Origin of the sequence: Escherichia sp. MOD1-EC5189 (assembly GCF_002966045.1) — a bacterium.
Lineage (GTDB): Bacteria > Pseudomonadota > Gammaproteobacteria > Enterobacterales > Enterobacteriaceae > Escherichia > Escherichia coli_F.
Map to the genome: position 1 here is coordinate 1 of NZ_PTRX01000025.1, position 57,671 is coordinate 57,671.

Genomic DNA, 57,671 nt, shown 5'->3' on the forward strand with positions numbered 1-57,671 from the left:
GTGGTGGGTGATGACGGGATCGAACCGCCGACCCCCTCCTTGTAAGGGAGGTGCTCTCCCAGCTGAGCTAATCACCCACTTCTCAATTTCTTGCTACACGGCGGAGACTACATAAAGTAGTTGGTGGGTGATGACGGGATCGAACCGCCGACCCCCTCCTTGTAAGGGAGGTGCTCTCCCAGCTGAGCTAATCACCCCCGCTGTGTGGAGTCGCATTATAGGGAGAGTTCAAAATGAGTCAACGCATTTTCTAAAGAAATTGTTCGTTCGTCGTAAATTTAAGCAAGATGATCGCAAAACAGACCGTGTTGCGCAATTTCTCAACGAAAACAATAATGCATCATGTAGCAACCCGAACTACATTGAGGAATCAGGCGGGAGTGATAGAATATCGCCCACTCAATTTTTCCAGGATTTGCCGGTTGTCGGCATCTTTCTAAACGTAAGGCCATTTCATGAAAATCAAAACTCGCTTCGCGCCAAGCCCAACAGGCTATCTGCACGTTGGCGGCGCGCGTACTGCTCTTTACTCCTGGCTTTTTGCACGTAACCACGGCGGTGAGTTCGTGCTGCGTATTGAAGACACCGATCTTGAGCGTTCCACGCCGGAAGCTATCGAAGCCATTATGGATGGTATGAACTGGCTGAGCCTGGAGTGGGATGAAGGTCCGTACTTCCAGACCAAACGTTTTGATCGCTACAACGCGGTGATCGATCAGATGCTGGAAGAGGGCACAGCTTATAAATGCTATTGCTCTAAAGAGCGCCTGGAAGCGCTGCGCGAAGAGCAAATGGCGAAAGGTGAGAAGCCGCGTTATGACGGTCGCTGCCGCCACAGTCATGAGCATCACGCTGATGATGAGCCGTGTGTCGTACGTTTTGCTAACCCGCAGGAAGGTTCTGTTGTTTTTGACGATCAGATCCGTGGTCCGATCGAGTTCAGCAACCAGGAGCTGGATGATCTGATTATCCGCCGTACCGATGGTTCCCCAACCTATAACTTCTGTGTGGTTGTCGATGACTGGGATATGGAAATCACCCACGTTATCCGTGGCGAAGACCATATCAACAACACACCGCGCCAGATTAACATTCTGAAAGCGCTGAAAGCACCGGTACCGGTTTACGCGCACGTTTCTATGATCAACGGCGATGACGGTAAAAAACTGTCCAAACGACACGGGGCGGTCAGCGTCATGCAGTATCGTGACGACGGTTATCTGCCAGAAGCATTGCTGAACTATCTGGTGCGTCTGGGCTGGTCCCACGGCGATCAGGAAATCTTCACTCGTGAAGAGATGATCAAATACTTCACTCTGAATGCCGTCAGCAAATCTGCCAGTGCGTTCAACACCGACAAGCTGCTGTGGCTGAACCATCACTACATTAACGCGTTGCCGCCGGAGTATGTTGCTACTCATTTACAGTGGCACATTGAGCAGGAAAATATCGATACCCGTAACGGCCCGCAGCTGGCTGATCTGGTGAAACTGCTGGGCGAACGCTGCAAGACGCTGAAAGAGATGGCACAGAGCTGCCGTTATTTCTACGAAGATTTTGCTGAGTTCGATGCTGACGCCGCGAAAAAACATCTGCGTCCGGTTGCGCGTCAGCCGCTGGAAGTGGTTCGTGACAAACTGACTGCGATTACTGACTGGACCGCCGAAAACGTTCATCACGCTATTCAGGCGACGGCGGATGAGCTGGAAGTGGGTATGGGTAAAGTTGGTATGCCGCTGCGTGTCGCCGTAACCGGTGCGGGGCAGTCTCCGGCGCTGGATGTTACCGTTCACGCAATCGGTAAGACCCGCAGTATCGAGCGTATCAACAAAGCGCTGGCATTTATTGCTGAACGCGAAAACCAGCAGTAATTAGCGCAGAAAAGATAAACGGCAGGAGAGATCCCCCTGCCGTTTTTTATTTATTCTGATTCATCTATGTCGAGACGAGCAAGGAAATGACGAATTCCTTCACGTGACAAAAATTGCGCAACTTTTTCCTGCTCACTGTGAGTCATGTTGTCTATTGCGCTGATGATTTGCCGATAAGCGGGAGTTCGAATCCCCGGTGCATATTCGGCAAGCGGTTCTTCGGCTTCCAGAAGCATCGGCGTGTTATGGAAGGCTGGCGTGTTCTGAATAAACTCGCAAACTTGCGTATCGACCAGAATAAGTCTGGCACGACCGCCTTTCACCCCGGGAAATTTTTCCGTTTTCCAGCCTTTTTCTCTGATCCAACGGTTAACAGTTTGTTTAGCCACACCGAGGCATTCCGCCAGTTCTTCGGTGGTCATTTTATTGCGTAATCTTTTCATATTATTTGCTATCGCGAATCCCTAAGCGTTGTAATAACCCGATAATCCCTTCCCGCAGAAGCAAGGATGTAAACTGTTTTTGTTCAACTGGCGTCATCTCTTTCGCCAGTGTCACCAGTAACACTTCAAGCGGCGTATCACCAGACAGGGCAGGTGCTTCTCCCTGACCTTCCGGACGTTCAGCATTGCGAATATATTCACGAACCTGTTCATTGACGTGAACCAGTCTGGCTTTGCCACCCTGGACGCCTGGTTTTGGTGACGTCGTCCAGCCTTCCTTGCGTACCCATTTATTAATGGTCTGACGGCTATAACCGGTCAGTCTGGCAAGTTCATCTGGCGTCATCCTCTCCTTGAACATAACAATTCCCTGAATGTATGTAGGTCTATTAGCGGTTCATTTTATAACACCACTTTACAGGAAACCGTGACATGAATAACTACTGAATGCGAGCGGTTTTCCAAAATTGTTCATTTGCCTGATTTTTCAGCGATTGAAACTACACGCTGCAATTTGCCGTTGACACATTCGGGCGGAATTCATATGATGCCGCCCGTCAACTCGACAAGCTTTACGTGATGGGGCTATAGCTCAGCTGGGAGAGCGCTTGCATGGCATGCAAGAGGTCAGCGGTTCGATCCCGCTTAGCTCCACCAAATTTTGCACCCAGCAAATTTGGTACGTAAACGACTCGTGGGGCTATAGCTCAGCTGGGAGAGCGCTTGCATGGCATGCAAGAGGTCAGCGGTTCGATCCCGCTTAGCTCCACCAAATTTCAAACCCTCGCTGCAAAGCGGGGGTTTTTTGTCTCTGCCTTTTGCCGCTTTTGTAATACAGTCTACATCCTGGCAGTGCCGTGTGGTGAATGCATCACTGACTGAAAAACAGCAACAGGCTGGCCCCTGTTTGCTTCGCGATGCGAATAAACTTATTATTTGTGTGCCTGAAAACCCCGATCAGTGAGAGTAGTGTACTCATGTTTGTGGAGCATAACCTGATAAAAAATATCAAGATATTCACACTAGCGTTTACGCTCACCGTGGTACTTATTCAGCTATCCCGTTTAATTTCGCCACTTGCTGTTATCCATTCCAGTTATATCTTTCTGGCGTGGATGCCACTGTGCGTAATGCTGTCAATCTTGTTTATCTTTGGCTGGCGTGGTGTCGTTCCCATTTTATGCGGGATGTTTTGCACCAATCTGTGGAACCTTCATCTCTCTTTTTTACAGACCTCCGTCATGATCGGCAGCCAGGCGTTTGCAGTCCTGTGTGCCTGTGCAATATTACGCTGGCAATTGGGAACGCGTTGGCGTTATGGTTTGACCAGCCGATACGTCTGGCAACGTCTCTTCTGGCTTGGTTTGGTGGCACCGATTGGCATCAAATGCAGCATGTATTTTGTGGGGAATTTCTTTGATTTTCCGCTAAAGATATCTACCTTTTTCGGCGATGCGGATGCCATTTTCACGGTCGTTGATTTGCTAAGCCTTTTCACCGCAGTGCTGATTTACAACATGCTGTTTTACTATCTCACCCGCATGATTGTAAGTCCCCACTTTGCGCAGATACTGTGGCGCAGGGATATCGCTCCGTCGTTGAGCAAAGAGAAACGCGTATTTACCTTAAGCTGGCTGGCAGCTCTTAGCGTGCTGCTACTTCTGATGTGTACACCGTATGAAAATGACTTCATTGCCGGTTACCTGGTACCTGTTTTCTTTATCATCTTTACCCTCGGGGTCGGTAAGCTTCGCTATCCGTTTTTAAATCTCACCTGGGCTGTTTCAACGCTTTGCCTTCTGAATTACAACCAGAACTTTTTGCAAGGGGTACTAACCGAATATTCGCTGGCATTTATTCTCGCGGTGCTGATTTCCTTTAGTGTTTGCCTGCTCTATATGGTGCGCATTTATCATCGTAGTGAATGGCTTAACCGACGCTGGCATTTGCAGGCGCTGACCGATCCGTTAACGCTCTTACCCAACTTTCGCGCGTTGGAACAAGCACCAGAGCAAGAGGCTGGCAAGAGTTTTTGCTGCCTGCGTATTGATAACCTTGAGTTTATGAGTCGTCATTACGGGTTAATGATGCGCGTTCACTGTATCCGCTCAATTTACCGTACGTTAATGCCGCTGATGCAGGAAAACGAAAAGTTGTATCAATTGCCGGGGAGTGAACTGCTATTAGTACTGAGCGGGCCGGAAACGGAAGGGCGACTCCAGCATATGGTTAACATCCTGAATAGTCGGCAAATTCACTGGAACAATACCGGGCTGGATATGGGCTATGGTGCCGCCTGGGGGCATTTCGATGGAAATCAGGAAACCCTGCAACCCTTGTTGGGGCAGTTAAGCTGGCTGGCGGAGCAATCCTGCGCACATCATCATGTGCTGGCGCTGGATAGCAGAGAGGAGATGGTTTCCGGGCAAACCACTAAACAGGTGCTATTGCTGAATACCATTCGCACGGCGTTAGATCAGGGTGATTTGCTGCTCTACGCCCAGCCAATTCGCAACAAAGAGGGTGAAGGTTATGATGAGATCCTCGCGCGACTGAAGTATGACGGCGGCATTATGACCCCGGATAAGTTTCTGCCCCTTATTGCTCAGTTTAACCTTAGCGCGCGTTTTGATTTGCAAGTGCTGGAATCCTTGTTGAAGTGGCTGGCAACACACCCTTGCGACAAAAAAGGTCCGCGCTTTTCAGTCAATTTAATGCCGCTCACGCTGCTGCAAAAAAATATCGCCGGGCGGATTATTCGTCTGTTTAAGCGTTATCACATCTCCCCGCAGGCGGTCATTCTTGAGATCACCGAGGAACAGGCGTTTTCTAACGCAGAAAGCAGTATGTACAACATCGAGCAGCTGCATAAGTTTGGTTTCCGGATTGCGATTGATGATTTTGGCACCGGCTATGCCAACTACGAACGGCTAAAGCGTTTGCAGGCTGATATCATCAAAATTGATGGCGTCTTTGTGAAAGATATCGTCACGAACACGCTGGATGCGATGATTGTGAGATCAATTACCGATCTGGCGAAAGCGAAGTCATTGAGTGTGGTCGCGGAGTTTGTCGAGACGCCACAGCAGCAGGCGCTATTGCATAAGCTCGGGGTGCAATATCTGCAAGGGTATTTGATTGGTCGCCCTCAGCCATTAACTGATTAACAGGCGTAAAAAAAGCCGGGGAATTATCCCCGGCTTTTGTGGCTGATGACAAACAGAAAAATGCCTGATGCGCTACGCTTATCAGGCCTACATGGAATTGAAGCCGGGGAATTATCCCCGGCTTTTTAATTAATGAATTGGACTTACAGCACCAGTGCTGCGATTGACGCAGACAGCACACTCACCAGAGTAGAGCCGTAAACCAGTTTCAGACCGAAGCGAGAAACCACGTTACCTTGCTCTTCATTCAGGCCTTTAACCGCACCGGCGATAATCCCGATAGAAGAGAAGTTAGCGAAGGAAACCAGGAACACAGAGATGATGCCTTCAGCACGCGGAGAGAGCGTGGAAGCAATTTTCTGCAGATCCATCATTGCAACGAACTCGTTGGAAACCAGTTTGGTCGCCATAATACTGCCCACCTGCAGTGCTTCACTGGAAGGAACACCCATCACCCACGCAACCGGATAGAAGATGTAGCCCAGGATGCCCTGGAAGGAGATGCTGTAGCCAAACCAGCCAGTCACAGTGGCAAACAGTGCGTTCAGCGCAGCGATCAGGGCGATAAAGCCGATCAGCATCGCGGCAACGATAATAGCAACTTTGAAACCTGCCAGAATGTATTCACCCAGCATTTCGAAGAAGCTCTGACCTTCGTGCAGGTTGGACATCTGAATGTTTTCTTCACTGGCATCAACACGGTAAGGGTTGATCAGTGACAGCACGATAAAGGTGCTGAACATGTTCAGTACCAGCGCCGCAACGACGTATTTCGGCTCCAGCATCGTCATGTATGCACCAACGATGGACATCGACACGGTGGACATCGCCGTAGCTGCCATGGTGTACATACGATTGCGGGAGATTTTGCCGAGGATATCTTTATAGGCAATAAAGTTTTCAGACTGACCCAGAATCAGAGAGCTGACGGCGTTGAAGGATTCCAGTTTGCCCATACCGTTGACTTTGGAGAGCAGGAAACCAATTGCGCGGATAATCACCGGCAACACGCGAATGTGCTGGAGAATACCAATCAGCGCAGAGATAAAGACGATTGGGCACAGCACTTTCAGGAAGAAGAATGCCAGGCCTTGATCATTCATGCTACCAAAGACGAAGTTAGTCCCTTCGTTGGCAAATCCGAGCAGTTTCTCAAACATTTCGGAGAAGCCTTTCACGAAGCCCAAACCAACGTCGGAGTTCAGGAAGAACCACGCCAGTAACACTTCGATAACAAGCAGTTGAATAACATAACGGATACGAATTTTTTTGCGGTCGCTGCTTACCAGCAGTGCGAGAATCGCAACAACGGCAAGTGCCAGTACAAAATGAAGGACGCGGTCCATATTTGCTCCAAATATGAGGCAGGTTAAATTTCCGTGCACATTCTATGTAACATGGTTAAGGAAAACGAGATCTGACACACACTATAATGACGTCCTGTGACAAGCTTCAAAAATAGTGAGCTGTCATACATTTCTGCTATGTTGTGTATGGAAGCTGAAAGTTATGTAAATGTGCTAACATTAAACATAATCACAACATTCAAGTCATCAATCTTTTCGTCGTCATAATTCTGGTCTATCAAAGAAATCATCACAATCCACTTAAATGAATTTGATAATCATTCTCGTTTGGCATAGCATGAAACATAGCAAAGGCTATGTTTTAGAGGCACAAGATGACTAACTATCGCGTTGAGAGTAGCAGCGGACGGGCGGCGCGCAAGATGAGGCTCGCATTAATGGGACCTGCGTTCATTGCGGCGATTGGTTATATCGATCCTGGTAACTTTGCGACCAATATTCAGGCCGGGGCCAGCTTCGGCTATCAGCTACTGTGGGTTGTCGTTTGGGCCAACCTGATGGCGATGCTGATTCAGATACTGTCTGCCAAACTGGGGATTGCCACCGGTAAAAACCTGGCGGAGCAGATTCGCGATCACTATCCGCGTCCCGTAGTGTGGTTCTATTGGGTTCAGGCAGAAATCATTGCGATGGCAACCGACCTGGCGGAATTTATTGGTGCGGCGATCGGTTTTAAACTCATTCTGGGTGTTTCGCTGTTGCAGGGCGCGGTACTGACGGGAATCGCGACTTTCCTGATTTTAATGCTGCAACGTCGAGGGCAAAAACCGCTGGAGAAAGTGATTGGCGGGTTACTGCTGTTTGTTGCTGCGGCTTACATTGTCGAGTTGATTTTCTCCCAGCCTAACCTGGCGCAACTGGGTAAAGGAATGGTAATCCCGAGTTTACCCACCTCGGAGGCAGTCTTCCTGGCGGCAGGTGTGTTGGGGGCGACGATTATGCCGCACGTGATTTATTTACACTCTTCGCTGACTCAGCATTTACATGGTGGTTCGCGTCAACAACGTTATTCTGCCACCAAATGGGATGTGGCTATCGCTATGACTATTGCCGGTTTTGTCAATCTGGCGATGATGGCTACGGCTGCGGCGGCGTTCCACTTTTCCGGTCATACTGGCGTTGCCGATCTTGATGAGGCTTATCTGACGCTGCAACCGTTGTTAAGCCATGCTGCGGCAACGGTCTTTGGTTTAAGCCTGGTTGCTGCGGGACTGTCCTCAACGGTTGTGGGGACACTGGCGGGGCAGGTAGTGATGCAGGGCTTCATTCGTTTTCATATCCCGCTGTGGGTGCGTCGCACCGTTACCATGTTGCCGTCATTTATTGTCATTCTGATGGGATTAGATCCGACACGGATTCTGGTTATGAGTCAGGTGCTGTTAAGTTTTGGTATCGCTCTGGCGCTGGTTCCACTACTAATTTTTACCAGTGACAGTAGGTTGATGGGCGATCTGGTGAACAGCAAACGCGTAAAACAGATAGGCTGGGTGATTGTGGTGCTGGTAGTGGCGCTGAATATCTGGTTGTTAGTGGGAACGGCTCTGGGGCTATAGTTCAACTGGCGTCGTACCAGGCATCACTGGCGGATGCGGCGTAAAACGCCTTATCCGCCCTACGCGTTAAAGAGACGGTTTGTAGGCCTGATAAGACGCACTAGCGTCGCATCAGGCATTGTGCTCCAGTGGCGAATGTGTTTAATGGCGATGCCCATGTCCGCGGCCCTTTCCGCGATGATCATCGCGATCGCGCCAGCCTTCACGATAGCCACGCTCATAGGCTTTACGCTTATCCCAGCCACGGTGGTAGCCATTATCATGACGCCACCAGCGGTTTTTACGCCATTCATAATTGCGATGCCAGTAGTCACGGTCGCGCCAGTGACCACCGTCCCAGTAATTACCGTAATGATCGCGATCGCCAATTTGTAATTTGATTGATGGCAGTAGGGTGATTTCACCTGCGTTTGCCGCAAGTGGGGTAAATGCCATCAGGGCGGCCGCCAGAAACAGTGACCTGAACATTGTTATTCTCCTTCACGATCGAAGCCGTCAGCGGCCTGTTAACGCAATATTACGGGGAGGTAAAGCCCCGTATCATCGCCATAACTCTTAAATCATAAAGGAGAGCATTTTTTGCTAAATGTTATCGTGGGGTGGCTGTTGCTTCGGACGATTGACCATCATCATCGGCTTACCGGCTAATAACAGCCATGCAGGAAGCATGACGATACAGAGCAGCGGTAGCAATGTGGTGTTAGGGACAACAACCGCAGCCATAAATAGACTTAACCAGCCATCGCGTGTTACCACCAGCACGATGCCGAGAATAGCGCAGGAAACGGTTATTGCCGCCGGGACAGCGGGAACGTGCTCATGCAGCATCAATCCTAATGCCACGCCGACAAACACTGCCGGAAATATTCGCCCACCGCGAAAGCCGCTGGCGGCAGCAACCACGAGAGCGGCAAGTTTAATCACTGCCAGCAAAAAGTAATCGCTGGTGCTGAAAGCCTGATTTGCCACCATCTGCTGCATCTCATCCAGCCCTTTAAATAGCGAAACCGGTCCAACAATAACCCCCAGAATACCGAGAATAAATCCGCCAACTCCCAGCATTAGCACCGGATTTTTAATCTGATGCATCATCGCGTGCAACCGTGGCAGACACCATACGGCAACCATCCCTGCTGCGATGGCAATAGCCGCCACAATTGCACCGCTGAGAATATCGGTCATCTCCATCTGCCCATAATGCGCAATGGGCAGTGAAAAATGAGGATGGAAAAATAATCCGGTAGTAAGTGCACCAGCTGCTGCGGCCATTAACGGCGCAAAGAGACGGTCCCATAGCGGAACCTCATTACTGCCATTTAAGGTTTGCGAAAATATCAACGCCGCCGCAACAGGTGTGCCAAACAGCGCGCCGATGGTTCCGGCAGAGGCTAAAATAGTCCACTCCATTCGGTTGACGCGCGGTAACAGACGAGCGCCAATGGCGACGGCAAGGGCGATATTGACGGTCATGATCGGATGTTCCGGCCCCAGGCTGACGCCGCCAGCAAGACCGAGAATTAATGCTACGATAAGTCCTGGTAGCGCAGAGGGCGGAACGGGTGCGCCGATCAGCGGTTCACAGGCGGGGTCTGGTCCAGCATGCCCCTGGCTGAAACGGATAACCAACCCCACCGCAATACCTGTTAGCGTTAATATGGCGATGATCCAGAAAGGTGAATCCTGGGCTATTCCCAGAGTTCCCGGCAGTCGTTGCCAGAGCAGAGTCTGTAATACCGAGGCGATTTTCATCACCACAATCAGAATAAGACTGGACGCAATCCCAATTGCCACGGCGGGGAGTGATAATAACAACATGGTTCTGGCTCGCGGATGGAGCATGGTCTATTCCTTATGCGGGGTCAGATACTTAGTTTGCCCAGCTTGCAAAAAGGCATCGCTGCAATTGGTGCTGAAACGATAAAGTAATTGTGTGACCCAGATCGATATTTACAGGGAGCCTGCCTTTCCGGCGTTGTTGTTATGCCCCCAGGTATTTACAGTGTGAGAAAGAATTATTTTGACTTTAGCGGAGCAGTTGAAGAATGACAAAGTATGCATTAGTCGGTGATGTGGGCGGCACCAACGCACGTCTTGCTCTGTGTGATATTGCCAGTGGTGAAATCTCGCAGGCTAAGACCTATTCAGGGCTTGATTACCCCAGCCTCGAAGCGGTCATTCGCGTTTATCTTGAAGAACATAAGGTCGAGGTGAAAGACGGCTGTATTGCCATCGCTTGCCCAATTACCGGTGACTGGGTGGCAATGACCAACCATACCTGGGCGTTCTCAATTGCCGAAATGAAAAAGAATCTCGGTTTTAGCCATCTGGAAATTATTAACGATTTTACCGCTGTATCGATGGCGATCCCGATGCTGAAAAAAGAGCATCTGATTCAGTTTGGTGGCGCAGAACCGGTCGAAGGTAAGCCTATTGCGGTTTACGGTGCCGGAACGGGGCTTGGGGTTGCGCATTTGGTCCATGTCGATAAGCGTTGGGTAAGCTTGCCAGGCGAAGGCGGTCACGTTGATTTTGCGCCGAATAGTGAAGAAGAGGCCATTATCCTCGAAATACTGCGTGCAGAAATTGGTCATGTTTCGGCAGAGCGCGTGCTTTCTGGTCCTGGGCTGGTGAATTTGTATCGCGCGATTGTGAAAGCCGACAACCGCCTGCCAGAAAATCTCAAGCCAAAAGATATTACCGAACGTGCGCTGGCTGACAGCTGCACCGATTGCCGCCGCGCGTTGTCGCTGTTTTGCGTCATTATGGGCCGTTTTGGCGGCAATCTGGCGCTCAATCTCGGGACATTTGGCGGCGTGTTTATTGCCGGTGGTATCGTGCCGCGCTTCCTTGAGTTCTTCAAAGCCTCTGGTTTCCGTGCCGCATTTGAAGATAAAGGGCGCTTTAAAGAATATGTCCATGATATTCCGGTGTATCTCATCGTCCATGACAATCCGGGCCTTCTTGGTTCCGGTGCACATTTACGCCAGACCTTAGGTCACATTCTGTAAATCCTTCCTGTTATATCGGGAGGTAACTCTCCCGATAATCTTTTAAATCATACAGTTAATTCAATTTTTCTTTGTGTCCCCTCACAAGGCCGACCTGCGTCACACTTCCGTACAGCGGGATTAATTCTCCAGTAAATGCATTATTTGTCTGGTAACGGCGATTTGTTTTGCACGTTCATAATTTCACTCGTCAACTATCACTGAACGAGGAATTAACGATGAGTAAGAAACTGATTGCCTTATGTGCCTGCCCAATGGGCCTGGCTCACACCTTTATGGCCGCTCAGGCGCTGGAAGAAGCGGCGGTAGACGCCGGTTATGAAGTGAAAATTGAAACCCAGGGTGCGGACGGCATCCAGAATCGTCTGACCGCGCAGGATATCGCCGAAGCGACCATCATCATCCACTCCGTGGCGGTTACCCCGGAAGATAACGAACGTTTCGAATCACGCGACGTTTATGAAATCACTTTGCAGGACGCAATTAAAAACGCTGCGGGCATCATCAAAGAAATCGAAGAGATGATTGCCTCTGAACAACAGTAATATTCGACAGGGATAATTGTTATGGCCATTAAAAAACGCAGTGCAACCGTTGTGCCTGGCGCATCCGGTGCGGCAGCGGCAATTAAGAATCCGCAGGCCTCTAAAACCAGCTTCTGGGGTGAGCTCCCGCAGCATGTGATGTCAGGGATTTCACGCATGGTGCCGACCTTAATTATGGGCGGTGTGATCCTCGCTTTCAGCCAGTTGATTGCTTATAGCTGGCTTAAAATTCCTGCTGATATCGGCATTATGGATGCACTCAATAGCGGGAAGTTTTCCGGTTTCGACCTCTCTCTACTGAAATTTGCCTGGCTGTCGCAGTCCTTCGGCGGCGTGTTGTTTGGCTTTGCCATACCGATGTTTGCCGCTTTTGTGGCGAACTCTATCGGTGGCAAACTGGCATTCCCGGCTGGTTTTATCGGCGGCTTGATGTCTACCCAGCCGACGCAACTGCTGAACTTCGATCCCAGCACGATGCAATGGGCGACCTCTTCGCCGGTGCCGTCCACCTTCATTGGTGCCCTGATTATTTCCATCGTTGCCGGTTACCTTGTGAAGTGGATGAACCAGAAAATCCAGTTACCGGATTTCCTGTTAGCGTTCAAAACCACATTTTTGCTACCGATTCTTTCCGCCATTTTTGTCATGCTGGCGATGTACTACGTCATCACCCCATTTGGTGGCTGGATCAACGGCGGTATTCGTGCCGTGCTGACTGCCGCAGGTGAGAAGGGCGCGCTAATGTATGCGATGGGTATCGCAGCTGCGACAGCAATCGACCTTGGTGGCCCGATCAACAAAGCCGCAGGTTTCGTTGCCTTCAGCTTTACCACTGACCACGTATTACCGGTCACCGCACGTTCTATCGCTATCGTTATTCCACCGATCGGCCTGGGTCTGGCGACCATTATCGACCGTCGTTTAACCGGCAAACGCCTGTTCAACGCTCAGCTTTATCCGCAGGGTAAAACCGCCATGTTCCTTGCCTTTATGGGGATCAGTGAGGGTGCGATTCCGTTTGCGCTGGAAAGCCCCATCACCGCTATTCCGTCCTATATGGTTGGCGCGATTGTCGGCTCAACCGCCGCTGTCTGGCTGGGTGCAGTTCAATGGTTCCCGGAATCTGCTATCTGGGCATGGCCGCTGGTCACTAACCTCGGTGTCTATATGGCGGGGATCGCGCTGGGAGCAATCATTACTGCGCTGATGGTGGTATTCCTGCGTCTGATGATGTTCCGTAAAGGCAAATTGTTAATCGATAGCCTGTAAGAAGGACAATCCAGATGACATTACTCGCTTCGCTGCGCGACTGGCTTAAGGCGCAACAACTGGATGCAGTGCTTCTCTCCTCACGGCAGAACAAACAGCCGCATCTGGGGATCTCCACCGGATCAGGTTATGTGCTGATTAGTCGTGAAAGTGCGCACATTCTGGTGGATTCGCGCTATTACGCGGATGTAGAAGCCCGCACGCAAGGCTACCAGCTGCATTTGCTTGACGCGACGAACACGCTTACCACTATCGTCAGGCAAATCATTGCCGATGAGCAGTTGCAAACGCTCGGTTTTGAAGGCCAGCAGGTAAGTTGGGAAACCGCGCACCGCTGGCAGTCTGAACTCAATGCGAAACTGGTAAGCGCCACGCCGGATGTGCTGCGGCAAATCAAAACGCCAGAGGAGGTGGAGAAAATCCGCCTCGCCTGTGGGATTGCCGATCGCGGTGCAGAGCATATTCGCCGCTTTATTCAGGCGGGGATGAGCGAATGCGAGATAGCCGCTGAACTGGAGTGGTTTATGCGCCAGCAGGGCGCAGAAAAAGCCTCTTTCGACACCATTGTCGCCAGCGGCTGGCGTGGGGCGCTGCCGCACGGCAAAGCCAGCGACAAGATTGTTGCAGCGGGCGAGTTTGTCACTCTCGATTTCGGTGCGCTGTATCAGGGCTACTGCTCTGATATGACGCGCACCTTGCTGGTGAATGGCGAAGGGGTGAGCGCCGAATCTCACCCACTGTTTGATGTGTATAACATTGTCCTGCAGGCACAGCTCGCGGCAATCTCCGCGATTCGCCCCGGCGTGCGCTGCCAGCAGGTTGACGACGCCGCGCGCCGGATCATTACAGAAGCCGGTTATGGTGACTATTTTGGTCACAACACTGGTCATGCCATCGGCATTGAAGTCCATGAAGAGCCGCGTTTTTCACCGCAGGACACCACGACGCTACAGCCAGGGATGTTACTGACCGTGGAGCCGGGGATTTATTTGCCGGGGCGAGGTGGCGTGCGCATCGAAGATGTCGTGCTGGTTACCCCGCAAGGCGCGGAAGTGCTCTACGCCATGCCAAAAACAGTGTTGCTCACGGGAGAGGCATAATGGATTTATCGCTATTAAAAGCGTTGAGCGAGGCAGATGCGATCGCCTCCTCGGAACAGGAAGTGCGGCAGATCCTGCTGGATGAAGCGGATCGACTGCAAAAAGAAGTGCGATTTGATGGCCTGGGATCGGTGCTGATCCGCCTCAATGAATCGACAGGTCCGAAGGTGATGATCTGTGCGCATATGGACGAAGTGGGATTTATGGTGCGTAGCATCTCCCGCGAAGGGGCGATTGATGTCCTGCCGGTTGGCAATGTGCGCATGGCTGCCCGCCAGCTTCAGCCAGTGCGGATCACCACTCGTGAAGAGTGCAAAATTCCCGGTCTGCTCGATGGCGAACGGCAGGGGAATGACGTCAGCGCCATGCGCGTGGACATTGGTGCGCGCTCGTATGACGAAGTGATGCAGGCAGGTATTCGTCCGGGCGATCGTGTCACGTTTGATACCACTTTTCAGGTTCTCCCTCACCAGCGAGTGATGGGTAAAGCCTTTGATGACCGCCTCGGTTGCTACCTGCTGGTGACGTTACTACGTGAGCTGCACAACGCCGAGCTGCCTGCGGAAGTGTGGCTGGTGGCAAGTTCCAGCGAAGAGGTTGGCTTACGCGGCGGGCAAACAGCCACCCGCGCGGTGTCGCCGGATGTCGCCATTGTGCTTGATACCGCCTGCTGGGCGAAAAACTTTGATTATGGCGCGGCTAACCATCGCCAGATTGGTAACGGCCCGATGCTGGTGTTAAGCGACAAGTCGCTGATTGCGCCGCCAAAACTTACCGCGTGGATCGAAACCGTGGCGGCAGAAATTGGCGTGCCGTTGCAGGCGGATATGTTCAGCAACGGCGGAACGGACGGCGGGGCGGTGCATTTAACCGGCACTGGCGTACCCACAGTGGTGATGGGGCCAGCAACCCGCCACGGACATTGCGCCGCATCGATTGCCGACTGCCGCGACATTTTGCAGATGCAGCAACTTTTATCTGCCCTTATTCAACGTCTTACCCGTGAGACGGTTGTTCAACTGACGGATTTCAGATGATCTCCTGATTAACCCGGAGCGGTTATGTTAACGATTCAATTTCTCTGTCCTTTGCCAAACGGTCTTCATGCTCGTCCGGCGTGGGAACTTAAAGAGCAGTGCAGCCAGTGGCAAAGTGAAGTCACCTTTATTAATCATCGCCAGAACGCCAGGGCTGATGCCAAAAGCTCGCTGGCGCTGATTGGCACCGGCACCTTATTTAATGACAGTTGCAGCTTGAACATTAGCGGCAGCGATGAAGAGCAGGCACGGCGCGTGCTGGAAGAGTACATCCAGGTGCGCTTTATCGACAGCGATAGCGTCCAGCCGACGCAGGCAGAACTGACGGCGCATCCACTGCCGCGTTCATTAAGCCGCCTGAACCCTGATTTACTGTACGGCAATGTGCTGGCAAGCGGCGTCGGCGTGGGTACGCTGACCCTGTTACAGAGCAACAGCCTCGACAGTTATCGGGCAATCCCGGCCAGTGCGCAAGACTCCACCTGGCTGGAACACAGCCTGGCAACGCTTGCCGAGCAACTGAACCAGCAGTTGCGCGAGCGTGACGGCGAAAGCAAAACTATCCTCAGCGCCCATTTATCGCTGATTCAGGATGATGAATTTGCAGGGAATATCCGTCGCCTGATGGCAGAACAGCATCAGGGGCTGGGGGCAGCGATCATCAGCAATATGGAGCAGGTTTGCGACAAACTTTCTGCCTCTGCCAGCGATTATCTGCGCGAGCGGGTCAGCGACATTCGCGATATCAGCGAACAGTTGCTGCATATCACCTGGCCGGAACTAAAACCGCGCAATAATCTGGTGCTTGAAAAACCGACTATTCTGGTGGCTGAAGATTTAACCCCAAGCCAGTTTTTGAGCCTCGATTTAAAAAATCTTGCAGGCATGATTCTGGAGAAAACCGGGCGCACCTCGCATACCCTGATTCTGGCCCGTGCCTCGGCGATCCCGGTACTGAGCGGCCTGCCGCTGGATGCGATTGCCCGTTATGCCGGACAACCGGCGGTGCTTGACGCCCAGTGCGGCGTGCTGGCGATTAACCCGAATGACGCGGTGAGCGGTTATTATCAGGTTGCGCAGACGCTGGCGGATAAACGCCAGAAACAACAGGCGCAGGCCGCCGCGCAGCTGGCCTATTCCCGTGATAACAAGCGCATTGATATCGCGGCGAATATTGGCACCGCTCTGGAAGCGCCTGGCGCGTTTGCCAACGGCGCGGAAGGTGTCGGGCTGTTTCGTACCGAAATGCTCTATATGGATCGCGACAGTGCGCCGGACGAACAGGAACAGTTTGAAGCATACCAACAGGTGCTACTGGCGGCGGGCGACAAGCCGATTATTTTCCGCACGATGGACATCGGCGGCGATAAAAGCATTCCTTACCTCAACATTCCCCAGGAAGAGAACCCGTTCCTCGGCTATCGCGCGGTACGTATTTACCCGGAATTTGCTGGTCTGTTCCGCACTCAACTGCGGGCTATTTTGCGCGCTGCCAGTTTCGGTAATGCCCAGTTAATGATCCCAATGGTCCACAGCCTCGATCAGATCTTATGGGTGAAGGGCGAGATCCAAAAAGCGATCGTTGAGCTTAAGCGCGATGGCCTGCGTCATGCAGAGTCGATTACGCTGGGTATCATGGTGGAAGTACCGTCGGTGTGCTACATCATCGACCACTTCTGCGATGAGGTCGATTTCTTCAGTATCGGTTCTAACGATATGACCCAGTATCTGTATGCGGTCGATCGTAATAACCCGCGCGTATCGCCGCTGTATAACCCGATTACGCCATCGTTCCTGCGCATGTTGCAGCAGATTGTTACCACTGCGCATCAGCGCGGCAAATGGGTAGGTATTTGCGGTGAACTGGGCGGTGAAAGTCGTTATCTGCCGCTACTGCTTGGACTGGGCCTGGATGAGCTGAGTATGAGTAGCCCGCGTATTCCGGCGGTGAAAAGCCAGCTTCGTCAACTGGATAGCGAGGCGTGTCGGGAACTGGCGCGTCAGGCTTGCGAGTGCCGCAGCGCGCAGGAAATTGAAGCGTTACTTACCGCGTTTACGCCGGAAGAAGACGTTCGCCCACTGCTGGCGCTGGAGAATATCTTTGTTGATCAGTACTTTAGCAATAAAGAGCAGGCGATCCAGTTCCTGTGCGGCAACCTTGGCGTTAACGGGCGTACTGAACATCCGTTTGAGCTGGAAGAAGATGTCTGGCAGCGGGAAGAGATTGTCACTACTGGCGTTGGTTTTGGCGTGGCGATCCCCCACACCAAATCTCAGTGGATCCGTCATTCCAGTATCAGCATTGCCCGGCTGGTGAAACCGGTTGACTGGCAGTCAGAAATGGGCGAAGTCGAACTGGTGATCATGCTGACGTTGGGTGCTAACGAAGGGATGAATCATGTGAAAGTCTTCTCGCAGCTGGCGCGTAAACTGGTGAATAAAAACTTCCGCCAGTCGCTGTTTGCCGCGCAAGATGCACAAAGCATCCTGACGCTGCTGGAAACGGAATTAACCTTCTGACGTTAGCCCTGAAAACGGGCGCTGTACTCGCCCGGCGTCAGGCCAAACTGACGCCGGAAGACGCGACAAAAATAGTCGCTGTCCGGAAAGCCGCAACGCTGCGCCACTTCATGAATCGACAGATGATATTTCTGCAAAATCATCCTCGCCTTCGCCATTCGCACCCAACGCACATATTCGATAAAACGCATTGTTCCATGCTGCGCAAACAGTTTTGACAGATGATTGGGCGTGATATTAAAAAACTGCGCCACGTTCTCACGGGTGAGCGGCTGGGCATAATTATCCTGAACCCAGTTACAAATGCTGTGATAGAGAAAATCGCCGCGCGGCTGCGAATTACCCGGCGGCATATTCACCACGTTGCGGCAAAGATGCAGCAAACTTAACACCAGTGGCTGAATGATATTTTGCTCCAGCGGCGAACGGCTAAGATGGGTGAGGGCAGTAAGCATTGCTTCACCTTCGCCGCGTTGCAGGCTGGGAAGTTGGATCTGGCGAGCAGGATGCAACAACGACGTGGTGCGGCTATCGTAAAACGATAACCCAAGCCAGGTCGGCGCGAATACCAGGCTTAACAGCATTACCGGTTTGTTGTTGACCGGTAAATTAGCCGCGCGCGCTGGAATAAACAGCATTTCTCCTTCCACCATACGCTGCTGCTTTGCTTCCAGCTGATTGCCGTATTCGCCGCGTAGCACGATATCCAGACGGGGAAAATCAATACATAAACTGCCCATTGGCAATGAGGCGGGCTGGCTGGCAAACCAGACGCGCCCCAGTAGTTGCGGGTTAAGCACCAGGCCGCTGAACAGATCGGCGAAAAATTGTTGATCGGCGGGCAAGCCTGTTGCTTTCATGAAAATCCCGATTACAGATGCATTAACTGCCTGAATTCTTTTACTTTGCTACGGCTGACCGGTACTTCAAAATCCAGATCTTTCAGTCGCAGAATGTAGGTGTTATTAAACCACGGTTCGATTTCGCGGATTTTGTTCAGATTGACACAAAATGAGCGATGGCAGCGGAAAAAATGTGACGGCGGCAGCTTGCTGCAAAACTCAGTAATGTTCATTGGCATTACGTAGGATTCACGCCGCGTATAGACAAAGGTCATTTTCTCGTGCGCTTCGGCGTAATAGATATCGTTAATGGGCGTGACGATGATTCGCTCATCTTTCACTAGATTAATGGTGTCATTCTCACGCGTTACCGTTGCGGCAGGCGTACTGCTGGTTTGCTGTTGCTGCCAGGCTGCTTCCAGCTTTTGCAGCATTCCTGTAATGCGTGATTCCTGATACGGTTTGAGAATGTAGTCAAACGCTTCCAGTTCAAACGCTTCTACCGCATGTTCTTTCCACGCAGTGATGAACACAATAAACGGTTTATGGGCAAACTGGCTGATGTTTTGCGCCAGCAACACGCCATCCAGCGACGGAATATTGATATCCAGAAAAATGGCGTCGACGCGGTTATGCTGCAAAAACTTCAACACGTCCAGACCATCGTCAAAGGTGCCGACAATCTCCATCTGGCTGTGCTCTTTAATCAGCCAGCTCAGTTCCTGTTGTGCCAGGAATTCGTCTTCAACAATGATGACTTTCACAATATCACTCCGGCTCAAAGCAATAACGTAGCCTGTGAGGCGACAGGGGTGCGTTGGTTAGGAATGTAAAACGCAATTTCCGTTCCTGGTTCCAGGCGGCGGATATGCAGCCCCTCGCCATACAATAACTTCACACGATGATGGACATTCAGCAGGCCAATTTTATTGCCCGGCATTTCGTTCGCTTCGACCCGCTCAATCACCTTTGGATCGATGCCGTGCCCGGTATCTCGCACCGCAATGCGTACCCGATTACCGCACTCTGCAACGCTGATGGTGACAACGCCTTTACCTTTGCAAGGCTGGATACCGTGGACAATGGCGTTCTCCACTAAAGGCTGGATCAGCAGGCTGGGAATGCAGCAATTCACCTCTTCATCAATATCATAGATAACCGTCAGCTTGTCGCCAAAGCGGGCCTGCTCAATGGCAATATAGTCTTTAATTTGATACAGCTCTTTTTTGATATCGATTTGCTCATCGTCTTTTAATTCAATGTTATAGCGCAGATAACGCGACAGATTAAAGATTAACTGGCGAGCGGTATCCGGATTCAGACGGATCGACGATGAGATAGCATTCAGAGCATTAAACAGGAAATGGGGATTAATTTTGCTTTGCAGAGCGCGAAGCTCTGCCTTATTTGCCATTTCACGTAGTTGCTCGGCGCGTGAAACCTCCAGTTGGGTGGAGATGATTTGCGACAGACCGACCGCCATTTCCTGTAATGACGAGGTGATCTGATGTGCGTGGCAGTAGTAAATTTTCAGCGTCCCGGTCACGACCCCTTTCTCCCAAAGCGGGATCACCAGCATCGAGTGGATTTCCGGTGTACGGTGGGCTTCATCATTGTTTTTGATAATGATTTTTCCGTAATTCATTGCCTGACGCGTTGTTGGGCTAATGAAATCATCGCCATTCTGATAGTTGTGTTCACCCACGCCAACATAGGCCAGCACATGATCGGTATTAGTAATCGCCACCGCATCGGCGTGAATATCATCGCGGATAATTTCACAAACTTTGCGTAATGACTCGCTATTGACATGGCGAAACAGCGGCAGCGTTTTGTTGGCGATATCCAGCGCCAACTTGGCCTGCCGCGCGGCGCTGGCCTCTTTTTCGCCCTCAACGCTTTGTACCAGCAACACAATAAAGCCGATACAAACGCTGCCGAGGATCATCGGAATCCCGATTTTGGAGACGATATCAATCCCCAGTGCAGTGGTGGGCGCCCAGACAATCACCAGAATCATCGTCAACGTTTCACATAACATGCCACCGAGAATACCGACGCGCCAGCGCTGTGCTTTGGGGATTTTCAGGTTGATCCAGCCTGATATGCAACCCGCGAGAATACTGGTGATAAAGCACGGAATTGCCGTCACGCCGCCGATGTCAATTAAATAACGGTGAATACCCGCAATCACACCGGTAATGATGCCTACCCACGGGCCAAATAGAATTCCGCCTGACATCACCGCGATAATGCGCACATTAACCAGCGAGCCTTCTACGGGCACGCCGGACCAGGTGCTGAACAGGGCGAACAGCGAGAAAATGGCGGTAACGGCGAGCAGCTCTTTTGGGGAGTGCGCCGACTTGTGCAACAGTTCGCGAAACAGGCGGATACGGATGAGAAAGAACAGGCAGATAAGCATTAACGCTGCCCGATCGAAGACCGCCAGCAGCATATTGAATATTTCGTGCACGGGTGACTCTGAATAAGGATTAAACCTCTATGATAGGTAACCTGAAGGCTGATGACCAGCAGGCCGTTTTTGAGGAAAAACCACAATTTTAAAAGGGGATTGAAAGATAAATGGTGTATTAGCAATGCATCTCTTGATAATGCATATCTGTTTGGTAAATTTATTGAAATTATAATGTTAATAAATTGAGTGGTAATTTTCTTGTTAGCGTAGATAAATTTCCTGTTTTTAAAGTGGAGTTCCTCATTTAAGGCTATTAACAAAAATGTTCTAAAACGCTGGACAGACAGAAATTAATCAGGCTATTTTCAAAACAGCCACCATCGTGGCAGCGTCGCTCGGACGGTCCGGGCGCTCACGTTAATCTGAGGAAATTATGGCTGACACTCGCCCTGAACGTCGCTTTACGCGTATTGATCGTCTCCCACCCTACGTTTTTAACATTACCGCTGAACTGAAAATGGCTGCGCGTCGGCGCGGCGAAGATATTATCGATTTCAGTATGGGTAACCCGGACGGTGCGACCCCGCCGCATATCGTCGAAAAATTATGTACGGTGGCCCAGCGACCGGACACGCATGGTTATTCCACCTCGCGTGGTATTCCGCGGTTACGTCGCGCCATTTCCCGCTGGTATCAGGATCGTTACGACGTCGAGATCGACCCGGAATCAGAGGCTATCGTCACCATTGGCTCGAAAGAGGGGCTGGCGCATCTGATGCTGGCGACGCTGGATCACGGTGACACTGTACTGGTGCCTAATCCAAGCTACCCTATTCATATTTACGGCGCGGTGATTGCCGGGGCGCAGGTACGCTCAGTGCCGCTGGTGGAAGGTGTCGATTTCTTCAATGAACTGGAGCGCGCCATTCGCGAAAGTTATCCGAAACCGAAGATGATGATCCTCGGCTTTCCCTCGAACCCAACCGCGCAATGCGTGGAGCTGGAGTTCTTCGAAAAAGTAGTGGCGCTGGCGAAACGCTACGATGTGCTGGTGGTCCATGACCTGGCCTATGCGGACATCGTCTACGATGGCTGGAAAGCGCCGTCAATCATGCAGGTGCCAGGTGCACGCGATGTGGCAGTCGAGTTCTTCACGCTGTCGAAAAGCTACAACATGGCGGGCTGGCGTATCGGCTTTATGGTTGGCAACAAAACGCTGGTCAGTGCGCTGGCACGTATTAAAAGCTATCACGATTACGGTACTTTTACGCCGTTGCAGGTGGCGGCGATTGCGGCACTGGAGGGCGATCAACAGTGCGTTCGCGACATTGCCGAACAGTACAAACGCCGCCGCGATGTACTGGTTAAAGGGCTGCATGAAGCAGGCTGGATGGTCGAAATGCCGAAGGCTTCGATGTACGTCTGGGCGAAAATCCCTGAACCGTATGCTGCCATGGGCTCGCTGGAATTTGCCAAGAAGCTGCTTAATGAAGCGAAGGTCTGTGTCTCACCGGGAATTGGCTTTGGTGACTACGGCGACACCCATGTCCGCTTTGCGCTGATTGAAAACCGCGACCGTATACGCCAGGCGATTCGTGGAATTAAAGCGATGTTCCGTGCCGACGGTTTACTACCCGCCAGCAGCAAACATATTCACGAAAACGCGGAATAAACACCATCGCCAGAAATGCAAACAGGAGCCAGATGGCTCCTGTTTTTCATTGCACAGTTTGCTTTTAGATCATCAGGGCAAAAGTACCGGCCCAAACGATGACCATAAAAGAAATGCCCATAAAGAAATATTTCACTTTACATCTCTCCGCGTAATTACTGTTACGCCTGAATGACTTCATTACACCTGATACAGTGAGTTGACACCGGGCAAAACGACATTGAAAGTCCGTATTTTACCGTGGGCATCACCCCAGAATTCTGAGCTAAACTGCTCGAGACGGCGCTAATGTACGCCTAAAACTGAAACGAGACAAGAGGCATTTTCTTATTTACTTTTAGTAACTTACAGGTGTCTCATATCGGCGACAGTTTAATTTCTGACGGTAATAATTAGAGATTCAGCGAAGGAAAAAACCTTAAGAAAAAAGCCATAAAAACCATGAGGTTATTATGGCTGATTTGAGGAGGGAAAGAGTAAGAGCAGTTTGTTAAATGTATAACGACGATTCTCCCACCGGGCGCGTTTTAAAGCGACGGTGGATCCAGAGGTATTGCTCAGGTGCGCGCATAATCTCTTTCTCGATAATCTTGTTCATATAGGCAGCGGCTTGATTTTCATCTGCCGGGTAGCCTTCCATTTCAGGGGTGATGAACAACCGATATCCGCTGTAATCCGTTTTTCTGACCATCGTTACGGTCAACATGGCTGCGCCAGAGAGACGAGAGAGGACATAGGTGCCATTGGTTGTGGCAACATTTTCTACCGCAAAGAACGGTGCGAAGGAGCTACCTTTACGACCATAATCCTGATCGGGAGCAAACCATACGGCTTCACCTTTCTTCAGCGCACCGACAATACCGCGCAGATTATTTCTGCCGATCATCGCTTTGTTAGAGCGCATGCGACCACGGGTCTGCACCCATTCCATCAGCTGATTATTATGCGGACGATAGGTGGCCATCATTGGCTGACATAGTCCCATCACGCGGCCGCCCAATTCCAGCGACATAAAATGGACGCCGACAACCATCACGCCACGATTTTGCAGTTGTGCGCGTTTGAGGTTATCCAGCCCTTCAACATCAAACCATTTACGTACGCGACTGTCGGGCCAGAACCATGCCATGCCGGTTTCTACCAGCGCCATGCCGAGTGAACGAAAGTTTTCGGCAATCATCTTCTCGCGCTCTTCAGCAGAATGCTGTGGGAAACAAAGTTCCAGGTTCTTACGGGCGATAGATTCACGACGTTTCAGGAATGGTCGCGCCATCGTGCCGATACGCGTGCCGAGAAAACAGAGAACAGGGTAAGGAAGCTGTACCCAAAGCCAGAGTACACCAAGCCCAAACCATGTGAGCCAGTAGCGAGGATGTAGAAACTCGCGGGAAAATTTGCATTTTGGAAACATAGTTACCTTCTGTAGATACGAATTGTTGTATCGCAGAAGATTCCATGTCGACAGCGGTACACTCAATTGATTGGGCCATCATGTACGACAATGGTTCCTGTAAAGAGTGTAAAGACTAGTCAGGACATAACCACGAGGAGCATGAATGCGGTGCTTTTACTTTATCACTGGCTGACTGCTTTCAGCTACTGATTATTTATCGTGCAAAGTAAATATTTTTTTCGCACATTACAGTCTTGCATTTAACGTGCTGTTTTCATTAATACTTAGCAAAAATTGCCAGAGGTTAAGGATTGTCTTACTATTAAAGTGACTGAAGTTACAGGTTTTTTAGCGCGGCAGGAGGTTGAGCTATGATTTATTTATGGATGTTTCTCGCCCTGTGTATTGTCTGCGTAAGCGGATACATCGGTCAGGTACTGAACGTGGTCTCGGCGGTCTCTTCTTTCTTCGGCATGGTGATCCTCGCTGCACTCATTTACTACTTCACCATGTGGTTAACTGGCGGTAATGAACTAGTGACGGGGATATTTATGTTTCTTGCTCCGGCTTGTGGCTTGATGATTCGCTTTATGGTGGGGTATGGCAGGCGGTAGTAGTTCAGGATGGATCATTTGGGCAGGTGCTCACATCATCAACAGATATGATTGTTCACCTGCCATGTGACAGACGCTATCGCACAGGATGAATAAGATAATTCGCCTTTGTCGGAAAAGGGGGCGTGATGTCTTCTGTGAGATTTAATGGTGGCGCATCTTCTCTCATCTTAAACAAAATCGCCTGTGATGGTTGAAGTTTTGTAGAATGAGTTGTCGTCATCACTGACGTTTTTTCTGTCTCTTTATAGCTCGTCTCACTTCCACCACCAGAAATGGAAAATGCAAAAACATTGCATGCCATAATAGAGACCAATAAAAATAAGCTAAAAAGCATTAAGTTTACTTTCATAGAAAGTTATCCTGAGAATGGCTCACTGAGAACCTACGATGTTATGGCTGTATTTACATTTAATTAATCAGTATTTACATCGATATAATAAATGACATCTCTTTGTGGTATATAAGAATAGTTCTCTGCGACAGGAAGCATATTCCTACAATTGTAAGACTAAAATACTTCTTACGATAATAACTACAACTGTAAGATAACCCTTTCAAAATGACCGTTGCTCTCTGATTTCTCATTTCATGCTCACCCAATATGATGGCGGCGTTTTCTAAAACTGTTAAAGAATGAGGTAAGTATGAAACGTTTAATTATGGCTACGATGGTCACAGCGATTTTGGCATCATCAACTGTATGGGCTGCTGATAATGCACCGGTAGCAGCACAACAGCAAACTCAGCAAGTTCAGCAAACTCAGAAAACGGTAGCAGCAGAGCGTATCTCTGAACAGGGTTTATATGCGATGCGTGACGTGCAGGTAGCGCGCCTGGCTCTGTTTCATGGCGATCCGGAAAAGGCAAAAGAACTGACCAATGAAGCTTCAGCTTTGCTGTCAGATGACAGTACTGAATGGGCAAAGTTCGCTAAGCCAGGTAAAAAGACCAATGTCAATGATGACCAATATATTGTCATTAATGCATCTGTCGGAATTTCTGAGAGTTATGTAGCGACACCAGAAAAAGAAGCAGCGATAAAAATTGCGAATGAAAAAATGGCGAAAGGGGATAAAAAGGGCGCAATGGAAGAGCTTCGCCTGGCCGGTGTTGGCGTAATGGAAAACCAATATCTGATGCCGCTTAAACAGACTCGTAATGCACTTGCTGATGCGCAGAAACTGCTTGATAAAAAGCAATACTACGAGGCAAACCTGGCGCTTAAAGGTGCGGAAGATGGAATCATCGTCGATAGCGAAGCACTGTTTGTGAACTAATGCTGACAGGCAGCATATTGAAGTAAAAGATTTTACTCCCTCTAGGCGACAATTTTTTATGACCACAATACGACCGATTGTGGTCATAAAATTATTTGGCGCTCGCGGTTCTATAAACACGCATTTTCTATTCCTCAAAGTAAACATTAATAATCCCGTGTCATCACGAAATCATTGTTTATGTTATGTTTTATGGTACGATTTAAAAATCGTAATCATTTCCCTAACTGTAAATCACAATCGCTTCTTACAGTTGTAAGAATAACATCACAAATGTCGCGGCTCTCTCTGATTACCGCAAACCAATATTTATCATATTCTTCTTTTCGTCCTCACTACTTACCATGCAGAAAGGAATTGGAAGTGGCGATGAAATGATTTTCAGCACTTGATACAGGAATTTAAAAATATCGAGTGCAGCTACGACGATATTTTGCGGATTATTTATAGAGGGCGTTATGCCTTAAATAAACGCTAAATTAACATATATTTAATTAACTAATAGGTATTGCTATGTCAACTCCACTTCAAGGAATTAAAGTTCTCGATTTCACCGGTGTGCAATCTGGCCCATCTTGTACTCAGATGCTGGCGTGGTTTGGCGCTGACGTCATTAAAATTGAACGTCCCGGCGTTGGTGACGTAACGCGTCGCCAGCTGCGAGATATTCCTGATATCGATGCACTTTACTTCACCATGCTTAACAGCAACAAACGTTCTATTGAATTAAATACCAAAACAGCGGAAGGCAAAGAGGTAATGGAAAAGCTGATCCGCGAAGCTGATATCTTGGTCGAGAACTTTCATCCAGGGGCTATTGATCACATGGGCTTCACCTGGGAGCATATTCAGGAAATCAACCCACGTCTGATTTTTGGTTCGATCAAAGGGTTTGATGAGTGTTCGCCTTATGTGAATGTAAAAGCCTATGAAAACGTTGCTCAGGCAGCGGGTGGCGCGGCATCCACTACGGGTTTTTGGGACGGCCCGCCGCTGGTAAGCGCTGCAGCGTTGGGTGACAGCAACACCGGAATGCATTTGCTGATCGGTTTACTTGCTGCTTTGCTGCATCGCGAAAAAACGGGGCGTGGGCAACGAGTTACCATGTCAATGCAGGATGCCGTGTTGAACCTTTGCCGCGTGAAATTACGTGACCAGCAGCGCCTCGATAAGCTGGGTTATCTGGAAGAATACCCGCAGTATCCGAATGGCACATTTGGCGACGCAGTACCACGCGGTGGTAATGCGGGTGGTGGCGGTCAGCCTGGCTGGATCCTGAAATGTAAAGGCTGGGAAACCGATCCTAACGCCTATATCTATTTCACTATTCAGGAGCAAAACTGGGAAAACACCTGTAAAGCTATCGGCAAACCAGAATGGATTACCGATCCGGCATACAGTACAGCTCATGCCCGACAGCCACATATTTTCGATATTTTTGCTGAAATCGAAAAATACACTGTCACTATTGATAAACATGAAGCGGTGGCCTATTTGACTCAGTTTGATATTCCTTGTGCACCGGTTTTAAGTATGAAAGAAATTTCACTTGATCCCTCTTTGCGCCAAAGTGGCAGTGTTGTCGAAGTGGAGCAACCGTTGCGTGGAAAATATCTGACAGTTGGTTGTCCAATGAAATTCTCTGCCTTTACGCCGGATATTAAAGCTGCGCCGCTATTAGGTGAACATACCGCTGCTGTATTGCAGGAGCTGGGTTATAGCGACGATGAAATTGCTGCAATGAAGCAAAACCACGCCATCTGATATTAACGGGGGCTTCTGGCTCCCAATTTATAAAAATTTCGAGGTTATTAATCATGTCAGATCAACTTCAAATGACAGATGGTATGCATATCATCGTTGAAGCATTAAAACAGAATAATATTGACACTATTTATGGTGTTGTAGGTATTCCTGTGACGGATATGGCGCGCCATGCCCAGGCGGAAGGCATTCGTTATATTGGTTTTCGTCATGAGCAATCTGCAGGCTATGCGGCTGCGGCAAGCGGTTTTCTTACCCAAAAGCCAGGGATCTGCCTGACCGTTTCTGCGCCAGGATTCCTCAATGGTTTGACCGCATTGGCCAACGCAACAGTAAATGGTTTTCCGATGATCATGATCAGCGGCTCCAGCGATCGCGCGATCGTTGATCTCCAGCAAGGTGATTATGAAGAGCTGGACCAAATGAATGCGGCAAAACCCTATGCCAAAGCGGCATTCCGCGTTAACCAGCCGCAGGATCTTGGCATTGCGTTGGCACGCGCTATCCGGGTCTCCGTTTCGGGTCGCCCTGGTGGTGTTTATCTTGATTTGCCAGCAAATGTCCTGGCTGCGACGATGGAAAAAGACGAAGCATTAGCCACTATTGTTAAAGTTGAAAACCCATCGCCAGCGTTATTGCCATGCCCGAAGTCAGTCACTAGTGCAATTTCGCTGTTAGCAAAAGCAGAACGGCCATTAATTATCCTTGGTAAAGGCGCGGCGTATTCACAAGCTGATGAGCAGCTTCGTGAGTTTATTGAAAGTACCCAGATTCCATTCCTGCCAATGTCTATGGCGAAAGGGATCCTGGAAGATACGCATCCACTTTCTGCGGCGGCTGCGCGTTCGTTTGCGCTGGCAAATGCTGATGTTGTCATGCTTGTTGGGGCGCGACTGAATTGGTTACTGGCGCACGGTAAAAAAGGATGGGCGGCAGATACACAGTTTATTCAACTGGATATAGAACCGCAGGAAATTGACAGCAACCGCCCCATTGCTGTGCCAGTCGTTGGCGATATTGCATCCAGTATGCACGGTATGCTGGCAGAACTGAAACAAAACACATTTACGACTCCACTGGTGTGGCGCGATATTTTAAATATCCACAAGCAGCAAAATGCGCAAAAAATGCATGAAAAGTTAAGTACAGATACCCAACCATTAAATTACTTTAATGCATTGAGTGCGGTGCGCGATGTATTGCGCGAGAACCAGGATATTTATTTAGTTAATGAAGGGGCAAATACCCTGGATAATGCACGAAATATTATTGATATGTATAAACCACGTCGTCGTCTGGATTGTGGCACCTGGGGTGTCATGGGCATCGGTATGGGCTATGCCATCGGTGCTAGCGTGACCTCTGGTTCTCCGGTTGTCGCCATTGAAGGTGATAGTGCTTTTGGTTTCAGTGGGATGGAGATTGAAACGATTTGTCGATATAACCTGCCGGTGACAATCGTTATTTTTAATAATGGCGGCATCTACAGAGGAGACGGTGTTGATCTCAGTGGCGCTGGTGCACCATCACCAACAGATCTATTGCACCATGCAAGGTATGACAAATTAATGGATGCATTTCGTGGCGTTGGATATAACGTCACCACGACAGATGAGCTTCGTCATGCGTTAACCACCGGTATTCAGTCGCGCAAACCGACCATTATTAATGTGGTCATCGACCCAGCAGCAGGAACTGAAAGTGGCCATATTACCAAACTTAACCCAAAACAAGTCGCTGGTAATTAAATACTGACATCGTCTCCTCTTGCCAACTCATTATCGATGGTGAGGGGACCCTTATCGGAAATACTATTATGCTAACATTTTTTATTGGCGATTTATTGCCTATTATCGTAATCATGCTGTTGGGTTATTTTAGCGGCAGACGAGAAACTTTTTCAGAAGATCAAGCCCGGGCATTTAATAAACTGGTATTAAACTACGCTCTTCCTGCGGCCCTATTTGTTTCTATTACCCGGGCAAACAGGGAAATGATTTTTGCGGACACTCGCCTGACCCTTGTATCACTTGTGGTTATTGTCGGATGTTTCTTTTTCTCCTGGTTTGGTTGCTACAAATTTTTTAAACGTACCCATGCAGAAGCAGCAGTATGTGCATTAATTGCAGGTTCACCTACCATTGGATTCCTGGGGTTTGCAGTTCTCGACCCTATTTATGGTGATTCCGTATCAACAGGTTTAGTGGTAGCAATTATTTCTATTATTGTTAACGCAATTACTATTCCTATTGGTCTATATTTGCTGAATCCCTCCTCAGGAGCGGATGGTAAGAAGAATAGCAATCTGAGCGCGTTAATCTCTGCGGCAAAGGAGCCAGTCGTATGGGCACCTGTTCTGGCAACGATCCTGGTGTTGGTTGGGGTAAAAATTCCGGCAGCATGGGATCCAACCTTTAATCTGATTGCGAAGGCTAACTCAGGGGTAGCGGTATTCGCTGCGGGGTTGACTCTGGCTGCACATAAATTCGAGTTCAGTGCTGAAATTGCTTATAACACCTTCCTGAAGCTGATTCTGATGCCACTGGCACTGCTTCTCGTTGGTATGGCATGTCATTTGAACAGCGAACATCTGCAGATGATGGTACTGGCAGGCGCATTACCGCCGGCATTCTCCGGAATCATTATTGCCAGCCGGTTTAATGTCTACACCCGCACTGGTACAGCGTCATTGGCTGTTAGCGTGCTGGGTTTTGTCGTCACGGCTCCCTTGTGGATTTATGTCAGTCGACTGGTTTCATAATTAATCATGTTATTAATTTTCATAAATGCCGAAGAGTCTTTTCACCTTCGGCTTTTTTTCAAGGCATAAGCAAATGACAAATACTGAAAGCAAAGGCCCATTTGAAGGGTTATTAGTTATTGATATGACTCATGTCCTTAATGGGCCTTTCGGAACTCAACTTCTTTGTAATATGGGCGCAAGGGTAATTAAAGTTGAGCCGCCAGGTCATGGTGATGATACCCGCACATTTGGTCCCTATGTGGATGGACAGTCACTCTATTACAGTTTTATTAATCATGGCAAAGAGAGCGTGGTTCTTGATTTAAAGAATGATCACGATAAAAGCATATTTATAAATATGCTTAAACAAGCGGATGTATTAGCTGAGAATTTTCGCCCAGGTACAATGGAAAAACTGGGGTTTTCGTGGGAAACGCTACAAGAAATCAACCCACGCCTCATATATGCTTCATCGTCAGGTTTCGGACATACCGGTCCGCTAAAAGATGCTCCGGCCTACGATACCATTATTCAGGCAATGAGTGGAATAATGATGGAAACGGGATATCCTGATGCTCCGCCAGTGCGTGTTGGCACCTCTCTTGCAGATCTCTGTGGCGGTGTCTATTTATTCAGTGGAATCGTGAGTGCGCTTTATGGCCGCGAAAAGAGCCAGCGAGGGGCGCATGTCGATATCGCGATGTTTGATGCCACTCTGAGTTTTCTGGAGCATGGACTGATGGCATATATCGCGACAGGGAAGTCACCACAACGCCTGGGAAATCGCCATCCCTACATGGCTCCTTTTGATGTTTTCGATACTCAGGATAAACCAATTACTATTTGTTGTGGTAATGACAAGCTTTTTTCTGCGTTATGCCAGGCACTGGATCTGACGGAACTTGTTGATGATCCCCGATTTAACAGCAATATTTTACGTGTACAAAATCAAGCTATTCTTAAACAATATATTGAGCGGACGTTAAAAACGCAGGCAGCTGAAGTTTGGTTAGCCAGAATAAATGAAGTTGGTGTGCCTGTAGCGCCGCTATTAAGTGTGGCTGAGGCCATTAATTTGCCACAAACTCAGGCGAGAAATATGTTGATTGAAGCCGGGGGAATAATGATGCCGGGTAATCCGATAAAAATCAGCGGCTGCGCGGACCCGCATGTTATGCCGGGAGCGGCAACGCTCGACCAGCATGGGGAACAAATTCGCCAGGAATTCTCATCGTAAATGTTAGATGTGCTGGTAAATAGCTCCCACATTTGAACATTGTGGGAGCCGCTATTTAGTCATTTTGTTGACAGAAAACCGCAATCTCCTGGTCTAACTCTGCAATGTGTTCTTTAACAGAGTTCAGCAACTTAAGAATTTCAGGCTTGCTGTCATCTGAAACGGGCGTTATTTCTAACTGGTGGCTAAGATTAATCAACTTTTGCAAATTCAGGATGTTAGCCGCACCGTGGATGCGATGAATACACTGATGGAAAGTTCTGTTATCGCCAGCTTCTAACGCATGAAACGCAGCGGGTAGATCTTTATGCGTTTCATGCTGGAAAGTCATGAGAATCTCCTGCATCAGTTGTAGATCGTTCGCCGTATTATTTTTCAGGGCCTCGATATCAAGGTGGCGATACTGAGGTGCAATATGCGCAACCTGGTGTAACTGACTTAAATGTGTTTTCAGTACATCCAGGGTTAACGGTTTGAACAAACATAAGTTCATGCCGCAATTTAACCCTTTGTCGCGTTCATTAGCCTGTGCGTTGGCCGTAAGCCCCCAGACGGGTAAAGAATAATGTTGCTCACGGAGTTTGCGGGTCAACTCAAAACCATCCATATTCGGCATATTAACATCAGTAATAAGCAGATCATAATGCTGCATACTGACTTTGTGTAGCGCTTGTACACCATCAGAGGCTTCATCAACATCATATCCTAATAGGTTTAGCTGGCGTTTGAGTAATAGCCTGTTGGTCGGATGATCATCCGCGATTAATATGCTCAACTTTTCAGGGAGTGTCATAGGTTGTTCTGCTTTTGCCTCGACAGTCGCCACTTGTTGGGTAATTTCTACCGGGATTGTGATCGTAAATGTCGTTCCTATGCCTGGATGACTTTCTAATGACAAATCGCCCTGCATGTTTTTAATTAATTCTTTGCAGATCATTAAGCCTAAACCAGAACCTGTTTGCTGACGACCTGCTGTTGTTTGGCTATAGCGTTTAAACAGTTGTTGTTGTTCTTCCTGCGATAATCCGCTTCCGGTGTCCATAATCGTCATTTTGATAACAGCGTGGTTGTCATCAATATGAACCAGGGAAGTCGTAATTTTTACTGCCCCCTCGGTGGTAAATTTAAGGGCATTACTCAGTAAATTAGACAGCACCTGCTTAAATGCTTGAGGGTCGATTTTAACCAGGTAGCGTTCAGGAAGCGTACTGCTGCAATTTAATGCGATGGATTTGCTTGCAGCAATCGCACCGAAAGAATGACAAGTGTTTTGGACTAAAGTAGGGATATCGACCCATTGTGGTTGAAGTTGATAGTTACCCGATTCAATTTTGTCGACATCAAGGATTTCACCAATTAAGCCGAGGAGTGACTGTCCGGTGGCGTAAGCAAGTGAAATCGCCTCCACACGTTGCTCCTTGCTAAGACCTGAACCCGACAGAAGTTCCAGGAAGCCCATAATGGAGCTTATTGGTGTTCTTATTTCGTGACTCATTGTTGCCAGGAACTGGCTTTTTGCGACAGTTGCATTGATCGCTTTATTTCTTTCTACTTCGAGTGCATGAATTAAATCACGCGTCTCGGTAATATCTTGCCAACCACAAATATATACTGCATTGTCACTTGCAGGTAAATTGCATAATGTATGCCAATGATTAATGCATCTTTTTTCAGTACCATTATTAATTTCAAAAACTTGGCTATATATTGTTCTGTTTTCTTTCGTTTCTGCTGTGACTTCATGCACATTAGAAAAAACATCTTTAAAGGGGGAGTCACTGTTTTCTAATGGCAACATTGCATTTTTGTAGTAATCAGCAGTGAAATAATGTTCAAATGCACTATTGTGACTAATGACATTACCTTGCCAGTTTACAACATAAGTTGGATTCGGTAAGGAATCCGAGAGTGCTTTCCGGAATGATATTTGGTTTTCTAAATCACCCTGAATTACCTTACGACGACGAACTGAGCGTAACAGGTAGAATCCCCATAAAAGGCTACTGCCAACTAATAAAACGGATAAAGTCGTAACAATGTAAAATTGCTCACTATAGAGGTCCCATGTGTCAATGGTCACATTGGGCATTTTGATCCATTTTTCTGTCAGGCGCAGAACTTCGCTTGGTGGAATTGCATTCAATGCTTTATTAATAATATCCTTAAGTTCTGGTTCTCCGCGAGGAAAAGCGAATGAAAGCGATGCATTCTCAACGCCGGGAATAAGAAAATGATAAAGCTCATTAGGATAGTAATGGTCGATCATGTAACGCGAATTTAGCTGTGTCGCGACCAGGGCATCAAGTTCACCTTCCTTAACCTTGTGAAATGCAGCGCTAGCATTATCGACTTGTATCCACTCAACCTCCGGATACATCTCTTTCAATTGCGAATGAAGCTCATAATAATATGGAATGGCAACTTTCATTCCTTTTTTTAATGTTTGTTCACTGTCAGGCGCTTTTTGCATGACAAAAACGTAAGGCGTTGTTATGAAGGCTTCAGCAAATGAAACATTATTTTCTCGATCTTCACTATAAATAGCGGCGGGCAATATATCCCATCCACCGGGGTTAAGCTGTGTCCCCGCATGAATATTGTGTGAAACGGTGATCGGAGAAAAATTTAAACCTGTTTGCAAGGTAATAATATTAAGAATATCACCCATCACGCCCCGAACTGAGCCAGTTTCATCTGTCATAGAATAGGGTGGCGAGTAAGGATTTTCCAGCACCTTTAAATCGGGATGCTGCTTAATCCACTGTTTTTCATGTTCAGTGAGTTCTAATGGTTTGTTCAGAAAGGCCAGGTTTCCTGTATCAAGCCAATTTTGTGATACTTCATAGCGAACTTCATTTGTTAAAGCATTGACAAATCGATTGAGTACTTCATTAAGAACGATTGAATCTTTTCTGGTTAATAAAAAGTTATATTGACGCGGTGAGTTATAATACTTCACTACATTTAAGGAGTGAGTAAAATAACGGGAAATCATACTGCTGGTAATGATGTTACTACCAATAAAGTAATCATTCTGTCCGGCTGAGACGGATGCTAATGCCTGATATAAATTTGTAAAAGAGATAATTGTTGCTTTGGGAAATGATTGGTGAATTACCTCGTCGGGGGGGTAATTTGCTACTCGCGCAATATTTACTGGTTTTGATGAGGTAAGCGGTCGCATTGAATCGTGAAGGGTAGTGACCAACGCAGGAAAGGTAATTATCAGAGGATTAGTTGCAGCAATGTCATCATTAAGAGGCGGCGAAGCAACTAAATGTGATAACACGATATCAACTTCACCGTCTTCCAGCGCGTCCATTGCTTTTTGATGATCTGCGTATTCCCGGAGTATTAATTTGATATTTAACGCTCTTTTTAAAAGATTTAAATAATCAGCATTAATACCACGAATCCGTTGCTGCGAATCGGTATGCAACAACGTAGCTGTTTGGGACTTGTGTACTGCAATCACAAGATTTTTTTTGCTCGCCAGCCAGCGTAATTCCTTGTTGCTCAGACGTAGTGGATCAAGTGTGACACGGTTGTTACTACTGATGCCACGATATTCGATGTAATCTCCGTCTGCGAAACTTATGGTCGACCAAAGACCACAACAGAGAAGAAAAATATAGGGTAAAAACTTCATGTGGTTAGCCGATTTTGTTACGTTGTGCGAATGTGTAAAGATCCATCAGTGATTTGCATTCTAATTTTTCCATCAAGCGACTTTTATAAGTGCTGACAGTTTTGTTGCTGATGAACATTTTTTCAGCAATGTCATTATTATCCTTGCCATCAAGAATATACCGCATGACACTAATTTCTTGTTTCGATAAGGAGTCGAGTTTTTGCTGGTCGGACGTTAAACTTCCAACAAACCGATTGAGAGAGAAGGGGAAATAGCAGTAGCCATTTTTTGCAGCTTCAATAGCCGCAATGATATTGTTCATGCCTTCTTTTTTACTCACGAAACCATTAGCGCCAGCATCAGCACAATGTTTCCCGTAAAAATGGTCATTTTTAGCGGAGACAATAATAATAATTCCGCTATATTGGCGCTTTCTCAGCGTTTCTAACACCTGGATACCGTTAACTCCGGGGATATCGACATCAATGATGACGATATCAGGCTTAAGTGTTTCCACCCGCTGAACGGCGCTTCCGCCTTCAGTCAACTCTGCTAAGATTTCAATATCGTTTTTGATCAATAAATTACGAATTGCTGCGATAGCAAGAGGATGGTCATCAATAATTATTGCGTTCATAGATTATTCCCTTTGCAATGAAGCATTTCCCTTCTCCCTGTAGTAATACAGACATAAGGCATCATCTCATTTTCTCAATAAAAATAAGAAAATTTGAGCTTCCTTTAAGATAATTCGACAAGTATACCATATAAATAGTCGGCATAAATAAAATGTCAACAATAAAATCAGGGATGATACCGCTAACTTATAGTTTCAAATGAGTACTATAAGGCTTCTCATTAATCCTACAGGCGTAAGAATTGTATTGCAAAAGTCACGGTTCAGTCCTCTGTTGTATCTTCTGTAACTCTTTTAAATTAGGCCTCCAACGTTCCTGGGATAATGTGTAACACATGCACTGTGTTTGATATGAAGAATGAATACTCTTTTCATTCCATTCATAAATTTCATCTATGCGAAATGAGAGATAATAGTGGAACAGATTAATTCAAATAAAAAACATTCTGACAGAAGAAAATATTTTTCTTTGTTAGCGGTAATTTTATTTATTGCGTTTTCAGGTGCCTATGCCTATTGGTCACTGGAATTAGAAGACATGATTAGCACAGATGACGCCTATGTTACGGGGAATGCTGATCCAATTTCTGCACAAGTCTCAGGCAGTGTCACTGTCGTTAATCATAAAGATACGAACTTTGTTCGACAGGGTGACATTTTAGTTTCACTGGATAAAACTGATGCCACGATTGCACTCAATAAAGCTAAAAATAATCTGGCAAATATTGTGCGACAAACGAATAAACTATACTTACAGGATAAACAATACAGTGCCGAAGTCGCTTCAGCACGTATCCAGTATCAACAATCTTTAGAAGATTATAATCGTCGTGTGCCGCTAGCAAAGCAGGGGGTTATTTCAAAAGAAACGCTGGAGCACACCAAAGATACGTTAATAAGTAGCAAAGCGGCATTGAATGCAGCTATTCAGGCTTATAAAGCGAACAAAGCCTTAGTAATGAACACACCATTAAATCGCCAGCCACAAGTTGTTGAAGCTGCGGATGCAACCAAAGAAGCCTGGTTAGCGCTTAAGCGTACGGATATTAAGAGTCCGGTTACTGGTTATATTGCCCAGCGAAGTGTGCAGGTTGGTGAAACAGTGAGTCCTGGACAATCGTTAATGGCTGTCGTACCGGCACGTCAAATGTGGGTTAATGCCAACTTTAAAGAAACACAACTCACGGATGTACGGATTGGTCAATCGGTTAATATAATCAGCGATCTTTATGGTGAAAATGTTGTGTTTCATGGTCGGGTGACAGGGATCAATATGGGAACCGGCAATGCGTTCTCCTTATTACCTGCACAAAATGCGACAGGGAACTGGATCAAAATCGTTCAGCGTGTACCGGTTGAGGTGTCTCTGGATCCAAAAGAACTCATGGAACATCCCTTGCGCATTGGTTTATCGATGACTGCAACCATTGATACCAAGAACGAAGACATTGCCGATATGCCTGATCTGGCTTCATCCGTGACGTCCATGCCTGCTTACACCAGTAAGGCCTTAGTTATCGATACCAGTCCGATAGAAAAAGAGATTAACAACATTATTTCTCATAATGGACAACTTTAATGGCAATCACTAAATCAACTCCGGCACCATTAACCGGTGGGACGTTATGGTGCGTCACTATTGCGTTGTCATTAGCGACGTTTATGCAAATGTTGGACTCCACTATTTCTAACGTCGCAATACCCACAATATCTGGCTTTCTCGGAGCATCAACGGACGAAGGCACATGGGTTATCACATCGTTTGGCGTAGCAAATGCCATTGCGATCCCTGTTACCGGCAGGCTGGCACAAAGAATAGGCGAATTAAGGTTATTTTTACTATCAGTAACCTTCTTTTCGCTGTCTTCATTAATGTGTAGTCTTTCGACTAATCTTGATGTTCTTATTTTTTTTAGAGTCGTCCAGGGATTAATGGCGGGGCCGTTAATTCCATTGTCACAGAGTTTATTATTAAGGAATTATCCGCCAGAAAAAAGAACATTTGCTTTGGCGTTATGGTCAATGACCGTAATTATCGCTCCGATTTGTGGGCCGATATTGGGTGGCTATATTTGTGATAACTTTAGTTGGGGATGGATATTTTTAATCAATGTCCCTATGGGGATTATCGTCCTGACATTATGTTTAACTTTACTTAAAGGAAGAGAAACTGAAACTTCACCGGTCAAAATGAATTTACCAGGGTTGACCCTGTTAGTGCTCGGTGTTGGTGGCTTGCAAATTATGCTTGATAAAGGGCGCGATCTGGATTGGTTTAACTCGAGTACAATCATAATATTAACAATAGTGTCAGTTATTTCTCTGATCTCTCTAGTCATTTGGGAGTCGACCTCAGAGAACCCGATTCTTGACCTCAGTTTATTCACGTCGCGTAATTTCACCATTGGTATTGTGTGTATCACATGCGCATATTTATTTTACTCTGGGGCGATTGTACTTATGCCGCAGTTGCTGCAGGAAACTATGGGGTATAATGCGATATGGGCCGGGCTTGCCTATGCGCCAATCGGCATAATGCCACTATTAATATCGCCTTTAATAGGACGTTATGGTAACAAAATTGATATGCGTGCATTGGTTACATTTAGTTTTTTGATGTATGCGGTTTGCTATTACTGGCGTTCTGTGACATTTATGCCAACGATTGATTTCACAGGCATCATTTTGCCACAGTTTTTCCAGGGATTCGCCGTTGCCTGTTTCTTTTTACCCTTAACAACGATTTCGTTTTCAGGGTTGCCTGATAATAAATTTGCCAATGCCTCGAGTATGAGTAATTTTTTTCGTACCCTGTCAGGATCAGTTGGTACGTCGTTGACAATGACGTTGTGGGGACGACGCGAATCGTTACACCATAGTCAGTTGACAGCAACCATCGATCAATTTAACCCCGTGTTTAATTCATCATCACAAATTATGGATAAATACTATGGTTCGCTTTCAGGGGTTCTTAATGAAATTAATAATGAAATAACTCAGCAGTCACTTTCAATTTCTGCAAATGAGATTTTCCGTATGGCGGCTATTGCTTTTATCTTACTTACGGTATTGGTTTGGTTTGCGAAACCGCCGTTTACAGCGAAAGGTGTTGGGTGATGGTAAAAAGAGAGAGCTATAGCAGGTAAGACGGTAGAATCTTAAGCCTGCGCCATCGGCAGCATCGCTCACCCAGGGAAAGGATGGCGATGCTGCGGTGAAACGTTATTAACGGCCTTTAGCCAGATATTGCTTCATCTCTTCTTCCGGCACCATTCCACCTCCTGTCGCCCACACCAGATGAGTGGCATTACGCAGTTGTTCTGTGCTGAAACCTTGCATCTGTTGGTAAATTACTGATGCGCACACGCGCTGAGGCCCGGCCATACCCGCCAGTGCTGAAGGCTCAAGACGAATGTCTTCTTCCTGCGCCAGCCAGCCAAGCATGTCATACATGGTTTGATCGCTAAGGGTATAGAAGCCATCCAGCAGACGCTCCATTGCCCGCCCGACAAAGCCTGATGCGCGACCAACAGCAAGGCCATCCGCTGCGGTAAGGTTGTCGATACCAATATCCTGAACAGAAATCTGATCGTGTAGTCCGGTATGGACGCCTAACAGCATACAAGGAGAGTGCGTGGGTTCGGCAAAAAAGCAGTGAACATGATCGCCAAATGCCAGTTTAAGACCGAATGCGACGCCACCAGGACCACCGCCAACGCCACACGGCAGATAGACAAACAGAGGGTTACCAGCATCGACGATACGACCTTGCTTGGCAAATTGCGCTTTAAGACGCTGGCCTGCGACGGAATACCCAAGGAACAACGTGCGGGAATTCTCGTCATCAATAAAGAAACAGTTCGGGTCAGACTGCGCTGCTTTACGTCCTTCCTCGACAGCAACACCATAATCTTGCTCATATTCCACGACCGTAACGCCATGGCTGCGCAGTTTCGCTTTTTTCCATGCTCGGGCATCAGCAGACATATGTACTGTCACCTTAAAGCCAATGCGGGCGCTCATAATACCGATTGATAACCCCAGATTTCCGGTTGAGCCCACAGCAATGCTGTATTGGCTAAAGAACTGCTTAAACTCCGGAGAAAGCAGTTTGCTGTAGTCATCTTCAAGCGTCAGCAACCCTGCTTCCAGAGCCAGTTTTTCTGCATGTGCCAGGACTTCATAAATCCCGCCGCGTGCTTTTATGGAGCCGGAAATAGGCAAATGGCTATCTTTTTTCAGTAACAGTTGCCCGCTGATCGGTTGCTGATATTCCTTTTCCAGCCGTTTTTGCATAGCCGGAATGGCAACCAGTTCTGATTCAATAATCCCTCCAGAGGCAGCCGTTTCAGGAAATGCTTTTGCCAGATAGGGGGCAAAACGAGATAAGCGCGCATGGGCGTCCTGAACATCCTGTTCGGTCAGGCCAACATAAGGTAAACCTTCAGCCAATGAGGTCGTGCCAGGATTGAACCAGGTGGTTTCTTTAAGAGCAACCAGATCCTTTACCAACGGATACTGGGCGATGAGCGAGTTCATTTTAGCGTTTTCCATAGTACGTCTCTTTGCGCTTAGATGATAAATGACAGCAGGAATGTGCCCGCCAGAGCGACGACTGAAGCGATAAATGTCGCTGTCGTATAGTATTTAAATGTTTCATTGAGCGTAGCGCCGCAATATTGCTTCACCAGCCAGAAAAGCGAGTCCGTAACGATCGTGCAGCCAATCGCACCTGAACCGATAGCAATCGCAATAATTTCCGGACTGATGTCGGGATACAGCGGCAGCATGGGTGCAACAATTGCCGTTGCCCCCATCATTGCCACCGTAGCGGAGCCCACTGCAGCATGCAGAATAAGTGCCACCAACCAGGCCAGAAGAATCGGGTGCATATGCATATTGGAGAGAATAACTGCCAACGTATCAGCGAGACTGCTGCTTTTTAAAATGGCGTTGAATGCGCCTCCAGCCCCGATAATCAGCAAAATATTAGCAATAGAACCGAAGCCATTTTCCGTATGTGTGAGCATCGTCCCCATGCTCATATGCTGACGTATACCCAACACATAATAGGCGACAAATACGGCGATAAACATGGCAGTGATAGGGTTGCCAATAAACTCAAGCAAGCTATACAAACCACTCTCACGCGCCATATTCAATTCGGCAATCGTTTTAACCAACATCAGCGCAATGGGTAGCAGTACGGTGAATAACGTTGCGCCTAATGACGGTAGTGTTTTTTCATCGCGAACTTTGAGATCGGCAAACTCTGTGGGTACAGGTTTAAAGGGCAGTCGTTGACCCAGAAATTTAAGGAAAAGTGGGCCACCGATCAGTGATGCCATCAGCCCAACCAGCAAACCGTAGACGATCACCGAACCGATATCTGCGCCAAGCTTATTGGCAACATATAAAGCAGCCGGATGTGGGGGAACCACGCAGTGCACTGCCATCAATGCGGTACACAGCGGAATGGCCAGCTTTAACAATGAGGTATTGGTTTTTTTGGCAATTGAAAAAGCCAGAGGAATCAATAGCACAACGCCCACTTCGACAAACAGCGTGATGCCGCAAATCAGGCCAACCAGTACCATAATGACATCAGCTGAAAGCCAGCGGCAACGCTGAAGTGTCAGACCAATTCTTTCTGCGGCCCCGGATACTTCCATCATTTTTCCCAGTATCGTGCCAAGGCCGATAACCGCAGCGAGGAACCCCAGCGTTCCGCCAATTCCACTTTCAATAGCATTTACCATATCCAGTGGCCCCATGCCCATCATCGTTCCCACGAAGAAGCTGGCCAGCAACAGCGCCAGAAACGGGTGGAATTTGAACTTCACGATGGTCAGTACAATTAACACGATGCTGATAAGCAGCGTGCTCACAACCCAGATTTGAGAGTGCATATCTCACCTTCCCCTGTGATTAACCTGATGATATTGGACAAAAAAACAACGCAGGCTGACAAACGATAAAATTTGCCTTTCACATGAGGTAAATTGCATCAATGGAGTGATTTACATCTAGAAATGAAGGTGAATTGAGATATGGTTCACTTTAGCTCACCTCACAGCTGAAATTTTGCCGCTATTTTTTTACACTTAATAGAAAAATGAGGTGATTATGGAACCCCTTCGTGAAATAAGAAATCGACTGCTTAACGGCTGGCAACTATCAAAACTGCATACTTTTGAAGTGGCTGCCAGGCATCAGTCCTTCGCCCTTGCGGCAGAGGAATTGTCGCTGAGCCCCAGTGCGGTAAGTCACCGTATCAATCAGCTGGAAGAAGAATTAGGTATTCAGTTGTTTGTTCGTTCCCATCGCAAAGTGGAATTAACGCACGAGGGGAAACGCGTTTATTGGGCGCTAAAATCGTCGCTGGATACCCTGAACCAGGAAATTCTTGATATCAAAAATCAGGAGTTATCGGGTACGTTAACTCTGTATTCCCGGCCCTCTATCGCCCAATGCTGGTTGGTGCCCGCATTAGGTGACTTTACTCGCCGCTATCCGTCTATTTCGCTCACCGTGCTCACTGGTAATGACAATGTCAATCTGCAACGTGCCGGAATCGATTTGGCAATCTACTTTGATGACGCGCCGTCAGCGCAACTGACTCATCACTTTCTGATGGATGAAGAAATCCTGCCAGTATGTAGCCCGGAATACGCTCAAAGACATGCTTTAACAAACACCGTAATTAACCTGCGTCACTGTACGTTGCTCCATGACAGACAGGCATGGAGCAACGACTCTGGTACGGATGAATGGCATAGTTGGGCGCAACATTATACGGTTAATTTGCCGACATCTTCAGGAATTGGCTTTGATCGTTCTGATTTAGCCGTTATCGCCGCAATGAATCATGTTGGGGTGGCGATGGGAAGGAAACGCCTGGTACAAAAAAGGCTTGCCATTGGTGAGCTCGTTGCACCGTTTGGCGATATGACGGTGAAATGCCATCAGCATTATTACATCACCACATTACCGGGCAGGCAGTGGCCAAAAATTGAAGCGTTTATTACCTGGTTAAGAGAACAGGTAAGTCAATATGAATGTTATACCTTATAATACATTAAATCATCTGGTTCCTAAATAACCTTATTATGCACTGTAAGTGTATGTTGGCTTTATAAATTGCGATTTTTATATGGGAATTGTTTTGTCAATAGTTACGAAAAGGATAAATAAAATAACCACATCTTCTTGGTGTCGAATATTGGAGAGCGATAATTCATAGTAAACTATGATTACCAGAGAAAAGATAAGTGGCAATATATTTGCTGGTGGCATTTTTATTAAATATTATGTGTGTTGGTTTGTAACTTTAAAAAAATTAATTTTTTTAATAAAAAAGTGATTTGTTTCTCATTTTGATTAATATTGAGGATCCATTATGATTATCAGTTGTATGTCATAAAAATGAGGGGCTAAAAGCCTCAATGAATTGAGGCCTTTAGAACAGGGGTTATATCTTCTTTATATCTAACACATCACCCTCCCATACTCGTTTAAATCTTGCTGCATTACTGGCTGTATATAATACCGTATGATGTATGTTTCTGTGCCCTAAATAATCTTGTATTAGTCTGGTGTCTAACCCTTGATTAGCTAAAGCATACCCACAACCATGCCTAAGCATGTGAGGATGAATGTTAATATTCATATTGTGACTATATTTCTTACACATCTTATACACATATTGTCTCGAGATTTTATTTCCTTGACAAGAAAGAAATAAAGAGTCTTCAAAAGGTTTTTTTACTATGTTATCACGTAGTGCTAGCCATTTTTTTAATAACAGAACAGTTTCTTTTTGCAGGGGATGTACTGTGGATAATCCATTTTTTAAACGCTTGATATATATTGCTGACTCTGAAAAGTCAATGTCGCTAATCTTTAGTGCAATAAGCTCGCTTACCCTAAGGCCATGTACATATGCCATTTGTAACATGGCTTTATCTCTAATTTCATTTTTTGAACCGTTGATGGCTTCAAAAAATAACAACCATTCACTATGAGTAATAAATTTGCGCATAATATTATCGGTTATACTAATTAAGTTAAAAAATAAACTATAAATACCAGAGCCTGGTATTATTGCTTGTTTTTTATAAGCAAGTAATGAGCTGGGATTTAAATTATGCCACTAAATGGATATTCATCAATACCCCGCCAGAGAGATAGTTGCTCAGTGGGTATAGAATATTATTAGTCAACCAGTGAGCATAAATAAGCACAAGAAGTTGCGTATTATGAATAATGATTCAATGCCATGCTGGTGGTTTTTTTTGTGGTGAAAATATTTGTACCTTTTTGTTTACGGATGAAAAATAAACAGTCATATTATTTTGGTTAATTATTGTGTTAGTTTTAACACTCGGTGATGTTTTTTGTTATAGTGCATTAATTTTTAAATAAAAAAATTCATACATTCATGGATGTAATATATACAAGATACAATGTTAATTTTAGATAAAATATTAATTGCATTGGATACTTTTTAAATATGCCGATGTTGAGCTTAATTTTATGAGGGAATGCTATTTCGGGCTGTAGGACTTTTTTATAATCATCGTATAGGGCTCTTTATATTTACAGGAGGGTTTTGAACGATAGTTACATAACGAAGGTTGTTTGTATGCGTTTACAAGCGATTAATTAGATTAGGTGAATTTTAATAAATTAATCTATAATCATACAGCAACTATATGAATTATATTATTGACTAAATTTAATTCTTTCATCATAGTTGACATGGCTATTTTATATAAATAGAGGTGATTTATGCAAAACAGAAAATTTTTAACGCATCATGAAATTAATTTACTACTTCAATCTGTAAAACAAAAGAGTTGCTCTTCACGCGATGTTTGCATGATTTTATTGGCTTATTTTCATGGTCTGCGTGTTAGTGAGCTCTTATCTCTGCAGTTGTCGGATTTAGAACTAACTACAGAAAAAATATATATTCAACGGATAAAAAATGGATTCAGTACAGTCCATCCACTTCAAAAGGAAGAGGTGATTGCAATAACAAACTGGCTGAATGAAAGGAATTCATTAAATGTTAAACATTTCAATGATAACCCGTGGTTATTTGTTTCCCGAACAGGAAAACCATTATCGAGACAACGATTCTATAACATAGTTTCTGCTGCGGGTAAAAATGCAGGTTTAAATATTAAAGTTCATCCACATATGTTACGCCATGCATGTGGTTATTCACTAGCAGATAATGGTGTGGATACCCGTCTTATTCAGGACTATCTCGGGCATCGTAATATCAGGCATACGGTAATTTATACTGCTTCTAATTCAATGAGATTTGAAAAAATGTGGGGGATAGGTGACGCAAAAAAGCAACATTTTGACCCAAAATGTAAACCCAATCTTTGTTTAGAAATTCTCGTATAGAAAAACATTTTTTTCTATAAAAAACATTAAATTTACTGATTTAGATCAATGTGCGGCGTCAATCTACACATAAAGAGGTAGGTTTGTCTTCTTTTTAATCTCTGGCGTATAAAGCCAAAATGTAAATAACAATCAAAATTATATTCTGAATTAAAATAAATACGCAGGTTTTTTTACCTGCGTTTTGTGCTATTTGTAGTTAATTAAATTGATGTTGTCAAAATGGGTCATTTTGTAAACCTGTGCCTCAAGGTTTGTCTCCCCCGCGGTGTGCAAAGCAAAAGGAAATTGGGAAAGGGGATAACAGGAAATTGATTGCATGGTTTTGATTACGACTACAAAAAATACTTTTATAATTCAAGCAATTAAGAGTATGCGTTGGCGGGGTTTTTCGTACGTGAAAGTCATCGCTGTGGACGACTATTCTTCTCTGATTCGTGATTTTGGTACATCTTGCTTTCGGGATGAGCAATCGTTGTTGTTACCTGTATTCCCTGATAATGATTCTACTACCTGTATACGCTCACTGTATTTCATTCACCAATGGCTAAAAAGCCAGCCTGTCAATATTCCGTGCCTGGCATGGGGGGATAATGGTGTAGTTAGTAATAAAGGCATACCTTTCATACCGTGGAAATTAACAGCAGAGCAATTTTGTTTCTATATAGATAAATTTATCAATGGCTGGAGGTGCAAAAAAAATATTCGCGCGAATCATAAAGTTTCTTTTTTAGAACGACAATTATCCCCGAGGGAGAAAAGTATCTTTATATATACCAAGGAAGGAAAAGATATTGCATGGATCTCGAACACCTTGGGTATATCCAGTAAGACTGTGTGGACGCATCGTCGTAGAGCTATGGATAAACTCGGGGTAAAACGTTTACATCAATTTATAAATATTCCGCGTTCCCTTATTAGTGAAAATATTCAATTATAATGTACGTTCAAGAGTATTAGTGTTATGAATAAAATATATAAAGTCATTTGGAACCATACAACCCAAAAATGGGATGTTGTTTCAGAATTGACGAGTTGTAGAAAAAAATGTAAATCAACTCGCCTAGGAATTGCTTTATCAGCAATGGTTCTGGGGGGCGCTATTGCAATTAATTGCAATAGCGCAATGGCAGATGTCATATTGTCACCAGACTGGCGTCCGGGTACGAATAACTCGGGTGTTGGGGCTGCAACAGTAAGTGGTAAAACCGAATACATCACTGGTCCAAATGTCGTCCAGTCTGGTGGGTCAGGTCTTATCTGGATGACTGTAGAACAGGCAATTTTAAATGGCTACACCACTGGAGATAATTTATCCGGATTGATTTACGTCAATACCGGAGAAAAAACAAAAACCATTACAGTGAAGGATGAGGTTACTGGCGCTTCTCAAACACTTCAAGTGTTTGATACTGACTCTTTCTCACAACGCGATGCGGGGACTGGGGGAAATGAAACCATTCCTGGTTTTAGTGGCACTGCGGATTTTTTCAATGCGACACGTTTTGTAACAGCCAATAATGGCGGTACAGCTATTTTGGATGTGGGTTCACCAGCAATCGGTAATTTTTTTAAAAATACACAGCTTGCTGTAGCTGATGGAGAAGGTTCCTCTGTTGTATGGAACTCGGTCAATGATTTTTATTTTCAGCCTGGTGCAACCATGCAGGGGGGCGGCGTTACTCAAAAAATCATTGACTCAATGAAATATGCTGGATCAATTACTGATTGGGCGGGAAAAGTACACCATATTAACTCTCTTGATGATTTAAAGCAATATAATCAATATTTGATAAAGTCACTAGAGGACAAAACGCTATCTTATAAGCAGTATGATGCTGAATTTAATAAGGCCCTTATTGTCACTAAGCATAATTACAATGTAGATATGACCGCAGGGGGACGCATAGACTCAACTCCTTACAAAGAAAATGTAGGGCTGCTTGCTGTTCTCCATGCAACCAATAATGCACGAGCAATATTAGGTAAAACGGGTAAATTAACTGGAGTTCTTCCTGCCTATGGGAATGGAGGAGGGATCGTTGCAACTAATGGTGGGACCGGTGTTAATGAAGGGGTCATTGATGCCATTGGTACTGAAATGATTGCCTATCAAGACAGTACCATTGTTAACGATGGTACACTTTTTGTTTGGGATAATAATGATAAATATGCTCTCCAGGCAGAGGGGATGGTTGCCGGTAGTAATGGTTCTTCAGCCATTAATAATGGTGTTATTAATATTCGCCCATTTAAAAATGCTTTCGCTCCAGAGGGGATTAACACCGCAATTGTTGTTAGTAATGGGGGCATGGCAACAAATAAAGGCACAATAAATATTACTGCCGATGCATCAACTAATGATAATAATGGCAAAACACGAGGTGTAAATGTTGGAGCTGGAGGCTCTTTTATTAACTCGGCCTTCGGGAGCATCAATGTAGGTATTGCGGAGGATAAAACTGCGACTCATTCGGCTGTGGGTTCTGTTGCGATTGAAGTACAAAATGGTGCAAACAAAGTCGTTAATGAAGGTACTATTTTTTTGGGCAGGGGGGCTCAGGGGAACTACGGAATCCTGGCAAAGGATGCCGGGACTGTTGATGTGGTAAATAAAGGGACTATCACTATTGACGGTCATGACAGTGATGCACCTGCACTGAATGTTGGCATGCTGGCAAATAATAGCTCCGGGATGAAAAACTCCGGGATTATCAATGTTAATGGTCTGAACAGCACCGGGCTACAGGTAATCAATGCAGGACAGTTGAATTCTGACGGTACGATAAATGTTGGCGGCAAGGGTATCAGTAGTGGTTTCCGTAACTATGGTGCCTGGGTGGAAGGTGCCGGAAGCAATGTTAATGTATCCGGAAAAATCAGTCTTGCCGGTACGGGGGCTGTGGGGGTTTTTGCTAAAGATGGCGGCAGTCTGACCCTGTCAGGCAATGGTGCAGTGCTATTTGGCAGCAGCGATCAGATAGGCTTTTATGTCTATGGAAAGGACTCTGCCATTCATAATACCGGAAGCGGTGTTATGGATGTGTCCACTGAAAACTCAACATTATTCCGTATTGCCAGCGGTGCGACATTCCAGGGAACTGCAGATGCTTCTTCTGCACTTACGGCGTCTGGTAAGAACTCTTATGCACTTATTGCCACGGGGAAATCGGATGGCGGTGTGGCCTCGACAGTAACGTCTGGAGGAATGACCATCAACCTGACGGGTGAGGGGGCTACAGCGACTTTGATTGAAGGGGGAGCGCAGGGCACAATTGAAAGTAATGCCATTATCAATATGGATAATGCCAGTGCGATAGCCGGTATTGCGGATGGCAATGGCTATGATATTTCCGGCAAACTCATTAATCCGAAAGACAAGACCACACTATTAACGGCGGGGGCTCAGTTAAGTTCCACCCAGGATAAAGTGACCGGGTATATCGCCCGTAATGGGGCCACTCTAAATAATACCGGTAATATCATCTTTACTGGAAAGAATACAGTGGGCGTCCGGGTTGAGGAGGGGGCTGTTGGTACCAACAGCGGAAATATTACAGTTCAGGATGGTGGTGTGGGACTAATTGCTAATGCCACACAAGATGTTACAACGATTAATAACTCGGGAAATCTCGTTCTCAAGGGGGGAGATAATGCTAACCGTACAACGGGTATAAAAGCATCTGGTACAACAACAACGGTTAATATGACCGCGGGTACTATATCTTTGCAGGGACAGGGGGCGATTGGCGTTGAGGCAAGCAATAAAGGGACTGTTAACCTTGATGGCTCGGCAGTACCGAACTTTGCTGCTGACGGCTCTGGTATTACCGATCAGATTGCTTTTCGTATTATCGGAGATGGTGCAACCATTAAGACGAATATTGCACCGGGAACCCTGCTGGATGCCAGTGGGGAACGTTCTGTACTTTTCCGTATTGAAGATGGGGCAAAACAGGCCGGCTCTCTGCTGATGAAAACCTCCGGGACAGGCAGCCGTGGTATCTGGGCCACAGGGAAAGGGAGCAATGTCCTGGCTGATGCTGGCAGTGATTTCCAGATCCTGGGCGCTCAGGCTCAGGGATTATATGTAACTGGTGGTGCGACAGCGACGCTGAAACAGGGGGCATCAGTTAACCTTGTAGGGGATGGCGCTGTTGTCGCGGAAGTTGACGGAAATGAATACGCTCTGGATGGCAGTATTACACAAACGAATACTGGCTCGGTTATTACCAATGAGGCAGATATCTCTTCGCCGCTGAATAATGCCAAGGGCTTTATTACGCGTAATCAGGGACTGTTGATTAACAGCGGCAACATTGATTTCACTGCCGGTACCGATAATATCGGCGTCTGGGTTGATAATGGTCGTTTTGAAAATACAGGAAGCCGTATAGCGGTCAATGGCGTTGCATTATTTGTTGAAGGTGAACACGCTCAGATTACCAGCACGGGAGGGGATATCGTCGCTGTGGATGGTGAGGCTGCCATTAAGCTGGGGGCGGGCGCGTCACTGAACCTGACAGGGAGTGGCCTGGGAACGATCGAAGGTCAGAAAAATGCGCATGGCATCCTGCTGGATACAGGGGCTGTGGGGCTGGTTATTGATGGTGCGAAAATCAATGTTAATGCTGCAGGTGCGGTCGGTCACGGGATTGAGAACCGTGCAGAAATTGAAGGCATTCAGTTAACCAATACGACTGAAATTAATGTGGCTGATGGCATTGGTGTGCGAACTTCTGCTTCTCTGGCCAAGACCAACAGCGGCACTATTAATGTAGACGGCAGTGGAATTGCACTGGCGTTCCAGAAAGCTGACGGAAGTGAAACCGATAATAACCTAGATATGTCTGACTCCGCTGGATTAGTCATTAATCTGAAAGGCACGGGCGGCACGGGTATTTTTGCCAACACTAAAGATGGTGCTGTCGTGAAAAGCGGTGCAAGTGTCAATGTTACACAGGCCGATGGCGGTTCCGCTCTGGTGGTTAACAATGCGGCCAGTGAAGTGGTTCAGAGCGGTAATCTCATCTCTGCTTCTCTGAATCATGCCGTGGTGGATGCTTCAAAAGCACAGTCCTTTACCAATAAAGGTCAGATTAAAGCTGCGTCCGCCACCGGGACTGCAATGGCGTTTGATGACGCAGTGAATACCACCGTACTGAATGACAGCGGTGCTGAAATTCAGGGGGTTGTGGCTCTGAACGGCGGTGATAACACATTCACCAATAAAGGCAGTATTACCGGAACCGTCAGTGCAAAAGAGGGTAACAATACATTTTTATTTGATGATGGCAGCATACTGACAGGAGAAGTGACTGCAGGAAATGGCAATAACAATGTAACGCTCAATGGTAAGGCTCATGTTGATAAGGTTACTGCCGGTACCGGGAAGAACACCTTCACCATTAAAGGCGAAGGGGCAACCTGGAACCTGCTGGATGGCGGGCAGGGAGATTCTGATTCCCTGATTTTTGATAACGCCATTCATACGCTGGATTCTGTTGTAAAACTACAGAATTTTGAACATGTCGGGCTGAAGAACAGTTCGCTTGTCACTCTGAAGGAAGCTCTTGTGCTGACCGATGGGGGGACCGGCCCGGGTTCCGTCGATATTGAATCGGGCAGCGAACTGGCCATTATTCCTGCAGTTGCAGGCAACTTTACCTTTGATCCACTGTTAACAGGCAAAGGAACACTGTCTGCCCGTCTTGATGCCGACACATCTGCTTTTGAATTCAGCCATAACGTCGGGGATCAATTTGCCGGAACTCTGAAGCTGGGTACCAGTAGCTTTGCTCTGGAAGGGCTGAATACGAGCGGGTTAACCCATGCAATGCTGATGTCTGAAACCGGGAATATCACAACGGTTGGCTCCGGTGTTCAGCAGATTGGCGGTCTTGGGTTCAATGGCGGAACGCTGATTTTTGGTTCCGTTATGCCGGGCGATACCATTGCCAGCAACAGTATTGAAACCTCTGCTGCAGGTACGCTGGATATCCGGGGGAAAGGCACAATTCAGGTCACCATGCCAGATGAAGTGATTAATGATATTCCGGCTGTTGATACCCGTAAGAATTTGCTGGAGCAGGATGATGCGCAGACCCTGGTCACGCTGGTGAATGCAGCGGGTACCGTCACCGGTACTGGCGGGCAACTGCAACTGGTGGATGAAAACGGGCAGGCTATTTCTCACAGTCAGACGTTTGATGTCACTCAGGGCGGTGAAGTTGTAGCTCAGGGAAATTATGACTATAAGCTACTGGGAAGCTCCGACGGTATTAAAGGTGACGGACTGTACATAGGCTATGGGCTGAAGTCGCTGGATTTACAGGGAACCGGTGATAAAGCGCTGGTGCTGACACCGAGAGCGAATGCCCAGGGACTGCAGACAGATCTTGGCGCACAGTTAACGGGGGCAGGGGATCTGGCCATCGAAGCTGCGGGGCAGGTTGTCACACTGTCTAACGGCGGTAATAACTACACCGGGGATACGCTGGTGCGCAGCGGCACATTACAGATGGCAAATGATAATGTACTTGGCGCAACAGGTAATCTGAACGTCGCCAGCAATGCCGTCTTCAGAACAAACGGATACAGCCAGACGGTGGGCGCACTGCAGACAGAAACGGGAGCGCACATTCAGCTTGATAGCGGTAGTGTACTAACGGTCAGCGGCACGCAGCGTCAGCCGGGGGATGATAATGGTGGCATCATTGAAAACAATGTGCTGACCGGAGACGGTACGCTGGCTGTCACGGGCGGCAATCTGACGGTACATGGCACCAATATCGGGTTTACCGGTAATGCCAGCCTTACCCAGGGGGCGCTGGTTGAAATGAACGGCGCACAGGGGCTGGGAAGCCAGGGCTCCATCAGCTTTGAAAGCCTTAATGATCGCCTGGCGATTGATATCGCCGACGGTAGCGGAGTAAGCAGTAACCTGAGTAAATCGCTTTCCGGAAAAGGTTCAGTGGGCATACTGAACACCACTGATCTGACACTTTCCGGAGATAACCGTAATTTCAGCGGTGAATTCCGTGTGCAGAAAGATGCTGCTCTGCGGGCTTCAGATGAAAAACACCTGGGCACCGGGCTGATTGACAGTGATGGTGTCACCTGGCTTACCGCCAGTGGAAACTGGTTACTGAAGAATGATATTACTGGCTCCGGCGCTCTGGTGAAACAGGGGGCGGGCAATCTGATCATTAATCATGAGCTGACTTATACCGGTGATACCACGGTTGAGAATGGCGTTCTGATTGTCGGTGATGATTCAGTCACCCGTGCCGCTGGTGCGACGTTGTCAGGCTCCAAAAACATTCATGTTCTTAATGGCGGCACACTGAGTGGGCTGGGGACCGTTTCGGGTCAGGTTAATAACCAGGGAACACTGGCATCACTAAATGCTCTCTCAGGTTATGAAACGGCAGAGGCGAGCAATTTTACCGTTGGCTCACTGACCAATACTGGCGTCATTCGTCTGGCCGGTGGTAAGACAGGAAATACCCTGACCGTAAATGGCGATTACACTGGTGGCGGTACGTTAATTATCAATACCGTGCTGGGGGATGATACTTCTGCCACTGACAAACTGATTGTCACGGGTAACACCTCCGGTGATACCGGCGTGGTGGTGAATAATGTCCGGGGCCAGGGGGCTCAGACCGCTGACGGCATTGAGATTGTGCATGTCGGTGGTCAGTCTGACGGTAACTTCAGACTGGAGAATCGTGCTGTGGCCGGGGCATGGGAATATTTCCTGCATAAAGGTAATGCGGGTGGTACCGACGGTAACTGGTATCTGCGCTCTGAATTGCCGCCGGAGCCGGGGACAAAACCGGAGACAAAACCAACACCGGATAAACCTGTGCAGAAGGTCTATCGCCCGGAGGCTGGCTCATATATTTCGAACATTGCGGCGGCTAACACGCTGTTCAACACCAGAATGCACGATCGTGAGGGGGAAACTTACTATACCGACGTGTTTACTGGTGAGAAAAAAGCAACCAGTATGTGGATGCGTCATGTTGGCGGTCATAATCGCTGGAAGGACAGTAGTTCACAACTGAATACGCAAAGCAACCGCTATGTTGTGCAACTGGGTGGCAGCATTGCACAGTGGACTGACGGTCAGGAGCGTCTGCAGCTGGGTATTATGGCCGGTTACGGGAATGAGAAGAGCTCCACGACATCCTCGGTTTCGGGATATAAATCTAAAGGCTCGATCAGTGGTTACAGTACCGGTTTATACGGAACGTGGCAGCAGAATGACGGCAATGACACCGGGGCTTATGTTGACACCTGGATCCAGTACGGCTGGTTTAATAATACCGTTAATGGTGAAAAACTGGCGGCGGAGTCCTGGAAATCCCGTGGATTTACCGGTTCAGTGGAAGCAGGTTATACCTTCAAAGCCGGCGAATTTACCGGCAGCCAGGGAAGCCACTATGACTGGTATATTCAGCCACAGTCCCAGCTTACGTGGATGAATGTAAGAGCCGGCGAACATAAGGAGAAAAACGGCACGAAAGTTCAGCTTAACGGAGACGGCAATATCCAGAGTCGTCTGGGCGTCAGAACTTACCTGAAAGGTAAGAGTGCGTCTGATGACAATAAGGCGCATCAGTTCGAGCCTTTTGTGGAGGTTAACTGGATCCATAATACACAGGACTGGAGTGTCAAAATGGATAATACGGTACTCAGTCAGGACGGAGCCACAAATATTGCTGAAGTCAAAACGGGTGTTCAGGGTAAATTGTCAGATAACCTGAATGTCTGGGGCAATGTTGGCGTTCAGGTCGGCGATAAAGGGTACAGTGATGCCCAGGCAATGCTGGGTATTAAATATACATTTTAATCACACAGTGGCAGGAGGATCCCTCCTGCCACATCCGGGTAGTCATAATGAGTTCTGTAATGAAATTTTCTGTTGTTAATGCAGTAGTGCTGCTGTTGCTGATTGTACTTACTGGTGTTTTTTATATGAAAAAGTCAAAAGAAATTGCAGTTGTTAATATCGATACTATTTATAATCAGTCTACCGCCGGAGACATGGCCAGAAAGCATCTGAATGAGGTTAAGAGTATTCTTGAAAAAGGATATGAGGATGCGCAAAAAGCATTCGCAGATAACGCGAATAAAGAGGCGCTGCTTCTTGATGCCAGACAAAAACTGGAACGACAATATATTATTGAGGAAAATAGCGCAAAAATGGTGTTATCCCGTGCGATAGATAATGCCATAGGCACATGGAGAAAAGACAATCCTAAAAATATTGCCGTATTGTCTTCAGGTGTTGTGCTTGCGCATAACGAGTCAGCTGATATCACCAAAGAAGTCATGACTCTGGTTGAAAAAGAAAATCTGGTTTTTAATAAATTACCCAAAGTGGAAGTGCACAATAAGAATGAAGAGAAACCAGAACAAAGTAAGTAATCACTAGATTCTGACGATTTCCAGAAGGGAGATTCAGCAGGCCAGCATCTGTAATCATTCAGATTTGCTGGCTTGCTGCTAAATATGGTTGCTAAGAAAAATAGCAGGCCAGTAATTTATTTAGATTACTGAATATAATAATTTTTCAGGAACGGTTATGCTGAAGGTAGTATGTTTAATCGACACAATTATTTGCTGTGTCTAATATGAGGTGACATTTTTATGATCACTGACCAGCAAGACTGACCCGTATTGATTAGCCTGATTATTGGCAACTTATTGGGGTAGTCATTTTGACATCGAATGGGGGAGGTTTCCAGTTAAGTTCACGAATGCATGATGATTTACGTTCACATATCGAAGTACTGGTTGACTATACTAAGGATTTTAAGATAACTCACTGATTGTAAGTGGGTTATTGCGAGGGGGATGATAGATGGTGTCCCCTGCAGACATCTACTTGAGGCGGCAGGGGATTGATTGGAATGGTGTTTTTTAGATGTGAGAAATATTTTACCCGCTATTTTACCCATTGGCGCGGCTTAAGAGCTTATTTTTGAATTCACAATGGTCACGATATAACCATCTTGCTCGCCCGTGGATAACTTTGGCTTTTGGCAGGTCGCCGGACTTAATCCGGTCATAGATGAAGGTTTTACCGAAGCCAGTATCGGCCATGATGAATTTCAAATCAACCAGTGAATCAGGTTGTAGTTCGTGTTGCATGAGTGCTATCTCCGAATAGGGAATCGAACCTGCAAATCAGGCAATAAAAAACCGCATTGATGCGGCAATGGTAGGTCTGGATATCTTGAGAAATGAACGGGCCTCATCGAGTGTGAGGCTGTGGTTAGTCCTTGCGTAACTCGCTAATTCTTCTGTAAGTCTCTGGTGCTTTGTTTCCGTGTATCTTCATTTCAGACTTCAACAGAGCAACGAGAGAATCCCATTCGTTGAGGATGCCTTTGAATGCCGGAACGCGCTTTGCAACCTTGTCGAATGAATCCCTGATTTCTGGAATCTGCTCGACAAGCGCAACGCATCGTCGGAAATCGGCTGCGTCATGTGGAGCACCGAAGCTATGACCATAGATATTCTTTTTCAGTCCACATGCGATTGAGGCAAGAGTTGCGCTACTGATGCCAACATCGCCAGTCGATTGCCATTTCAAAACCTTCATAGCCAAATCTGACATTTCTTGTCTCCAATAAAAAAACCGCCATCAGGCGGCTTGGTGTTCTTTCAGTTCTTCAATTCGAATATTGGTTATGTCTGCATGTGCTATCTGCGCCCATATTATCCAGTGGTCATAGCAGTCGTTGATGTTCTCTGCTTCGATAACCCTGTTGAATGGCTCTCCATTCCATTCTCCTGTGACTCGGAAGTGCATTTATCATCTCCATAAAACAAAACTCGCCGTAGCGAGTTCAGATAAAAGAAATCCCCGCGAGGGCGGGGATGTTAAGTCGGTGGGGGTACAGTATGGATATCGAAAATTATTGCGCGATTCTCATTACTCCCCTGGGAAAACATTATCTGGCAAGCATACGTTGTTGATGCTGTTTCACAACACGTAAACGTAAGCTGTCATAGGCCCAATTGTAGAACATGGTATATGGTAGAAAGAAAAGGAAGAATCCTATCTCTAGTGTAAAAGCCTGTAACAGACTGACGCTCAGAATCCAGGACACCATAATGACGCCGATCGCGATAAATCCACTTTCAAAGCCCAAAGCATGGAATGCACGAACTTTTGCAGTTCGTTTTACCTGATGAGCAGGCCAGTAGCGATCAAATAGCATGTTATAGATGATATTCCAGATCATTGCAGTTGAAGCCAACAAGATAGTCATCCCGCCCATTTCGAGTATAGTTCGCTGCATTAACCATGCTGTGGTGGGGGCCAGAATCGCAGTGGCAATTCCTTCAAAGCAAATAGCGTGAAAAATACGCTCAAGTAACGATCTGTGTTGAATCGCATTATGTTGCATAACTTACCTTTCTTACAGTTTCGACCGCGTTATGGAGTTGTGAGATTTTTATCGATTTATGTGATATATAAAAGATAGATACCATCGAAAAAATTGATAGATTATGCGTTACTCACTTGAAGCGTTAAGTACATTTGTTGAAGTGGTTTCCTGTGGCTCCTTTTCTGCTGCGGCACGAAGATTACGTAAAAGTCAGTCCGCAGTCAGTACGTCAATTGCCAATCTTGAGGTCGATCTTGGTATATCATTATTCGATCGCTCTTCGCGAGAACCTGTGCTGACAGAGGAAGGAAAGAAAGTATTGAGTTACGTTCATGCGATTTTATCAGCCAGTGAACGTCTTGAGGAGGTGGCGGTTTCGCTTGCCGGAGAGACTGAAGCTCGTCTGACGTTTGTGCTTTCCGATACCCTACACCCTGACTTATTAGAAGACATCATGGTGCAGTTTGATAGTCAGTTTCCACATACTGAGTTAGAGGTTTTAATTGGTGAGGATGTCGATGTCATCGATCTTTTGCAAAAAGAACGAGCGCAGATCGGCTTAATTGAGTCTCGGGAACACTACCCCACCGATATTGGCTCAACCCGTTTACCGATGCAAGCGTGGATGGGCATTTATGTTTCGGCGTCACATCCACTGTCTGCAGAAAAAACAATCCAGCGGGAACAACTTCATTCATGGCGAGAACTTCGTCTTAATACTTATATCG

45 protein-coding genes and 4 tRNA genes (1 of these 49 running past the window's edge) are annotated in these 57,671 nt (G+C 46.9%); 27 read left to right on the top strand and 22 right to left on the bottom strand.

From position 1 onward, the window contains the following. Nucleotide 1 precedes the first annotated feature (1 nt). Nucleotides 2-77: transfer RNA gene (locus tag ATB02_RS19115), tRNA-Val, on the bottom strand. A 44-nt stretch (nt 78-121) separates the two neighbouring features. Beyond that, a tRNA-Val gene (locus ATB02_RS19120) sits at nt 122-197 on the bottom strand. Nucleotides 198-455: 258 nt separating this feature from the next. Here ATB02_RS19120 and gltX point away from each other — a divergent pair. Next, nucleotides 456-1,871 (top strand): glutamate--tRNA ligase, encoded by a 1,416-nt coding sequence (gltX, locus tag ATB02_RS19125; protein ID WP_000695643.1) that lies wholly within the window; start codon nt 456-458, stop codon nt 1,869-1,871. A 50-nt stretch (nt 1,872-1,921) separates the two neighbouring features. Here the strand turns inward: gltX and ATB02_RS19130 are convergent, their stop codons facing one another. Together ATB02_RS19130 and ATB02_RS19135 are read right to left on the bottom strand one after the other, a co-directional pair. Next, nucleotides 1,922-2,314: a MerR family transcriptional regulator gene (locus ATB02_RS19130; protein WP_000826498.1), complete on the bottom strand. Its 393-nt coding sequence runs from the start codon at nt 2,312-2,314 to the stop codon at nt 1,922-1,924. A 1-nt stretch (nt 2,315) separates the two neighbouring features. After that, nucleotides 2,316-2,675, bottom strand: coding sequence for a YfeC-like transcriptional regulator (locus ATB02_RS19135; RefSeq protein ID WP_000472023.1), 360 nt, complete (start codon nt 2,673-2,675; stop codon nt 2,316-2,318). A gap of 220 nt (nt 2,676-2,895) precedes the next feature. Here ATB02_RS19135 and ATB02_RS19140 point away from each other — a divergent pair. From ATB02_RS19140 to ATB02_RS19150, 3 genes are all read left to right on the top strand, one after another. After that, a tRNA-Ala gene (locus ATB02_RS19140) sits at nt 2,896-2,971 on the top strand. A 39-nt stretch (nt 2,972-3,010) separates the two neighbouring features. Further along, nucleotides 3,011-3,086 (top strand) — tRNA-Ala (locus ATB02_RS19145). A 205-nt stretch (nt 3,087-3,291) separates the two neighbouring features. Next, nucleotides 3,292-5,481, top strand: coding sequence for a bifunctional diguanylate cyclase/phosphodiesterase (locus ATB02_RS19150; RefSeq protein WP_032184779.1), 2,190 nt, complete (start codon nt 3,292-3,294; stop codon nt 5,479-5,481). Nucleotides 5,482-5,624: 143 nt separating this feature from the next. On the opposite strand, the gene nupC is transcribed toward ATB02_RS19150, so the two are convergent. Continuing rightward, nucleotides 5,625-6,827: a nucleoside permease NupC gene (gene nupC / locus ATB02_RS19155; protein ID WP_001317971.1), complete on the bottom strand. Its 1,203-nt coding sequence runs from the start codon at nt 6,825-6,827 to the stop codon at nt 5,625-5,627. A 298-nt stretch (nt 6,828-7,125) separates the two neighbouring features. Here nupC and ATB02_RS27095 point away from each other — a divergent pair, with 298 nt between their 5' ends. Both ATB02_RS27095 and ATB02_RS19160 read left to right on the top strand, forming a co-directional pair. Continuing rightward, nucleotides 7,126-7,170: a hypothetical protein gene (locus ATB02_RS27095; protein WP_418517219.1), complete on the top strand. Its 45-nt coding sequence runs from the start codon at nt 7,126-7,128 to the stop codon at nt 7,168-7,170. Beyond that, complete coding sequence (locus ATB02_RS19160; RefSeq protein ID WP_000186373.1) at nt 7,163-8,401, top strand: Nramp family divalent metal transporter; 1,239 nt, start codon at nt 7,163-7,165, stop codon at nt 8,399-8,401. The genes ATB02_RS27095 and ATB02_RS19160 overlap by 8 nt, the downstream gene beginning before the upstream one ends. 141 nt (nt 8,402-8,542) lie before the next feature. Here the strand turns inward: ATB02_RS19160 and ypeC are convergent, their stop codons facing one another. Both ypeC and ATB02_RS19170 read right to left on the bottom strand, forming a co-directional pair. Further along, complete coding sequence (ypeC, locus tag ATB02_RS19165) at nt 8,543-8,869, bottom strand: DUF2502 domain-containing protein YpeC (RefSeq protein WP_000490072.1); 327 nt, start codon at nt 8,867-8,869, stop codon at nt 8,543-8,545. 114 nt (nt 8,870-8,983) lie between these two features. After that, nucleotides 8,984-10,240: an ion channel protein gene (locus tag ATB02_RS19170; RefSeq protein ID WP_105272098.1), complete on the bottom strand. Its 1,257-nt coding sequence runs from the start codon at nt 10,238-10,240 to the stop codon at nt 8,984-8,986. Nucleotides 10,241-10,443: 203 nt separating this feature from the next. On the opposite strand from ATB02_RS19170, the gene glk reads away from it, so the two are divergent. The 6 genes from glk (at nt 10,444) to ptsP (ending at nt 17,880) form a co-directional block, all read left to right on the top strand. Continuing rightward, nucleotides 10,444-11,409 (top strand): glucokinase, encoded by a 966-nt coding sequence (glk, locus tag ATB02_RS19175; protein ID WP_000170346.1) that lies wholly within the window; start codon nt 10,444-10,446, stop codon nt 11,407-11,409. A 218-nt stretch (nt 11,410-11,627) separates the two neighbouring features. Continuing rightward, nucleotides 11,628-11,954: a PTS fructose transporter subunit IIB gene (locus ATB02_RS19180; RefSeq protein ID WP_001354802.1), complete on the top strand. Its 327-nt coding sequence runs from the start codon at nt 11,628-11,630 to the stop codon at nt 11,952-11,954. 21 nt (nt 11,955-11,975) lie between these two features. Continuing rightward, the gene (locus ATB02_RS19185; protein ID WP_000985313.1) at nt 11,976-13,223 is read left to right on the top strand and encodes a PTS fructose transporter subunit IIC; all 1,248 of its coding nucleotides are present in this window, start codon (nt 11,976-11,978) and stop codon (nt 13,221-13,223) included. Between the two features lie 14 nt (nt 13,224-13,237). Next, on the top strand, nt 13,238-14,323 hold the full coding sequence (ypdF, locus tag ATB02_RS19190; RefSeq protein ID WP_105272099.1) for an aminopeptidase: 1,086 nt from the start codon (nt 13,238-13,240) through the stop codon (nt 14,321-14,323). Continuing rightward, nucleotides 14,323-15,360, top strand: a complete 1,038-nt coding sequence (gene ypdE, locus ATB02_RS19195; protein ID WP_024256835.1) for an aminopeptidase — start codon at nt 14,323-14,325, stop codon at nt 15,358-15,360. Before ypdF ends, ypdE begins: the two co-directional genes overlap by 1 nt. A gap of 24 nt (nt 15,361-15,384) precedes the next feature. Then, nucleotides 15,385-17,880 carry a phosphoenolpyruvate--protein phosphotransferase gene (ptsP, locus tag ATB02_RS19200; protein WP_105272100.1) on the top strand — a complete coding sequence of 832 codons (2,496 nt, stop codon included), beginning with the start codon at nt 15,385-15,387 and terminating at the stop codon, nt 17,878-17,880. A gap of 2 nt (nt 17,881-17,882) precedes the next feature. On the opposite strand, the gene ATB02_RS19205 is transcribed toward ptsP, so the two are convergent. The 3 genes from ATB02_RS19205 to ypdA are packed head-to-tail and all read right to left on the bottom strand — an operon-like array spanning nt 17,883 to nt 21,198. Next, on the bottom strand, nt 17,883-18,740 hold the full coding sequence (locus tag ATB02_RS19205; RefSeq protein ID WP_105272101.1) for an AraC family transcriptional regulator: 858 nt from the start codon (nt 18,738-18,740) through the stop codon (nt 17,883-17,885). An 11-nt stretch (nt 18,741-18,751) separates the two neighbouring features. After that, complete coding sequence (gene ypdB / locus ATB02_RS19210) at nt 18,752-19,486, bottom strand: two-component system response regulator YpdB (protein ID WP_001295458.1); 735 nt, start codon at nt 19,484-19,486, stop codon at nt 18,752-18,754. A gap of 14 nt (nt 19,487-19,500) precedes the next feature. Next, nucleotides 19,501-21,198 (bottom strand): two-component system sensor histidine kinase YpdA, encoded by a 1,698-nt coding sequence (gene ypdA / locus ATB02_RS19215; RefSeq protein WP_000544359.1) that lies wholly within the window; start codon nt 21,196-21,198, stop codon nt 19,501-19,503. Nucleotides 21,199-21,574: 376 nt separating this feature from the next. Here ypdA and alaC point away from each other — a divergent pair, with 376 nt between their 5' ends. Further along, entirely contained in the window at nt 21,575-22,813 is a 1,239-nt protein-coding gene (alaC, locus tag ATB02_RS19220; RefSeq protein WP_000785931.1) for an alanine transaminase, read from the top strand. Nucleotides 22,814-22,877: 64 nt separating this feature from the next. On the opposite strand, the gene ypdK is transcribed toward alaC, so the two are convergent. Together ypdK and lpxP are read right to left on the bottom strand one after the other, a co-directional pair. Next, on the bottom strand, nt 22,878-22,949 hold the full coding sequence (gene ypdK / locus ATB02_RS19225; protein WP_010723117.1) for a membrane protein YpdK: 72 nt from the start codon (nt 22,947-22,949) through the stop codon (nt 22,878-22,880). A gap of 354 nt (nt 22,950-23,303) precedes the next feature. Further along, a complete protein-coding gene (gene lpxP / locus ATB02_RS19230) occupies nt 23,304-24,224 on the bottom strand; it encodes a kdo(2)-lipid IV(A) palmitoleoyltransferase (RefSeq protein WP_000484014.1) in 921 nt (306 codons plus the stop codon). A 353-nt stretch (nt 24,225-24,577) separates the two neighbouring features. Between lpxP and ATB02_RS19240 the strand changes: the two genes are divergently transcribed. Continuing rightward, on the top strand, nt 24,578-24,820 hold the full coding sequence (locus ATB02_RS19240; RefSeq protein WP_000639883.1) for a YfdY family protein: 243 nt from the start codon (nt 24,578-24,580) through the stop codon (nt 24,818-24,820). 76 nt (nt 24,821-24,896) lie between these two features. On the opposite strand, the gene ypdI is transcribed toward ATB02_RS19240, so the two are convergent. Further along, the gene (ypdI, locus tag ATB02_RS19245; protein ID WP_000867670.1) at nt 24,897-25,172 is read right to left on the bottom strand and encodes a colanic acid biosynthesis lipoprotein YpdI; all 276 of its coding nucleotides are present in this window, start codon (nt 25,170-25,172) and stop codon (nt 24,897-24,899) included. A gap of 295 nt (nt 25,173-25,467) precedes the next feature. On the opposite strand from ypdI, the gene ATB02_RS19250 reads away from it, so the two are divergent. The 5 genes from ATB02_RS19250 (at nt 25,468) to yfdE (ending at nt 31,844) form a co-directional block, all read left to right on the top strand. Further along, nucleotides 25,468-26,100, top strand: a complete 633-nt coding sequence (locus ATB02_RS19250) for a YfdX family protein (RefSeq protein ID WP_105272102.1) — start codon at nt 25,468-25,470, stop codon at nt 26,098-26,100. A gap of 513 nt (nt 26,101-26,613) precedes the next feature. Further along, nucleotides 26,614-27,864, top strand: a complete 1,251-nt coding sequence (gene frc, locus ATB02_RS19255) for a formyl-CoA transferase (RefSeq protein WP_000106772.1) — start codon at nt 26,614-26,616, stop codon at nt 27,862-27,864. A 53-nt stretch (nt 27,865-27,917) separates the two neighbouring features. After that, complete coding sequence (gene oxc, locus ATB02_RS19260; RefSeq protein WP_039020916.1) at nt 27,918-29,612, top strand: oxalyl-CoA decarboxylase; 1,695 nt, start codon at nt 27,918-27,920, stop codon at nt 29,610-29,612. 68 nt (nt 29,613-29,680) lie between these two features. Next, on the top strand, nt 29,681-30,625 hold the full coding sequence (gene yfdV / locus ATB02_RS19265) for a transporter YfdV (RefSeq protein WP_000955028.1): 945 nt from the start codon (nt 29,681-29,683) through the stop codon (nt 30,623-30,625). Nucleotides 30,626-30,698: 73 nt separating this feature from the next. After that, nucleotides 30,699-31,844 (top strand): CoA:oxalate CoA-transferase, encoded by a 1,146-nt coding sequence (gene yfdE / locus ATB02_RS19270; RefSeq protein WP_105272103.1) that lies wholly within the window; start codon nt 30,699-30,701, stop codon nt 31,842-31,844. A gap of 55 nt (nt 31,845-31,899) precedes the next feature. Here the strand turns inward: yfdE and evgS are convergent, their stop codons facing one another. Together evgS and evgA are read right to left on the bottom strand one after the other, a co-directional pair. After that, nucleotides 31,900-35,493 (bottom strand): acid-sensing system histidine kinase EvgS, encoded by a 3,594-nt coding sequence (evgS, locus tag ATB02_RS19275; protein WP_105272104.1) that lies wholly within the window; start codon nt 35,491-35,493, stop codon nt 31,900-31,902. 4 nt (nt 35,494-35,497) lie between these two features. Further along, nucleotides 35,498-36,112, bottom strand: coding sequence for an acid-sensing system DNA-binding response regulator EvgA (gene evgA / locus ATB02_RS19280; RefSeq protein ID WP_000991370.1), 615 nt, complete (start codon nt 36,110-36,112; stop codon nt 35,498-35,500). 415 nt (nt 36,113-36,527) lie between these two features. Here evgA and emrK point away from each other — a divergent pair, with 415 nt between their 5' ends. Both emrK and emrY read left to right on the top strand, forming a co-directional pair. Then, nucleotides 36,528-37,691, top strand: a complete 1,164-nt coding sequence (gene emrK / locus ATB02_RS19285) for a multidrug efflux MFS transporter periplasmic adaptor subunit EmrK (RefSeq protein WP_105272105.1) — start codon at nt 36,528-36,530, stop codon at nt 37,689-37,691. Continuing rightward, nucleotides 37,691-39,229, top strand: coding sequence for a multidrug efflux MFS transporter permease subunit EmrY (gene emrY, locus ATB02_RS19290; RefSeq protein ID WP_032184768.1), 1,539 nt, complete (start codon nt 37,691-37,693; stop codon nt 39,227-39,229). Before emrK ends, emrY begins: the two co-directional genes overlap by 1 nt. 108 nt (nt 39,230-39,337) lie before the next feature. On the opposite strand, the gene dsdA is transcribed toward emrY, so the two are convergent. Both dsdA and dsdX read right to left on the bottom strand, forming a co-directional pair. After that, on the bottom strand, nt 39,338-40,666 hold the full coding sequence (dsdA, locus tag ATB02_RS19295) for a D-serine ammonia-lyase (protein ID WP_105272106.1): 1,329 nt from the start codon (nt 40,664-40,666) through the stop codon (nt 39,338-39,340). Between the two features lie 17 nt (nt 40,667-40,683). Beyond that, nucleotides 40,684-42,021, bottom strand: coding sequence for a D-serine transporter DsdX (dsdX, locus tag ATB02_RS19300; protein WP_000556039.1), 1,338 nt, complete (start codon nt 42,019-42,021; stop codon nt 40,684-40,686). A 217-nt stretch (nt 42,022-42,238) separates the two neighbouring features. Here dsdX and dsdC point away from each other — a divergent pair, with 217 nt between their 5' ends. Further along, nucleotides 42,239-43,186, top strand: coding sequence for a DNA-binding transcriptional regulator DsdC (gene dsdC, locus ATB02_RS19305; RefSeq protein WP_105272107.1), 948 nt, complete (start codon nt 42,239-42,241; stop codon nt 43,184-43,186). A 397-nt stretch (nt 43,187-43,583) separates the two neighbouring features. Here the strand turns inward: dsdC and ipuB are convergent, their stop codons facing one another. Beyond that, a complete protein-coding gene (ipuB, locus tag ATB02_RS19310) occupies nt 43,584-44,153 on the bottom strand; it encodes a tyrosine-type DNA invertase IpuB (RefSeq protein ID WP_001224626.1) in 570 nt (189 codons plus the stop codon). A 749-nt stretch (nt 44,154-44,902) separates the two neighbouring features. Here ipuB and ipuA point away from each other — a divergent pair. The 4 genes from ipuA (at nt 44,903) to ATB02_RS19330 (ending at nt 54,970) form a co-directional block, all read left to right on the top strand. Then, entirely contained in the window at nt 44,903-45,532 is a 630-nt protein-coding gene (ipuA, locus tag ATB02_RS19315) for a tyrosine-type DNA invertase IpuA (protein ID WP_001181152.1), read from the top strand. Between the two features lie 319 nt (nt 45,533-45,851). Then, nucleotides 45,852-46,472, top strand: a complete 621-nt coding sequence (locus tag ATB02_RS19320; protein ID WP_105272108.1) for a helix-turn-helix transcriptional regulator — start codon at nt 45,852-45,854, stop codon at nt 46,470-46,472. Between the two features lie 24 nt (nt 46,473-46,496). Beyond that, entirely contained in the window at nt 46,497-54,392 is a 7,896-nt protein-coding gene (locus ATB02_RS19325) for a phase-variable autotransporter adhesin UpaE (protein ID WP_105272109.1), read from the top strand. Between the two features lie 59 nt (nt 54,393-54,451). Further along, nucleotides 54,452-54,970 carry an OmpH family outer membrane protein gene (locus ATB02_RS19330; protein WP_198600587.1) on the top strand — a complete coding sequence of 173 codons (519 nt, stop codon included), beginning with the start codon at nt 54,452-54,454 and terminating at the stop codon, nt 54,968-54,970. Between the two features lie 525 nt (nt 54,971-55,495). Here the strand turns inward: ATB02_RS19330 and torI are convergent. From torI to ATB02_RS19355, 4 genes are all read right to left on the bottom strand, one after another. Continuing rightward, complete coding sequence (torI, locus tag ATB02_RS19340; RefSeq protein ID WP_001163428.1) at nt 55,496-55,696, bottom strand: response regulator inhibitor TorI; 201 nt, start codon at nt 55,694-55,696, stop codon at nt 55,496-55,498. Between the two features lie 124 nt (nt 55,697-55,820). Next, entirely contained in the window at nt 55,821-56,165 is a 345-nt protein-coding gene (locus ATB02_RS19345; protein ID WP_001281200.1) for a hypothetical protein, read from the bottom strand. Between the two features lie 27 nt (nt 56,166-56,192). Continuing rightward, nucleotides 56,193-56,360, bottom strand: a complete 168-nt coding sequence (locus tag ATB02_RS19350) for a hypothetical protein (RefSeq protein ID WP_000545725.1) — start codon at nt 56,358-56,360, stop codon at nt 56,193-56,195. 142 nt (nt 56,361-56,502) lie between these two features. After that, a complete protein-coding gene (locus ATB02_RS19355; protein WP_103253410.1) occupies nt 56,503-56,961 on the bottom strand; it encodes a multidrug/biocide efflux PACE transporter in 459 nt (152 codons plus the stop codon). 103 nt (nt 56,962-57,064) lie between these two features. On the opposite strand from ATB02_RS19355, the gene ATB02_RS19360 reads away from it, so the two are divergent. Then, on the top strand, nt 57,065-57,671 hold the 5' portion of the coding sequence (locus ATB02_RS19360; RefSeq protein WP_105272112.1) for a LysR family transcriptional regulator. It continues 278 nt past the right edge of the window; 607 of the gene's 885 nt are visible here — the first part of the coding sequence; the start codon lies at nt 57,065-57,067; its stop codon lies off the right edge, out of view.

Excerpts from the sequence above, each read along its gene's own strand:
- gltX (WP_000695643.1), top strand. The coding sequence starts at position 456 with ATGAAAATCAAAACTCGCTTCGCGCCAAGCCCAACAGGCTATCTGCAC.
- ATB02_RS19130 (WP_000826498.1), bottom strand. The coding sequence starts at position 2,314 with ATGAAAAGATTACGCAATAAAATGACCACCGAAGAACTGGCGGAATGC.
- ATB02_RS19135 (WP_000472023.1), bottom strand. The coding sequence starts at position 2,675 with ATGTTCAAGGAGAGGATGACGCCAGATGAACTTGCCAGACTGACCGGT.
- ATB02_RS19150 (WP_032184779.1), top strand. The coding sequence starts at position 3,292 with ATGTTTGTGGAGCATAACCTGATAAAAAATATCAAGATATTCACACTA.
- nupC (WP_001317971.1), bottom strand. The coding sequence starts at position 6,827 with ATGGACCGCGTCCTTCATTTTGTACTGGCACTTGCCGTTGTTGCGATT.
- ATB02_RS19160 (WP_000186373.1), top strand. The coding sequence starts at position 7,163 with ATGACTAACTATCGCGTTGAGAGTAGCAGCGGACGGGCGGCGCGCAAG.
- ypeC (WP_000490072.1), bottom strand. The coding sequence starts at position 8,869 with ATGTTCAGGTCACTGTTTCTGGCGGCCGCCCTGATGGCATTTACCCCA.
- ATB02_RS19170 (WP_105272098.1), bottom strand. The coding sequence starts at position 10,240 with ATGCTCCATCCGCGAGCCAGAACCATGTTGTTATTATCACTCCCCGCC.
- glk (WP_000170346.1), top strand. The coding sequence starts at position 10,444 with ATGACAAAGTATGCATTAGTCGGTGATGTGGGCGGCACCAACGCACGT.
- ATB02_RS19180 (WP_001354802.1), top strand. The coding sequence starts at position 11,628 with ATGAGTAAGAAACTGATTGCCTTATGTGCCTGCCCAATGGGCCTGGCT.
- ATB02_RS19185 (WP_000985313.1), top strand. The coding sequence starts at position 11,976 with ATGGCCATTAAAAAACGCAGTGCAACCGTTGTGCCTGGCGCATCCGGT.
- ypdF (WP_105272099.1), top strand. The coding sequence starts at position 13,238 with ATGACATTACTCGCTTCGCTGCGCGACTGGCTTAAGGCGCAACAACTG.
- ypdE (WP_024256835.1), top strand. The coding sequence starts at position 14,323 with ATGGATTTATCGCTATTAAAAGCGTTGAGCGAGGCAGATGCGATCGCC.
- ptsP (WP_105272100.1), top strand. The coding sequence starts at position 15,385 with ATGTTAACGATTCAATTTCTCTGTCCTTTGCCAAACGGTCTTCATGCT.
- ATB02_RS19205 (WP_105272101.1), bottom strand. The coding sequence starts at position 18,740 with ATGAAAGCAACAGGCTTGCCCGCCGATCAACAATTTTTCGCCGATCTG.
- alaC (WP_000785931.1), top strand. The coding sequence starts at position 21,575 with ATGGCTGACACTCGCCCTGAACGTCGCTTTACGCGTATTGATCGTCTC.
- lpxP (WP_000484014.1), bottom strand. The coding sequence starts at position 24,224 with ATGTTTCCAAAATGCAAATTTTCCCGCGAGTTTCTACATCCTCGCTAC.
- ATB02_RS19240 (WP_000639883.1), top strand. The coding sequence starts at position 24,578 with ATGATTTATTTATGGATGTTTCTCGCCCTGTGTATTGTCTGCGTAAGC.
- ypdI (WP_000867670.1), bottom strand. The coding sequence starts at position 25,172 with ATGAAAGTAAACTTAATGCTTTTTAGCTTATTTTTATTGGTCTCTATT.
- ATB02_RS19250 (WP_105272102.1), top strand. The coding sequence starts at position 25,468 with ATGAAACGTTTAATTATGGCTACGATGGTCACAGCGATTTTGGCATCA.
- frc (WP_000106772.1), top strand. The coding sequence starts at position 26,614 with ATGTCAACTCCACTTCAAGGAATTAAAGTTCTCGATTTCACCGGTGTG.
- oxc (WP_039020916.1), top strand. The coding sequence starts at position 27,918 with ATGTCAGATCAACTTCAAATGACAGATGGTATGCATATCATCGTTGAA.
- yfdV (WP_000955028.1), top strand. The coding sequence starts at position 29,681 with ATGCTAACATTTTTTATTGGCGATTTATTGCCTATTATCGTAATCATG.
- yfdE (WP_105272103.1), top strand. The coding sequence starts at position 30,699 with ATGACAAATACTGAAAGCAAAGGCCCATTTGAAGGGTTATTAGTTATT.
- evgS (WP_105272104.1), bottom strand. The coding sequence starts at position 35,493 with ATGAAGTTTTTACCCTATATTTTTCTTCTCTGTTGTGGTCTTTGGTCG.
- evgA (WP_000991370.1), bottom strand. The coding sequence starts at position 36,112 with ATGAACGCAATAATTATTGATGACCATCCTCTTGCTATCGCAGCAATT.
- emrY (WP_032184768.1), top strand. The coding sequence starts at position 37,691 with ATGGCAATCACTAAATCAACTCCGGCACCATTAACCGGTGGGACGTTA.
- dsdA (WP_105272106.1), bottom strand. The coding sequence starts at position 40,666 with ATGGAAAACGCTAAAATGAACTCGCTCATCGCCCAGTATCCGTTGGTA.
- dsdX (WP_000556039.1), bottom strand. The coding sequence starts at position 42,021 with ATGCACTCTCAAATCTGGGTTGTGAGCACGCTGCTTATCAGCATCGTG.
- dsdC (WP_105272107.1), top strand. The coding sequence starts at position 42,239 with ATGGAACCCCTTCGTGAAATAAGAAATCGACTGCTTAACGGCTGGCAA.
- ipuB (WP_001224626.1), bottom strand. The coding sequence starts at position 44,153 with ATGCGCAAATTTATTACTCATAGTGAATGGTTGTTATTTTTTGAAGCC.
- ipuA (WP_001181152.1), top strand. The coding sequence starts at position 44,903 with ATGCAAAACAGAAAATTTTTAACGCATCATGAAATTAATTTACTACTT.
- ATB02_RS19320 (WP_105272108.1), top strand. The coding sequence starts at position 45,852 with ATGGTTTTGATTACGACTACAAAAAATACTTTTATAATTCAAGCAATT.
- ATB02_RS19325 (WP_105272109.1), top strand. The coding sequence starts at position 46,497 with ATGAATAAAATATATAAAGTCATTTGGAACCATACAACCCAAAAATGG.
- ATB02_RS19330 (WP_198600587.1), top strand. The coding sequence starts at position 54,452 with ATGAAATTTTCTGTTGTTAATGCAGTAGTGCTGCTGTTGCTGATTGTA.
- torI (WP_001163428.1), bottom strand. The coding sequence starts at position 55,696 with ATGCAACACGAACTACAACCTGATTCACTGGTTGATTTGAAATTCATC.
- ATB02_RS19345 (WP_001281200.1), bottom strand. The coding sequence starts at position 56,165 with ATGTCAGATTTGGCTATGAAGGTTTTGAAATGGCAATCGACTGGCGAT.
- ATB02_RS19350 (WP_000545725.1), bottom strand. The coding sequence starts at position 56,360 with ATGCACTTCCGAGTCACAGGAGAATGGAATGGAGAGCCATTCAACAGG.
- ATB02_RS19355 (WP_103253410.1), bottom strand. The coding sequence starts at position 56,961 with ATGCAACATAATGCGATTCAACACAGATCGTTACTTGAGCGTATTTTT.